Below are 57,671 nucleotides of genomic sequence, written 5' to 3' on the forward strand. Positions count from 1 at the left end.
AACATAAACACCAATCACGGTGTGTAGCTGATACATAAGTACTTTAAATTTGGCTTTAGGTTTAATCGCCAGTCGTTTTAGGCGGTTTTTAGGCTTAACCCATAAATAAAAACCCACTAACACATTTATTATTAATAATAGGGCACATACAGAGACCACGTTTTTTAGTGGTTTTTCACCAAAGACTGTTTCAAATAATAGCCAGCGATGCAAAGCAAGGGTAAAACCATACAGCGTGTCTTTTGTTTCGTATTGAAAAATTACTTTGCCCGTATACGGGTTTACACTGGCGTTACTGCCATCACCTAATCTAAATTGCCAGCTGGCATTAGGGTTACTGAGAGGCATAAAGCGGGTGATTTTTTTATCTGTTTGCTGCTGTACTGCGCGGATTAATTCTCCGTGGCTAAGCGTTTTGGTTTGTGGTTCTACCTGCCATTTATCGGGCTGAATATAATATTGTATGTCATTTGCATAGAGTAAAATGGCACCGCTAATACTGAGTATTAACAAAAAAAGGCCACTGAGTAAGGCAAGGTATAAGTGAATTCGACGTAACCAGATTTTCAAAAGTAATCTCTATAATAAGCAGTTACAGCGATTGTAAGTGATAGAACAGGTGTTTATCAATTTATAAAATGTGACCCTTTGTGTAAGCAAACTACTGTATATAAAACCGCGAACAACACGCCAAGCTTTAGACCCTTAAATAAAGTTTAAAAATTTAGTGGCTTTAAGTCAGTAAAAGTTCGTATGAGTAATGCGCTTTAATTTTTATAATAATGAAATAAACACCAGCTAAAAATTAAAATATGCACGGTTTGCGTTCTTGCTTATTTTTACGTGTAAATTTTAATTGCAACTTATTGATGTTTAAACTGTAATTATGTGATGTATTTAAACGCTTTGCGGGCTAAAACTTGCGTCTTTTAGGTTTTAGTGCATTAATATAAGTAATAAATAATACAATTACAGTTATTGGATATATAGCATGGTTGAAGGAAAAAAGTATGGGCTGCTAAATGGCACAGCTCAGTCTGTGCGTAGTAAGCTGATCATTACTTTTTTAGTTATTGCTATTGTTCCACTTTGCTTGCTGACCTGGTTTAGCTTACAGCACGTTAATAATACCTTGCAAAAAAATGCAAATGCAGAACTTCATGAATTAAGCTCTATCGCATCAGAGTTTGCTAATTTATGGTTTGATGATCACCTTACTGATTTATATACCTTTAAAAACCAGCTTTCTAATTTCCCGCTTGAACAAAGCAAATTAATAAATCATTTTGTTAATCAATATGACTTTGTAAACAGTATAGAAATTATCGCTGCATCGGCACTTAAGCAGCCCATTATCTCGCCTTACGGGCAGATAAACAAAGGTGAGCTTAGTACGCTTATAAATTCGGTTAATAGTTCAACGCCAGCCGCTTTTGGCTCTGTTATGTTAAATGGCAAACAGTTTAATATTGTGGCTATGCCTTTGCTTAATTCGGCGCAACAACTAGAGGGTGTAATTCTCACAGAAGTAAATATTAATGGCCTTTTAAAAAGCTTAAACACCATTCACAACATGCACAACGAAGTGAGTTTTTTTGTACTACATAATAATAAAATAGAGCGCTCTTCAGTAACAAATGCAGATGAGGCGCCTGTTTTTTCGCAAACGGCCCTCACCAGTAAGCAAGTGTTTGATTACGCCAGTGCCAACGGCACGACATACCATGCATATATTAGTGATTTAAATTTTTTAGGTGTGCAAGGGTGGCAACTTTTAGCAGCAAAACCTTTGCATATTATGCTCAAAGACTCTACTTATTATAAGCAGCTGGCTATTTTTACAAATGCAGTTTCTTTACTTCTCATTTTATGCGCAGCGTGGTGGTTTAGCCGGCGCTTAGCTAAGCCTTTAATTCAGCTTACCTCCGTAATGGCACGAATTACCAATGGCGAGAAAGTAAAGGTGCCTACTTTAACTGATAGCCACGAGTTAAATAGGTTATCAGTAGATCTTCAAAAAATGGTGGCATTTAAAGAAGAGCAGCAGAGCATATTGCAAAAGCAGCGCTCTGCTTTGCAAACTGCGTTTAAACAATTGGATGAGCAAAAAAGTGCCCTCGATGAGCATGCCATTGTTGCGGTAACAGATTTAGCGGGCACCATCACTTTTGTAAATAAGAAGTTTTGTGAAATTAGCGGCTATGAAGAACATGAGCTTATAGGCCAAAATCACCGCTTACTTAATTCAGGAAGGCACGACAAAGGCTTTTTTAAAAGCATGTATAAAACCCTTAAACGGGGTGAAGTATGGAACGGCCAAATTTGTAATAAAGCAAAACATGGCGGTTTCTATTGGGTAGACACCACCATAGCGCCATTTTTTGATGAGCACGGTAAACCGCAAAGCTATATAGCCATTCGTACTGATGTCACGCCATTAAAATTACAAGAGCTTGAACTGGAGCAGCACAAAACCCAGCTTCAGTTAGTCATAGATACCACCGCAGTAGGAATATGGGATTGGTTTATAGATACCAGCAAAGTGACGTTTAATAATCGCTGGGCAGAAATAATAGGCTATAAGCTCAGTGAGCTAGAGCCAACAACAATTGATACTTGGTATAAGTATGCACACCCTGATGATTTAGTTATTTCAGAGCAAAAATTAAAAGCGCATTTTAACGGTGATACAGACTACTATGTCAGCGAAGCGCGGATGAAACACAAAGATGGCCACTGGGTTTGGGTGCTTGATACTGCAAAAGTAGTCGACTGGAACTTAGATGGCTCGCCTCGTCGTATGATTGGCACACATTTAGATATTACCGAGCGCAAGCAAATTGAATCTGAACTACAGCATAGCCGCGATCGCTTTGCTTCTTTGGTGGCAAATATTCCAGGGGTAATTTATCGATGTAAGTATGATAAAGCTTGGACAATGTTGTATATGAGCGATCAAGTAAAAGATATAACAGGGTATGCGCCTGAAGACTTCATTAATAATAAAACACTTAGTTTTGTGGATATTATTCATGAGGGGGATAAAAAGGCTGAGTTACAAATAAGTACCTGCATTGCTCAAAAATTACCTTGGTCTATTGAGTACAGAGTAAAAAGAAATGATGGCAGTATTCGTTGGGTACACGAAAAAGGCCAAGCAATTTATGGTGATGACAACGAAGTCCTTTATTTGGATGGCTTTATTTTAGACATTACTGAGCGCCATAATACTCAAGTAGAAATTACCCGCCAACAAAACTTGCTTGAGGCAATGAGTAAACAAGGCCAAATTGGCGCATGGGAAATAAACCTTGAAAACCAAACCATGTATTGGTCAGACGAAGTAAAAGTTATACACGAAGTACCGCAAGGCTTTGAGCCTAGCATTGAAACAGCTATAAATTTTTATAAGCCAGGAGAGCATCGTGAGACAATTAGCACGTTATTTGAATGTGCGGTAACACTAGGTGAAAGCTGGAGTGTTGAGCTGATAATTTTAACTTATACCGGTAAAGAGCGCTGGGTTAAGTCGATGGGGCAGGCGGAATTTAAAGACGGTAAATGTGTGCGTGTGTTTGGCTCTTTTCAAAGTATTGATGCACATAAACGCCTAGAACTAGAAAGCGAAAAAGCAAACGCCTATAACAAAAATTTAGCCTCATTAACGGTCTCGCCAGAGGTACAAAATAGTGATGTTGCGCAAGTTAAAAAGCTGGCGATAAAGTCGATGGTGGAGGTATTAAATGTTGAGCGTGCCTCTATTTGGATATTTAACAAACAGTGCGACGAAATGGCGTGCCATGGTTTATATACAAATCAAGATGGATTTGTGGATTTTGACGGTGTTCTTAAAAAGGCTGATTTTCCAAGTTACTATGAGGCTATTTTTGAGCAAAACCTAGTGGCAATCGAAGATGTATATACGCATAAAGCAACCATTGAATTTACTCAAAGCTATACTCAACCATTAAATATTCAGTCGATGCTGGATGCGGTTATTTCATCAGGCTATGGAAATTTAGGTATTTTATGTGCAGAAACTGTAGGGGTTAAGCACATTTGGACGCAAAGTGAGGAGACTTATTTGCGCTCTTTGGCTACGTTAGTAGGTAGCACATTGGTCTCGCAAAAGCGTAAAGAAACCGCTGAAAAGCTAAAGGTTGCGTTGGTGCAAGCACAAGATGCTGCTGTAGCAAAAAGCCAGTTTTTAGCAACCATGAGCCATGAAATTCGCACGCCGATGAACGGCGTATTAGGCATGTTAGAGCTGGTAGAATTAGAGCCATTGAGTAAACCAATAGAAAAAAAGGTCGCTATTGCTAAAAGCAGTGCTCACTCCTTACTTGGTGTTATTAACGATATTTTAGATTTTTCAAAGGCGGAAGCAGGCAAAGTTGAGCTTGAGCATATACATTTTAATGCTCGCGACTTAATTGGCGAAATAGCTGAGGCACAAGCCTTTACCGCACAAGAAAAAGGCATTGAGATTATTTTAGATTTAGTTTCTTTGGAGCCTTCTCATTTAATGGGCGACCCTGGGCGCATACGTCAAGTGGTAACCAACTTAATTAGTAATGCGGTTAAATTTACCAGTCAGGGTGAGGTGGTAGTGAGCGCCTCTATAGAAAAAAACGAGCAAGACCTACTGCTAAATATAAAAGTAAAAGACTCAGGAATAGGCATAACCGAAGCAAAACAACAGCAATTATTTACCCCTTTTTCGCAAGTGGATGCATCAACCACACGGGAGTACGGAGGCACGGGGCTAGGGCTTGCTATATGTAAACAGTTATGTGAGCTAATGAATGGTAAAATTTCACTGGTGAGCAAACCTGGCAGAGGCAGCGAATTTACTGCAACCATGCAAGTGGCTCAAGGCATCGAAAAAGAACGTACTATCCCTAATATAAATATGAGTTCGTTAAATGTACTCGTAGTTGATGATAACGAAACTAACCGCTTAGTTATCTCTCAGCAATTAGGGCATTGGGGGGCTAATGTTACGCTTGCTAGTAGTGCAAAACAGGCGCTTGAACTTTGTGCACAGCGCATAGAAAAAAACCAGCCTATGTTTGATATTGCCGTGCTAGATATGCAAATGCCAGAAATGGATGGTATGGAGCTTTGTAAATTATTAAAAGCCCATGATGATTATAAAGCCATGCCACTGGTAATGATGACCAGTATTGCAGGCATGGAAGGTGCACAGCGCTATTCAAAAATTGGTTTTCAGGCGTATTTTCCTAAGCCAGTTACAACCGCTGATTTAATATCTGCGTTATCGGTTATTACAAGTTCAGACAGCACTGAACCCCTTCCTCTAGTGACCCCAGGGTATATTTCGTCACTAAGAAAAGAAAAATCAGACACACCTGCAAAAATTTTATTAGTTGAGGATAACCCCGTTAATCAGCATGTTTCTACACTTATGCTTAAAAAGCTAAATTGCGAAGTGATACTGGCGCAAAATGGTCAAGAAGCCATAGATACTTTAAGTGAGCATAACGAGGGGTATTTTGATTTAGTATTAATGGATTGCCAAATGCCGGTAATGGATGGCTTTGACGCCACGGCTAATATACGAGACGGTATGGCAGGGGGTGAGCACAAAGCAATAAAAATAATTGCCCTAACCGCCAATGCAATGGACTCAGATAAAGAACGTTGTATAGATGCCGGTATGGATGATTACTTAACTAAACCCATACAGCTTGATATTTTAAAAGAAAAAATAGAGCAGTACTTTTAGGATTAATAACATGAGTAAACAAATACAAATACGCGATGCTAAAAAAAGCGACGCGCCAACCATTTTACAGTTTATTACCGAACTGGCTATTTACGAAAAAGAACCCGATGCAGTAAAAACAGATGAGCAGGCAATTATAAAAACATTGTTTAGTGAGGGGGCAACAGCACATAGTGTTATTTGCCTTGAAAATGATGAGCCTATTGGCTTTGCGGTGTATTTTTATAATTACTCTACTTGGCTGGGTAAAAATGGCTTATATTTGGAAGATTTATACGTAAGCCCTGATAGCCGAGGCAATGGTGCGGGTAAATTAATAATGAAGCACCTGGCTAATAAAGCCATAACAAATGACTGTGGACGTTTTGAGTGGGTAGTACTGGATTGGAATAAACCCGCTATAGATTTTTATAATAGCATAGGGGCAAAAGCCCAAAACGAATGGATAATCTACCGCTTAGCAGGCCAAGACTTACTCGATTTTGCAGAGCAGTAATTATACTAAGTCGCTTAATTAAGTGGGTTAGTATGATACTTTTAAAATAAGTTGAGTGCCGAAAACGGCCAGTGTCTGCTTTAAAAATTGTTATGCTGAGTTACGTTTTATTGCGGATTGGTATCAGACCCTACATGAATAATCAGTATTGGCAAAGAGCACGGCAAAGCCGCGATGCACGATTTGATGGCTTATTTTACGTTGCGGTAAAAAGCACCGGCATTTATTGTCGGCCAATCTGCCCCGCGCCCACCGCCCACGAAAAAAATGTGGTGTATTATCAATATGCGCACAGCGCAGCACAAGCTGGTTTTAGGCCATGTATACGTTGCAGACCCGATAGTGCTCCGGGCAGCGCTGCTTGGCAGGGGGTAAAAACGACCGCACTTAGAGCTAAGCAGTTAATTGATTTAGGAGATACCTGTAATTGCGAAATGCTAGCTACTCGTTTGGGTATTACCAGTCGTTATTTGCGGCGCATATTTAATCAGCACTTTGGTGTGTCTGTTACTCAGTACCGGTTATTTAATCAGTGCCATTTTGCTAAAAAGCTCATTCAAGAGACCACATTGCCCATAACCGATATTGCATTTGCTGCTGGTTTTAAAAGTGTGCGTCGTTTTAACGATGCTTTTTTACAACAATTAAATATACCCCCATCAAAGCTCAGAAAATCAAAAAAAGAGGCAACCCCTGTGATTGTATTAACTCTCCCTTTTAGACCGCCTTACAATTGGCAAGCTTTGCATAGCTTTTTGTCAAAGCGGCTAATAGAGCCTATGGAGTGGATAACCCCAACCAGTTACGGGCGAACGTTTAAGCTAAAAGGGGCGGTAGGTTATTTTAATGCGCACTTTGAGGTACAAAATAACCATTTCAAAGTTGAAATAGTAATAAATAATACCGAGCACTTACAAAAAGTAATTAATAATATACGCCGTGTGCTGGATGTAGATGCCGACATAAACCACATTGAAAGCCACTTAAAAAACAGTATTAATGATGCGTTTACATTAAGCAAAGGGCTACGCTTACCTGGGATTTGGTCAAGTTTTGAAGCTGGGGTTAGGGCTGTATTGGGCCAACAAGTTAGCGTGGGGGCAGCGCACACTTTAGTAACAACGCTGGTCACAGAGCGCGGCGACAAACTCGCTGATAAAGTGTATTTTCCACAGCCGGAGGATTTAGCTACATGCGACTTTGAATTTTTTAAAATGCCACAAGCGCGTAAAAATGCTTTAAAAAATTTAGCGCAGTATTGCGCAGATAACCCGAATAATAGCCTTTTAGATAATTGGCTCGATATAAAAGGCATAGGCCCTTGGACAGTTAACTACGCAAAACTGCGCGGGCAAAGTAACCCAGATATACTATTAGCCGGTGATCTAGGGGTAAAAAAAGCGTTACTAAGTGCTAAGCAGTTTAACCCAGAGCTGAGCGCACCATTTCGCTCGTACTTAACATTTCAACTATGGCAGCAACTTTCATGATTATACAGACCGCTATTTCAAGCCCAATTGACGATATTATTATTCAAGCGACTGAACACGGGGTGAGCTATGTTGGGTTTTTCCCAAAAACACATTACAGCCATACACCCGTTGAGCAAGTAACAAATGGTGCGGTTTTAATCTGCGTAAAACAATTAAACGAATACTTTAATGGCCAGCGCAAAACCTTTAATGTGCCATTAGATACACAAGGAACGCCTTTTCAAAATGGTGTGTGGCAAGCACTGCTCAGCGTCCCTTTTGGCAAAACCATGACCTACGGCGATATAGCTAAACAATTAAATAATCCTAATGCGGTCAGAGCAGTAGGGGCTGCAAATGGTAAAAACCCCATTAGTATTATTGTGCCGTGTCATCGAATTATTGGTGCAAACTCAAAGCTTACAGGGTATGCCGGTGGCCTTGAGAGAAAAAGTTGGCTACTAAAGCATGAAGGAATAATTTAATAGTTACAGAACTGGCAGCTTTATTATCACACGCTACAATTTACATTATTTACTAATAAAAATTATTATGAGTATCAGCGGCTTAAATTATTTATTTATAATTGGTATGATGTTTTCTTCTGCAGTGTTTGCTAACCCTCAAACGCTTATATTTTGCTACGAAGATAAAGATGTAGCACCTATGTTTTTAGGTGTTGGGCAAGAAGTCCCTATAGATAACCCTGGCGCTTCAATTGAAATTTTAAAGCAATTGGATGCGGAGATACAAAATGTGGTCATTTCATTTGTTAGAAAACCATGGCGCAGATGCCTAAACGATTTAGAACTCAACCGAGTTAATGCCGTTATTGCCAGTTATCGTGCTGGGCGTGAACGTTTTGCTGTGTACCCTACAAACGAAAAAGGGGTATTACTAGAAAAATTTGCAGTGAGTCGTTTTAGTAGCTGCTTAATAGGGCGGGCTCGTTTTCATAAACAATGGAAAACGCGTGAAGTATTTCAAAATAAAGCATTCACTATCGCCATTCCTAATGGCTATGGCTTGAACAGCGCACTAAAAGAAGAGCCTTTTTACATCCATAATACGTTTTCAAAAGACAAAGCATTTGAATTACTTGATAAAGGAGTTGTACAGGCTAGTGTTGATTTATGCCAAGTAGATGATTTAAAAGTTTCGAGCTATCAACATAAAGGGAGCGATGTAAAACCCCTTTACCCACCTTATGAAACAACCGACGGTTATTTAATTTTTTCAAAGCAGTTTTACCAGCAAAATAGCCAGCTTAGTAAAGAAATATGGCAATGGTTAGCGCGCTTTGACAGTGCTCCAATTTATATAAAATATCTGCAAACTGTTGAGTAATAAGAAAATCAAAGCGCTTATTAACTAAAATAGAGATATGAAATTGGTATTAATCGCATATTAAGGTAGCATAAGCGCACTTTTTATCTTAAGGCACGGCAATGGCTCAATTATACTTTTACTACTCTGCGATGAATGCGGGTAAATCTACCACCTTATTACAATCGGCGTTTAACTATCGTGAGCGCGGTATGGAGCCAGTTATTTTAACGGCTGCAATTGATAACCGCTCTGGTGTAGGAAAAGTATCATCTCGTATTGGTCTGCAAGCTGAAGCACATATATTTGATGAATCTAACAATGTATTTGATTTGATCCAAACCCTTCAAAACGAAAAAAAACGCCACTGTGTATTGGTCGACGAATGCCAGTTTTTGTCAAAAGAGCAGGTGATGCAGTTAACCGATGTAGTGGATGAATTAGGTATTCCGGTATTGTGTTACGGCCTTAGGAGCGACTTTAGAGGTGAGTTATTTATTGGCTCACAGTATTTATTAGCATGGGCCGATAAATTAGTTGAGCTTAAAACGGTGTGTCATTGCGGGCGCAAAGCAAATCATGTGCTGCGTACAGATGAAAACGGCAATGCGATTGCCGATGGTAACCAAGTAGAAATTGGCGGCAACGACCGATACGTTTCGGTGTGCCGCAAACATTATAAAGCAGAATTAAATATGGGCCGTTAAAGTATTTAAAAATGTATCAATATCTTCGCGCGTAATATCTAAATGCGTGACCAGCCTAAGCTGCTTGCTTGGGCTAATTAATATACCTTGCTGTTTAAGCGCTTGTGCAAGTTCTTCAATATTAATACTACTACTGTACGTTGCATACACCATATTAGTGGTGTTGCTCATATCTACAGTAAAACCGCTTAATTCATTTAACTTTTGAGCTAAATAACGCGCATTAGCGTGATCTTCTTGCAAGCGATTTACATTGTGCTCAAGTGCGAATTGCCCTGCCCCTGCAAGCATTCCTGCTTGGCGCATGCCACCACCGAGTACTTTTCTCCAGCGCCTAGCTTTATCAATCAATGCTTGTGAGCCTAATAATAACGAGCCGACTGGCGCACCTAAGCCCTTAGATAAGCAAATTGAGACAGAATCAAAGTGCTTTGTAATTGTAGTTATATCAACATTTAGCTCAACGGCTGCATTAAACGCACGCGCGCCATCTAAATGTAGTGCTAAATTATGTGTATTAACAAAGTCGCGAGCTTGGGCTAAGTACTCAAGCGGGAGCACTTTTCCACCAATGGTGTTTTCGAGGCTAAGCAACCGAGTTTTAGCAAAGTGGCAATCATCGGGTTTTATTGCCGCAGCAATTTTACTAAAAGGGAGAGTCCCATCAGCTTCGTTTTCGATAGGTTGTGGTTGAACAGACCCTAAAACGGCTGCGCCACCGCCTTCAAACTTATAATTATGGGCATTTTGCCCACAAATATATTCATCTCCGCGTTCGCAATGTGCCATTAACGCCAGTAAATTAGCTTGTGTGCCAGAGCTGCAATAAAGCGCAGCATCAAAGTTAAAACGCTTACACGCGTATGCTTCTAATTGGTTTACGCTAGGATCATCCCCGTACACATCATCGCCTACTGGCGAGTTGTACATTACTTCGCGCATAGCTATTGACGGTTTAGTAACTGTGTCTGAGCGAAAATCTATCATTATTGTTATTCCTTTATTAGGGCCTTTTTATTTTGTGGGTTTACACAAGTTCTTCAAAAATGTGTTCGCGAGTGGCTTTATCAAAATAACTCCAGGCAATAAAACGACTTACTTTTTGCCCTTGTGCCATATTTATAATTTTATATTCAGCAATAGGGAGGGTGTTTAGTTTTTTTTCTAAGGTAGTAAGGGTTTCTTTTTTTGAAACAAGCGATGTAAACCATATAACTTGCTCTGCAAATTGCTCGCTTTCGGTGATCATATTACTGATAAACTGCGCTTCACCCCCCTCGCACCATAGCTCATTATTTTGCCCGCTAAAATTAAGGGTGTTTTTAGGTGATTTTCCTAAGTTTTTCCATTTTCGCTCAGTGCCTTTGTTAGCCTCGTCCGCGCTTGCGTGAAACGGAGGGTTACATAGAGTTACGTGAAATAAATCTTTTTGATTAATAATACCCTTAAAAATAGAAGATGCATTTTTTTGATGCTTTAGAGTGATTTTCAAGCTATTAAACTGGGTAATTTGCTTTGCTATTTTTATTGAGTTTGCATCTATATCACTCCCAGTAAAGTGCTAGTTGTATTCGTGAGTCCCTGTGAGTGGGTAAACCAAATTAGCACCGGTACCAATATCAAGTGCTTTAATTTGACGCCCTATCGGTATTTTTTTTTGATTATCTACGCTTAATAAATCGGCCAAGTAATGTATGTAATCTACTCGCCCTGGAATAGGGGGGCATAAGTTTTGATCCGGTATATCCCAAAACTCAATATTATAGTGCGCTTTTAACAGAGCTTGATTCAGTGTTTTAACGGCTTTGTTATTGCTAAAATCTATACTTTTATTGCCCGCGGGTGTTACCACTATAAAAGGTGCTAACGCATTATGTTTTTCGCATAATAAGTCTAAATTGTAACCATTTAAGTGCTGATTGCGAGGATGTAACTTGTTGCTGTTTGATTTTGATTTCATAGCTTAAATTTAGCAATTAAATAATGATGCAAGTGTATCAAATGCTTAGATCAAAAGTGTAACCATTTACTTTAGAATTAGCATCGTAACTGGTAGGATGAGTGTGTAAAAATAATTAAGGAAAATTTGTGGCAATCACTCAGCAATCACATTTTGTTCAACTAGCCGATCAGCAAACTTTGCATTTACGCCGTATCGCGAACGTTAATAAAGCAGGCCCGGTAGTGTTTTTAATGCATGGAGCAGTAGAAAACGGCAAAATTTTTTATACTCACAGTAATAAAGGTTTAGCGCCTTTTTTGGCGGAGCAAGGATATTGTTGTTATGTAGCAGATCTGCGTGGGCGTGGAGAAAGTAAGCCGCTCATAACTCGCCATTCAAAATATGGCCAAACAGAGGCCATAGTTGAAGACATCCCTGCTTTTATTAATCATATTGAACAACTCGAAGGTCAAAAGCCCGATTATTGGGTCGCTCACTCATGGGGTGGGGTGTTAATGAACAGCGTGTTTGCGCGCTTTCCTGAGTATTTAAAAGACGTGAAAGCCTGTGCTTATTTTGGCTCTAAACGTTCTTTATTTAACAATCACCCTAAAAAGTTACTACAAGCAAATGTAATTTGGTACTTTATGGCGCCGATATTGGCTAAAAAGCACGGTTATTTAAACGCCAAAGGCTATAAGTGGGGCAGCGATAACGAATCGCAAAAGTCGCATTATCAAAGTATGCAGTGGGCTAAAAAAAGGCCATGGGTTGATAGCGATGATGGCTTTGACTACGCAAGCGCGTTAGCTAAGCTGCATGTACCCCCTACACTTCATGTTGGTGCAGTAAACGACAAAGCTCTCGCACAGCCGATTGATATTAAAAAGTTTATAGCAGAGTCCGGACCTGGCAAACAAACCTTAAAAATTTATGGTAAGCGCCATGGTCATAGTGTCGATTACGATCATATTAATATGCTTACACATCCGCAGGCACGGGATGAGCAATTTAAAGATGTGGTTGACTGGTTTAATGAGCACAGTTAAGCCATTAGGCTTATTCAAATTGTTTTAACAGCGGAGTTTTATAGCGCTCCCAATGCGCAAGTGCCTGTGTATTAATTGGCTGCCTAATGGCTTGTTTGCTTAGTGTGCTAACCGCAGCCTTGCGCTTATAAAATGCTAAGCATTGCGGCTCATACTCACACCCTAAAAACGAAAATAAAGCACTTAGCTGCGCCTTAGGCTCAACAACGAGTTGCTCATAATGAATATCGTATAGCGGTAATGAGGGCAGGCTGTGCCAATGATCCATTAATTTTGCATACAACGCATGGTAAAGTTTGAATTCTTTTAAATCACAAAAGTACGGCTCATTTTCGGCAAAGTAGTTACTGAACACCGAAAAAGCAGTGGCGTTAAAATTCCTACTTAAATTAATAAATTTAGCATTAGGGAACAGCAAGTAAATTAAGCCCAAAGACTGATAGTTACTCGGTAGCTTATTAATAATGAAAGGGCGTACAGGCTGTGCTTTTTTTAATTCTTCAATATAAATGTTGCGAGCTTTTGCTATTAAATCGCTACTAAGTCCGCTTAAACATTGCGGGTATGGAGTTTGTGTTTGCTGCTCTATAAACCCCACTACTTGATTACCAATACTCGTGTTTTCACCTAGCGTAGTAAATTGTGAATGATTAGCCATCATTTGTTCAAGTAAGGTTGATCCGCTACGGGGCATACCCATTATAAACACGGGTGTAATAGTACCACTGAAAGTGTGATCGGCAGATGCAATTAGCTGTTGCGTATTGTGCCCTATAATTTGTTCATAAAAAGGCACTAAGTCACTGGTTTTAAAGTGAGTAAGTTTTTTTTGAAGTTTGTTGGCAAGCACATAGTAGTTAAATGCTTGTGCTGTATCATCTAGTTTGTCATAGCTTTTACCTAACGCGTAGTAACACACCATTTTTAAACGCACGTTATTAGTTTGCGTTAAAAAATGGTGTAGGTTGCTCACATAATTATGTTCTTTATTAAATCGGCCTAGCTGTACTAATTCAAATAAAATATAGGCAGTTACGGGATATAACCCCATGCTTAGTGCATGCGCAAATGTGGTGTGTGCTTTGTCTAACTCGCCGTAGCTTAAATAATGCTGAGCTAAATAATAATGAGGCTCAGGGTTATGGCTTGCGAGGCTTTTAGCATATTCGAGTACTTTAAGCGCATCATCAGGGGAGTGCACGCTATTAAATGCATCGGCAAGCGCATGTAAAGGCTCCAGCATGTGAGGCAAACGTTCGCATGCTTTTTGTAATAAGTATACTGCTGCATCATAGCGCTCTAACCTAAGTGCTATCCTGCCTAAACCAAATAAAGCTTCACCGCTTTGCGGGTTACTATTTAAAATTGCTTTAAAATGAAACTCGGCTTCTTTGAGTTTGTTTTCGTGTAGTAGTTGGTTGGCTTTTTTAATTAGCATGACGCGGCATTATTGTTTTTTTAATTAATATAAAATAAAAAAGGCGAAATGTCTTACCATTTCGCCTTGGTTTATCATGAAAAAATATTAGAAAGTATAGGTTGCTTTCGCGTAGTAGAAGCCACCGTTAATACCGTATGGAGATGTTTCGTAGTATTGGCCACCCCAGTTATTGTTAGGGATACCCGTACGGTCTTCAAAATCAAGTTTTTCAGCGTCTTGGTCAAAGATGTTTTGTGCACCTACCGAGAAACTAATAGACTCATTTAGGAAGTACGTTATTTCAGCGTCAATAGTTACTGCTGCGTCAGCTGTTTTTGCTGTTGCATCGTAATCTACGTGAACACCTTGGTATTCGCCGTAGTAGTTAGCACGAGTAAATAACGAAATTGATTCCCATTGTTGGGCCCAAGTAAGCGTTGCACGGTGATTTGGTAAATCTTCTTCTAAACGCTTAACTTTAAATTCACCGGTAATGTCGCTGAACTTAGTTACTTCAGTTTCATTCCAGTTATAAGCAAGGCTAAATGTAGAGCTTCCGCCTAGCATGTCAGCTGTGTAGTTAGCAACTAAGTCAATACCTTGCGTTGTAGTATCAAAGTCATTAGTGAAAAAGCTTACTTGCGCATAGCTTTGTGCATTTGCTACACCAGCGGCTTCTAGCGTATCTTTGTCTTCTTGGCTAAGTACGATTTTTTCTGATTGGCTGATACGATCTTCTACTTCAATATTGTAGTAATCAAGCGTTACAAATAAATCACCAATTGTGTATACCGCGCCTAATGTGTAGCTTTGAGATTCTTCAGGTGTTAGCTCTGTACCGCCTAGTTGCACAGCAATTGGGTTTGTAGGTGGTAATAATGCAGAATCTTGTAGCACACCGTCACTTAAGTTGGTTTGTACGTTACTAACGTTCGCTTGGCCAACAGTAGGGGCGCGGAAGCCTGTGCTTACAGAGCCACGAATATTTAAGTCTTCTGTAAGGTGGTACTGTGCCATTACTTTGTAGTTTGTTGTAGAACCAAAGCTGTCGTAATCTTCAAAACGTACCGCAAGGCCCATTAAGAACTCTTCGGTAAATGGTGCTTCTACATCAACATAGGCAGCGTAGTTACGACGTGTGTATTCGCCGGCATCAGAAGGTTTAAAACCAGGAAAACCGTTAGAGCCAATACCAAAACCTTGCTCAGTTAAAGGACCTGCAGTGAATGATGCTTCATCACCAGAAATAACAGTGAATGTTTCTTCGTGCCATTCTAAACCACCGGCAATATTTACATCGTACGCAAGGTCAAAATCAAAGCCTTTAGAAAGGTCAAAGTTAAAGTTTTTCTCTAGTTGCTCGTATTTACCCGGGCTAAAATCACGCGGGCTGTCTGCACCTAATGAGGCATTAACTGTGTCGTAAATAAAGTAGCGAGATTCGTTTAAACCAACTGTACCGCTTAAATCGTAAAATGCATCTTTAAGGAAACCACCCGTGAACATACCCTTTGTACCAATGGTTAAAGAGGTGTCGGTGATATTGCCACCAAAGTTAGGTGTAAAACCACCAGGGATCACTTCGTTAAATGCAAAACAATCAGGGTTGTTAGCAACTCCGCTAATGTAGTCTGGGTTATCAAGTACGTTATCGTCAATCGCGATAGTAGGACAGTTAGCGCTCATGTCCTCTGTTAAATCGGCAACAAGCAGAGTTTCACCGCCATCGTTTGAATAAACACCTGGGCGGGTATGCGGGTTACGGTAGTAAAAGCCACCACGTACATCACGCTCAGAGTAGTTACCAAACATATAAAATTCAGAGTCGTTTGTTAGTTCTAACCCAACGTTACCAAAAATTGAAATGTCGTCATCAACTTCAGGGGCACCCCACACTTGTGCAAGAGATGAAACGTCTGGTACACCTGCAGCGGCAAGTCCTGCGGCATCAGGGCGTTGCACTGATCGGCTTGTTGCGTCCGCTGTTTTGTATTGAAAACTTAAGTTAGCAAAGCCGTTATCGGTAAATGGTAAGCCTACGTTACCCGATATCTGTGTTGTATCACCATCGCCTTCGTAATATTGACCTTGACGAACTTCAAGCTTACCGCCTTCAGAGGCATCTTTAAGTTGGAAGTTCATTACACCTGCGATTGCATCAGAACCATATTGTGCTGCTGCGCCATCGCGTAGTACTTCTACTTGCTTAAGTGCAATGCTAGGAATAACTGAAATATCAGCGCCTTGTGCACCATCATTAATACCACCACCTAAAAATGCAATGACAGACGCGCGGTGACGACGTTTACCGTTTAAAAGAACTAATGTGCTATCTGAAGGTAGGCCACGTAAGTTAGCTGGGCGTACAAGTGATGCGGCATCACTGATTGGGTTTTGATGAACATTAAAAGAAGGAACAGAGCCTTTTAAAAGTTCAAGCATATCGGTGTTGCCAGATTTTTCTAATTCTTCACCGCCAATAATATCAATAGGAACTGGTGAATCACCAATAGAGCGGGGTGCTGAACGAGTACCCACTACGGCTATTTTTTCTACATTTTTATTAACTTTGGTTTCGCTTTCCTCTGCTGCAATAACAGAGCCTGACATAAACAAACCAGCAGTGGTTGTTGTAGCTAAGGCAAATTTAACTGCCTGATTTAGCGCATTACTTTTAAGTTTCATTCTAATTTTCCCCAGTTAGAATATATTTTGTATGTAATGTGTTAATTAACATTACTTATTTTGTATTTTTGGACGTGTTCACATGGGGGAGTTAAAAGGCCAACCTACTTGACTTCTTAAAGCTAAAAGCCCACCTCATGTGAAGTCCTATGTACAGCCTATACATAAAAAACTTTGAGAGCAATTAATAATTAACTCTTTAATAACAAAAAGTTCAAAATAAAATAAATTTGCAACAATGGTGCAGTATGTAACTAATTTGAACTAATAAAGTGCGGTTTTGACGATTTTTGGAAGATTTAATGCGCTTTGTAGATAACTTGATGTTATCAATTTGTTTATTTTGTGGGTTTTTTGAGAGTGTTTTGGGCCTGCCATTGACGGTATTTCTCTTTGTATTCATCCCACACGCACGGGCAGCAGCTGCCTCCGCCACAGCATTCATCAGGCTTTGGTTTTTGGGGTTTGTTGTGCGCTATTACTTGTTTGTTTTGCATTATAAGGAGCTTGTAAGCACTAATTTAGTGCAAAAGAGTAAAGTATGAGGCGGATTAAGTAAATTATTCTTGTGTAAAACCGCCTATATGTGAAAATACAGACTATGCGATTATATAAAGTTATTCACCGTGCGCCTTGGCGGGTAGTTAAAATTAGTAAAAAGCGCCAACAGCTTCGCTTTCGTCGTGCAATGGTGGCGCTAAAAATTGCTCTTGCGCAAGAAAGGCAAGAAACCATAGAAATGCTCACCATTTATAGGCGTTACACGCAAGGGCAAACCAGTAAAGAAGAGTTAAAGCGTGCTAATGAGCAGTTTGTAGATATTTTAAAAGGGCTTGGCTTAGGTGTATTTGCCGTACTGCCGTTTGCCCCTATTACTATTCCATTGGTTGTAAAGCTAGGCAAAATGGTAGGTGTAGATGTATTGCCTAGCTCGTTTAACATTAATAAACCCGTTAAAGAGCTAGACGCTGAAATAGTTAAAGAGGATTTAAAACAACACACTAAAGCGCCAAATAAAGAATAAATTTGGCTAAAATTAGCTATACCTTTTAGCCGGTCTTATTGGTATGCTTTGAGCTACCATTTTTTATTATATGAGCTTTTTAATGAGTGCATTACTTCGTCATACTTCTTCTGGTATTCCCTTATCTTTTATTCTTAAAAACGAGTTAACTGACTGGCAATCACAACAACCGGCTTTTATCCAAACATGGTTAACAAATAGCGGCTTTGAAAAGCAAGGATTAGCGCTTGTGCCTGACGTGCAAACCGGCGAGCTAGGCCACGTTTATTGTTTATTACAAAACCAAGATGATTTTTGGGCCGCAGGCGAGCTTGCAAATAAATTACCGCTGGGCACGTATCAAATTCAAGGCGATGATGCCTTTACAGAGCAAGTCGCACTTGGTTTTGTGTTAGGCGGCTATGAATTTAGTGAATATAAAGAAAAGCCAACTGCCAAAGCACAATTAGCCATTGCTGATGAAGCGCTGTATCAACGTATTAAGCAACAAGCTGATGCCATTTATTTAGCGCGTGATTTAGTAAACACACCGGCAGTAGATATGATGCCGCAGCATTTATCGCAAGTAATGGAAGATTTAGCCAATAATTACAACGGCGAATTTACCCAGTGGATTGGCGATGAGCTACTTGAGCAAAATTACCCAACAATACATATGGTAGGTCGCGCGAGCGAAAACAAACCGCGTTTACTTGATTTAAAATGGGGCGCAAAAGATGCACCGCTTATAACCTTAGTCGGTAAAGGGGTATGTTTTGACTCTGGCGGGCTTGATTTAAAACCAAGCTCGGGCATGCGTAACATGAAAAAAGACATGGGCGGAGCAGCGCATGTTATTGCATTAGCACAATTAATTATGGCGGCTAACTTACCAATTAGATTGCGTGTTTTAGTGCCTGCGGTTGAAAATGCGGTATCGCGAAATGCATTTCGCCCAGGGGATGTAATTAAAACGCGTAAAGGCATTATGGTTGAAATAGACAATACCGATGCAGAAGGGCGTTTAGTGTTGTGTGATGCGCTTAGCGAAGCACAAAACGATAACCCTGAGCTAATTATTGATTTTGCGACCCTTACCGGTGCTTGCCGTGTTGCTTTAGGTACTGAGCTACCGGGCTTTTTCTCAACAGAGCGCGATGTAGCAAATGGTATTATTGATGCCGGTATGGATGTAAGTGACCCTGTATGGCAATTACCTTTATTTGATCAGTACAAAAGCTTTTTAAAGAGCGATGTAGCCGATATGGCTAATTGTGCCAGCACACCGTTTGGTGGGGCCATCACCGCAGCGCTTTATTTAAAAGAGTTTGTAGAGCCAACCACTCCATGGGTACATTTTGATGTAATGGCGTGGAATTTACGTGCTTTACCTGGGCGCCCAACAGGCGGTGAAGCGTTAGGGATTCGTGCGGTATTTAATTACTTGCAAAGCCGCTTTAAATAAACCTTGTTATACGAGGGTTATACCTCGTATAACTCAAGTGGCAGGTTATCTGGATCGGCAAAAAAGGTGAATTTTTTGCCGGTTATTTCATCCACTCTTATCTCTTCCACAGTTATATTTTGTGACTCTAAATACTGCTTTGCTTGGGCAACGTTTTTAACTTTAAATGCTAAATGCCTTAAGCCTTGCGCTTCTGGGTAGCTTGGTCTTGCAGGTGCGCCATCAAACGAAAATAACTCTATTTGGCTGCCATCAGGCATCGCTAAATCTAATTTATACGAATTACGCGCGGCCCTAAAGTGCTCGTTAATAACTTTAAGTTTAAGTATGTTGCTATAAAAGTGCTTAGAGCGAGCGTAGTCACTGCAAATAATAGCAGCATGATGAATGCCTAATAGTTCCATTTAGTGAGTCCCATATAGTTAGTTCCTTAATTTCATTGTCCTTAAAAAAAACGCACCAAAAAGTGCGTTTATGTATAGCTTATTACATGTACTTTTAGCTTAGCTCAGCGTCTTTACAGGCTTTAACTGCGGGGGCTACAAGCTCAAGGCCTGTTAGCTCACACGGTGGTAAGGTTGCATCACTTACTTTAATCGGTGTTACACGCTCGCCCCATTTTATGTAGCTTGCTGCCCACGTTAAACCGGCGCCAAATGCAGCCGACATAATATTTGAATGTGGCTTAATTAAGCCTTGCTCTACGGCTTCACATAATGCAATAGCAATTGTAGCCGCGGAGGTATTACCGTAGTCAGCAATGTTTACCATTACTTTTTCATCAGGTACTTTTAAACGATGCTGAATTGCCTGAATAATACGTAAATTAGCTTGGTGTGGCACTAATACGTTTATGTCATCAAGGCTTAGATTGGCTTGCGTTAATACATCATCACACGCTTCGCTCATGCCTTTAACAGCACGTTTGAAAATTTCACGGCCTTCAAAGAGTAAGTCAGATGGGCCAATTGGCTCATATTTATTTAAATCACTACCAAAGTTAGTGATATGCAAAATGTCTCTGTCTTCGCTGTCGCAACCAGTTTTAGTACCAAGCAGGCCTGCAGGTGTGTCTGCGGCTTCAAGCACTACTGCGCCTGCGCCATCTCCAAATAACACTGCGCTGTCACGGCGTGCCCAGTTTACATACCAAGTCATGCGCTCGGCAGCAATAACCACGGCCTTTTTAATCATACCTGCTTGAATTTGTGCAGTAGCTGCTTGAAGGGCATATAAAAAACCAGAACACGCAGCATTGGTATCCATAGCTGCAGCGCCGGTTGCACCAATATTTTTTTGTACTAAAGACGCGGTATTGGCCACTACGGTAGAGGGGGTACATGTTGCTAAAATAACTAAATCGATATCTTTTGCGTCAACCCCTGCACAATCAATGGCATGTTTTGCAGCAACGGTTGCAAGCTCTGCGGTGTTTACATGGCTAACCCTACGAGATTTAATACCAGTACGTGTTGTGATCCATTCATCGTTGGTATCAACTATTTCGCTAATTTCATCGTTGCTAATGCTTGCTGGTGGAATGCATTTACCCCAACCAGTAATATGTGCGTAGGCCATAATGTGTTCTCTTAAATGGTGGTCTGACGTGTATTGCTAATGGAGGAGTTATATCAAAAATTGCCCTTTAAGAGAAGTTATTAACCTGTTTTGTCTCTTAAAGTTTAAATTTACTGTAATTTTAAATGCCCGTTGCTGCATTTATAAATATAACCGTTCGAATTTAAAGCAAATAAAGGTATTATTAACTTAGGTCTGTACTGATAAAAGGGAAGTGTATGGGTAATAAAATTAAAGCATCGCTATTTAATCACTTAATTGAGTCTGAGCGGCAATTATTAGACCCAGAAGTACGCCAATCAAGCCATGCATTAAATGCCTTGCTTGATGATGAGTTTATTGAAATTGCAGCTAATGGCACCGTATTTGATAAGCAGCACGTACTAACCCGTTTACCTACTGAGGTTGTTCCACAGTTTTATAATCAGCACTTTAAAGGGCGAATGCTTAGCGATGATGTAGCACAAATTAGTTATCAAGCGGCTTACAGGCGCTCTGCCCGAAGTGAGTTTAATTATTCCCTACGTATGTCGCTTTGGCGCAAAAGTAATGAACAGTGGAAAATGGTATTTCATCAAGGAACGCCGTGCGCGCTTTTTACTATATCAATGGATGATTGACTGCTTTTATTAACGTATTAAATTTTATAGGTAAACCGCATCTTGTTTATGCAAACCGACCCGACCATTAGCCGCCTTTTACTGCTGCGAAGTGGTGCCATTGCCGTGCAGTTAATTGCTGTACTGAGCGTTTATTTTTTATTAGAACACCAAATAGCGTTATTGCCCTTATTAGTGGTAATTGCGATAGAGGCTATATTCCAATTAGTGAGCGTATTTGCCTATCGAAATGTAAGCCAAGCTCGCCCCGTTGGTATGTTGATGCAGCTCACTGCTGATGTCCTGTTTTTAACTATTTTGCTCTTTTTAAGTGGCGGCGCAACTAATGCGTTTGTATCGCTATTATTGTTACCTATTATGATTGCAGCTGTAACACTACGTGAAAAAGGACTCGCTTATATCGCCGTGCTTGCTATTGCCGCTTATAGCTTTTTGCTAATTAGGATGCCCGATCACAGTATGCATCAAATGAACATGAGCGGGCACTTTATAGGCATGTGGGTAAATTTTGTTTTAAGCGCAAGTGTAATCGCCCTTGTTATTGGTGCTATGAGTAGAGCATTAAAAGAGCGCGAACGTACAATTGCTAAAGCTCGCGAGCAACAATTACGTAACGAGCAACTGGTAACCTTAGATGGCGCCGCTGCACAAATAACCCATCAACTCGCTACACCCATCGCTAACTTACAATTACTATTTGAAGAGCTTTTAGAAGAGCAACCGAGTAACCCTGTTGTTGTGCAAATGCAAACACCGCTCAGGCAATGTGCGTCGCAATTAAACGACTTTAGAAAGCTTTCTGCGCAGCTTCGTAATAAAAATACCAAAGAGCACACAACAGTTAGCCAATTGCAAACGCAAATTACCGACACACTATTACTGCAATACCCAGATCAGCACATTAATTGGTTAAGTGAGCCAATAGCAGCCACCCTAAAAAGTGATGCAATGCTATTACCTGCCATACTTAATTTGCTACAAAATGCATGCATTGCTAATCAAAAAAATAACCAAAGCCAGTTAGAGTTAAGCTGGCAGCAAAATAATCAACATAGTGAATGTGTATATCTGCTAATTCGTGATTTTGGCAGCGGTTTTAGCCAATCACAATTAGCAGAGCTTGGCGGGCAACTTATGCCTAGTAGCCAAGGTATGGGGCTTGCGGTATTGCTTTCTAATGTAACGTTTGAGCGCCTAAACGGCTCGCTTACTTTGTATAACCATGCGGGTGGCGGGGCGGTTGCTAAAGTAAAATTAGCCATAGCAAATAATGAGCAGTCACTTACATGAAATTACTTATAATTGAAGACGATATAAACTTAGCCAGCACACTCGCTAGGCGTTTAACAAAACAAGGCTTTAGTTGTGAGGTTGCACACAACCAAAGTGATGCATTACTTAGTGCACGTAAACACTTACCCGATTTTATTTTGCTCGATATGAAATTGGGTGAAGATAACGGCCTTGCTTTAATTAAGCCCCTTCGCAGCTTATTAGCGCAGGCGCATATTGTATTACTAACCGGATTTGCAAGTATAGCCACCGCAGTAGAAGCCATGCGTTTGGGCGCTGACGACTACCTAACTAAACCCGTTGATATGGCCACATTATTAAAGGCGCTAAACAATGATTTAAATACGCAAAATGCGAGCTGTATTGCAACACCGGTTATGTCGCCAGAGCGTTTAGAGTGGGAGCACATTCAGCAAGTACTGCATAGTAATAATGGCAATGTGTCGGCCACTGCGAGGCAGTTAAATATGCATAGGCGCACATTGCAGCGTAAGTTACAAAAAAAGCCGGTTCAGCAGTAACCGCTTAGGGGTATAAAATGAGTGATGATGCGGCTTTATTAATGCGTAATCAAAAAATTATATTATTCGATGCGCAGTGTAAATTATGTAGTGCGTGGTGTAATTTTATAATTAGTAACGATGCCAATGTCATTTTTAAACTATGCAGCGTGCAATCTCCAAAAGGTGCACTGCTATTAACTCACTTTGGTTTTTCAACCACGCAATACGCCTCAATGGTTTACCTACAAAACGGCAAAGCGTACACGCAAAATCATGCTTTTTTTGAAGTAGTAAAGCAGCTAGGTTACCCTTATAAATTGGCCACTGTATTTAGTGTTTTACCTAATACCTTTAATAATTGGCTGTACGATAAAATTGCTTTAAACCGCTATACCTTATTTGGCAAGTACAACTATTGCAGAATACCCAACTCAGATGATGCAAAACATTATTTATAAACTAGTCGTTCACACATTGCAGTATAAGTAGATGCTAGGTTTAGGTGGCTGTGCTAAAATCGCCGCGTTTTAAATTATCAGGGCTTTGAAATGGCAAGTACAGCGCACGCACTCCACATATTGGTTAAACACAAAGAAATAGCAGAAGACATTATTAAGCAATTAGGTAAAGGTGCCAAGTTTCAAACCTTAGCTAAAAAATACTCGTCGTGCCCATCAGGTAAAAAAGGCGGTGACCTTGGCGAATTTAGACGCGGGCAAATGGTTCCGCAGTTTGACAAAATAGCTTTTAATGGCGCTATTCTAGAGCCGCATTTAGTTAAAACTAAATTTGGCTGGCATGTTATTAAAGTACTTTATCGTACTTAATAAGCTTGCTGACATTGACTAAAAAGGCTGCACACTGCAGCCTTTAAGATATAACCTTACCCGATTATTAATTATCCAAATTAAACTCAATTGTGATTTCTAAGTTTTTATCAGGTACAGCAACACCATTAACAACTTTAGGTGAGTATTGCCATTTAGATAGGGCACGTTTGGCTTCGCTATTAAACACTTGCTCAGGTTTAGCGTTAATAACTTTAATATTATTTGGGCGCCCATAACTATCTACATCATAAGACATGGTAACAAAACCTTCTGTTTTGTTACGTACCTCTGCAACAGGGTATTTAGGGGGAACTGTTGATTTTACTGTTGCGGTAGGACTGTCTTGAAGTGGAGTTGTAGTACAGCCAGTAATGATTAGAGCGGCAATGATAGACAGTAAGTATTTCATTTTAATTCCTTTTATTATTTAGTTAGTCCCCTTTTTTATACTAAAAGACCAGTCATGTAAAATAATCCGCTTAGTTATCAAGCTCAATATTTAACCTGAGTTAAGGTTATTTAATAAACATCCAGATACCCGCAGCAATCATAAACAGGTTTTCGGTCAGAGAGACAAACCCCAGCGGTACATTACTATCTCCGCCAACACAGGCACATTTAAGCTCTCGTTTGTCTATGTAAACAGCCTTAATGACCGATACGGCGCCAACACCCCCAATAAATAAAGAAATTGGTGCAACAATATAAGCTGAAAGCCCTGCAATCATGCCAATACTTACAAATGCTTCTAAAAATGGATACACATAAGCATATCTCACTACTTTCATCGCAAATAAGTCATAGGTTATAAAAGAATTACTAAAGCTGTATAAGTCGCGTAATTTTTGAATAGCCAGTACGCCCATTGTTAACGCGACAAACAGCATAATTGTATGCATAGAAAAAAGTGCAAAGCCAGTCGAGTAGCTAAATGCAAAGGCAAGCAATAAGGTAACAGCAAAAATAGCCGTTACGGGAGTGTAAGTAGTGCCCTGTTGACCAGGCTCCGATTTATTAAAGTAAGCTCGCAGGTCGTCATACCCGCCAATGCGTTCGTTATCGATAAATGTTTGTGGTGTGGTATCAACATTGTGCTTTTGTTGAAATGCATCGGTTTCTTCGCGCGAAGTCAGCGGCTTATCATCTACCTTATAGCCTTTTCGCTTAAGTAAATCTTTTGATTTGAGTCCAAATGGGCAAATATGCTCATTAGTTACCATTCTGTATAATGTTGCTGACTTAGCCATGCTTGCTCCTTATGCGTATTTAGTTACTCGTTAGCCCTTAAGTTATAGTGAGTGAATGGCGGTATGAAAGAAGTTAATGGCACCTTGTAATATTTACGTGGCATTTGAAATAAAATAGCGCGCAGCACACTCATTAAGAACACAAAATAGACAATGCACGTATAGTGCCAGCACTTTTATAAAAGCGCAGAAGGTGAAGTTTGAGTAGCAGAGGGTTTTTGTTAAAAGCTTATAGAAATATCGGCTCACGTAGACAGCAAAGTCACGCTGCACCTTTAAAACCGTATAAGACTGCATTGCGCAGCCTTATATATGTTAAACAGCAGCTTACTCGCTAAGCGTCTTGCTTAGCCTCTTCTTCACTAATTTGTTTTAGTGCTTGAATAAACGAATCGCTTGGTTGTCCGCCACTAATTGCATATTTATCGTTGATAATAAATGTAGGTACCGAGGTAATACCCATTTGCTTAAAGCGATCTTGCTCTTGGCGCACTGTTTGTACGTATTTATCTGAGTGTAAAATACTGCGGGCCTCTTCTTTATCAAGGCCAACACTTGCGACTACATCAAGCAGAGCGTCTTCTTGATTTAAGTATTTTAAATCGGTGAAGTGGGCTTCAAAAAAGGCGAGTTTTAACTGCGTTTGTTTGCCTTGTTCGCGTGCCCATGTAAGTAGGCGGTGCAAGTCAAAGCTGTTGATCATGATGCGTTTGCCATCAAAATTAAACGTAAAGCCAGCACGCTTTCCTGCTTCGAACATGTTTTTACGATTTTCATCACCTTGCTCTTCAGTCAGGTTGTACTTTTGCATTAAGTGTTCGTTTAAATCTTGACCTTCAAGTGGCATGTCAGGGTTTAACTCAAAAGGATGCCACGTAATATCTGCACTCATTTCGTCTTTAAGTTGGCCAAGCGCTGTCTCAAGGTTTTTATAACCTACTACGCACCATGGGCACATTACGTCTGACACGATATCAATTTTAAAGTTTTTCATATTCATCCTTTTGCGGATTGCTTTGGTATAACAGGTATATTGGGATGAAGTATGCTTTATCAATCCTCAAACTAAAAAGAGCAGCTGATGGCTGCTCTTTATAAAGGGTTTAAGCGTTAAGCCCAAACGGGTCGTCAATACTATAACTTGGTTGTGTAAACCAATGCGGGCCGTTGTCGGTCATATAAAAATGATCTTCTAAACGTACGCCAAATTCATCGGGTATAACTAGCATTGGCTCGTTACTAAAACACATGCCAGGTGCAAGTGGGGTTTTGTCTCCACCGACTAGATAAGGCCACTCGTGAATATCTAAGCCAATTCCATGGCCCGTACGATGCGGGCAGCCGGGTGTTTGATACTGTGGCCCCAATCCTTGAGCCGCTAAATAGTGACGAGCGCCTGCGTCAACATCTTCGCAGGTGGCACCAATGTTAGCGGCGTTAAATGCGGCTATTTGCGCTGCTTTTTCATGTTCCCAAAACATCCGTTGGCGCGGTGTTGGCTCACCAAATACATACGTGCGGGTTATGTCTGATAGGTAATCGTGTACTTTACAGCCGGTATCTATTAATACCATATCGCCTTTTTTAAGTACTTGTGCATCTTTAACACCGTGCGGGAATGACGTTGCCACACCAAATAAAACAATACAAAAATAGTTACCTGGTGCACCTACTTTTTGATGCGCTTGTTTAATAAAGGCCTCTACTTCTGTGGTGGTGATGCCTTCGTAAAGCATGCTAGCAGTTGCTTGGTGTACAGCTAAGGTCATATTCATTGCGCATTGCATAAGCGCTAATTCGTTTACCGACTTATGCATGCGGCAATGTGCAGTAACGCTTTGTGCATTGATTAGATTAAAGCCTTTTTGCGCTTTGTTAATACCGTCAAATATAAAAAACTGCGCACTTTCATCAATGCCTATAGTGGCGGTGTCGCTTACGTTAAGCTGCTTTAATACATTTACAAAAAGCGAGTAGGGGCTCTCGTGCTCTTGCCAACCATGAATTGGGCCTTCAATCACTTTAAAGCCATTTAGGGTGCCAATTTCAAAATAAGGCGCTATGTATTGTACTTCACCAACCGCAGGCAGTATTGCGCCAACCATGCGCTCGCTTGCATACCATTTCATACCTGTAAAGTAGGTGAGGTTTGACCCTGCGTTTAAATAAATGGCATCTATATTATTGGCCGTCATATAAGCTTGCGCTTTTGCTATTCGCTCAATATGTTCATCAGCTTGAATAGGCTGTACCGAATGGGTCATGTTACTTAAACTGGCTAGCGCTTGCTCTGGGGTATTGATACCCACACCGATTGTGCTCATAGGCTTCTCCTTAGATTTTTTACAGTGTGAATAATGTATTTTTTAAATTCAATGTTATGCGACCAGCCGCATTTATAAGTGTGGCTGGTCTAAATAAAATCTATGTAGTGAAATGATGGGCGTAAATGCCCATTTGTAGCTATTTTTTTGCGTACGCAAGGCGGGTTAATTTATTACTGGTGTGGTAGCTATCTAGCCCAGTTACAGCGACTGTTTCTATTGCTTGTAAGTCTAAAAAGCCATCGCTTTGCAAGGCTACTTCGTCTAAATATACGTCGGTAATTTCACCGATTACAAGCTCGGTTCCATTTACTGCTAAATGTTGATGCTCAACGTAATTTACCGCGTATTTTAATCTCGACTCTTTGACAAAAGGCGCTGTAAAGTTGTTTAGGTACTCAGGCGTTAAACCTGTCGCGTCAAATTCTGACTCGCCTTTATCGTAGCGGGCTGAGGTTTGATGAGCTTGCTTATAAATAGCTTTATTGACCTGGTTAATGGTGTAACTACCCGTTTCTATGATGTTTTCAAACGTATGGCGGGGCACGCTGTTAGGGCGCATGATCATACCAACTAATGGCGGGTGAGCACCTAAATGTATCACAGAGCTAACAATAGCTACGTTTGTATTGCCTTGTTTGTCTTGCGTGCCAATTAAGTTGGCACTTTTAAAGCCCGAAAGCGAATTAATTAAATGAGTACGCGTGTGTTTTTCAAGCGCGTTTATACGCTCTTTAGTAAAATGCATTAAAAATCCTTACCACGGTATGGTGTTGCCTTGCCAATCTAAATAGGCGGGCTCACCGTTAAGTTCTAAATGAGGGTTATTAAACGTGAGTGTAAAAAGCTGTTTAGCTACAAATTCAGTGCTAAATAGCTTTCCCGCAGGTACGTTTTTTTGAAATGGTTTTGAAAGCGCTGTATCGGTAGTCCCCGGATGAAATAACACCAGTTTGGTATTTTTAGCTCTGCGTGCAAGCTCTATCGCTGCGGTTTTAAATAGCATGTTAAGTGCAGACTTTGAGGCGCGATACGTATACCAACCGCCTAATTTATTATCGTTAATACTACCCACTCGGGCACTCAGTGCAGTAATAGTGCACTGCGTTTTATGTGTTAAAAGCGGCAAAATGCTCTGTAAGCACAGCAGAGGAGTGAGTGTGTTAGCGTTAAATAATTCGTTAAAGTAATCGGCGTTTAAATCTTCTAGCTTTTTTTCTGGCATGTGGGTTTTGTTGTGCAGTGCGCCATTAAACATAACAACTTGTTGGATATCGGCATTTTGATCTTTTAAGTACATTGTTACTTTGGCTAAGCTTTGAGCTGTGTAATCGCTCTTTAGGTAAACAATGTTACTATTGGTTTCTGCATTTTTTGAGCTGACACAAATGACTTGTACTGTGGGAGCATTAATTTGTAAGTGTTCAATATAAGCTTGTGCTATTGCGCTGCTGGCACCAAATAAAACAATTGTTTTCATTGCTTATCCCTAGGTTTTAAAGTGCACTGGCCGCTTGAACACTGAGCGCTTGGCATTAACAACTGACTAATTTTTTGCCTGTGTTTTGCAAAAAATAAATAGGCGACGTCAGCGAAATAGCGAATTATTGGCAAGCGAAAAATTTTCAACCAGCGGTATTTTCCAACGGTTTTCCATGCTTGGTAAGTTACATCTAACCCGTAAATCATCTCACCACTTGGCAATTGGCCATGTAAAATTGCCATTGCCTTGTTTTTGTTAACACCAGGGTAACGTGCGCTAAAATCACTGCTATTAAGGTCTTCAAGAGTAATTTTATGTTTAGTATCAGCATCTTTGAGGTGCTGCATTTCAGTGTTGCACAGTGGACAGTTAGCATCGTAAAAAATGATCATAAAAACCGTTTTCTAATAATTTACATATAGCTAATTACGATTCACCATTGCAAATGGATCTATTAAATCTGCGCGCATGATGATATTAATAGCACTCCATGAAACAAAGGAGACTGAGAAATGAGTGAACAATATGCCGCCTTGCGAGGTAATGTAAATTTACTTGGGCAACTACTAGGACAAACTATTAAGGATGCTCAAGGCCAAGCGATTTTAGATAAAGTAGAGGAAATTCGTGCTTTATCAAAGTCATCTCGCAGTGGTAACGAAGACGACAGACAAGCGCTAATTGAGGTACTACATGCGCTTAGTGATGAAGAGCTTTTACCGGTTGCCCGTTCATTTAATCATTTTTTAAACTTAGCTAATGTAGCAGAGCAGTTCCACACTGTTTCGCGTTTTAATGATGTTGGCTTTTGCCAACTAAACCCTCTCACTCAAACATTAAAAACGTTAACTGCAAAAGCAAAAGAAGGCCAATTAGACAGTAATCATCTGGCCGAAACACTCTCAAAACTCCACATAAACTTAGTATTAACCGCTCACCCAACCGAGGTGACGCGCCGCACAATGATCAACAAACAAGTTGAACTTAGCGAATGTTTAGCGTCGCTTGAACGTAAAGATAATTTAGAGCAAGAACGCACTGCTATTTTAAACCGTATTGCACAGCTTATTAGCCAAGCGTGGCACACAGACGACATTCGTCGTTCGCGTCCTACACCTATTGATGAAGCTAAATGGGGCTATGCGGTAATTGAAAATAGCTTGTGGCACGCTGTGCCGCGTTTTTTACGTGAGTTTTCAGAACAAGTAAAAGAGCATTTAAGTTTAGAATTACCCATCGATTACAGCCCTATTGAGTTTACTTCTTGGATGGGGGGAGACCGCGATGGTAACCCGTTTGTGACCGCGCAAGTGACCTCTGAAGTACTTGATCACGGTCGTTGGATGGCGCTTAATTTATATATTCAAGACTTAAAAACATTGTGCGCTGAGCTTTCTATGTCTGATGCAAGCGATGAGCTTATTGAACTTGCAGGGCAAGAGTTTGAACCATACCGTGCAGTAATCAAAAAGCTTAAGGTTCAAGTTGCTGAAACAGTGGCTCATTTAGGCGCTAAAATTAAAAACAAGCGTAGTGATTCACAAGATTTAATAACTGATATTAATCAAATTAAACACCCAATAGAAGTGTGTTACCGCTCGTTATTAAAGTGCAACATGAAAGTAGTCGCCGATGGCTTATTACTTGATTTATTGCACCGTATTAATAGCTTTGGCCTGCGTTTGGCAAAACTTGATGTGCGCCAAGACTCCGATCGTCACAGCGATGTGTTTTCAGAGCTAACACGCCACTTAGGCTTAGGTGATTACAACCAATGGCAAGAGCAAGACAAGCAAGCGTTTTTGCTTACCGAGCTTAATTCTCGCCGTCCGCTAATTCCTAAAAATTGGCAACCAAGCCCAGAGGTACAAGAAGTACTCGACACCTTTGATGTTATTGCAAAGCAAGATGAAAATACATTTGGCTTATACATCATTTCAATGGCGCGTACTGCCTCTGATATTTTAGCGGTACAACTACTGTTAAAAGAAAGTGGCTGTCAATTTGATTTACCTGTTGCACCATTGTTTGAAACACTTGACGATTTAAATGCGGGTAGCGATGTAATTACTACATTGCTTGATAACGTGTGGTACCGCGGGCATATTAAAAATACTCAAAATGTAATGATCGGTTACTCAGATTCTGCCAAAGATGCCGGCATGATGGCTGCAGGTTGGGCGCAGTACGAAGCAATGGATAAATTAGTACAGCTTGCCGATGAACGTGGCATTGAGCTTGTTTTATTCCATGGTCGTGGTGGAACAGTTGGGCGTGGTGGGGCGCCTGCTGCTCAAGCGCTTCATTCACAACCACCGGGGTCGTTAAAAGGCGGCTTACGTGTAACTGAGCAAGGTGAAATGATCCGCTTTAAGTTTGGTTTACCCGATGTTGCACTGCAAAGTTTAAATATTTATGCGGGTGCCGTACTGCAAAGTAACTTATTACCACCGCCAGAGCCAAAGCAAGAATGGCGTGAAGTAATGAAGTTAATAAGTGAACAGTCGTGTGAGCACTACCGCAATGTAGTACGTCATGATGAAAACTTTGTCCCTTACTTTAGAATGGCAACCCCAGAGCTTGAACTATCAAAATTACCATTAGGCTCACGCCCTGCTAAGCGTAATCCAAATGGTGGCGTAGAAAGTTTGCGTGCTATTCCGTGGATTTTTGCATGGAGTCAAAACCGTTTAATGCTACCTGCATGGCTAGGTGCATTAACAGGCTTAAAAGCAGCGCTTGATAAGTATGGACTTGAAACGCTACATGAAATGAGCTTGCAATGGCCGTTTTTCAGAGCGCGCCTAGAAATGCTAGAAATGGTATTTAGTAAAGCCGATAGTTGGTTAAGTGAGCATTACGATAACGCGCTGGTGGAGGATATGTACAAACCACTGGGTGTGTCACTGCGTAAAGAGCTTGAAGAAGCGATTAGTCTTGTACAGTCACTCAGCCCACAAAACAGCTTATTAGCTGATCAGCCTTGGATCAAAGAGTCTATTGCGCTTCGTAATCCGTACACTGATCCGCTTAACGTACTGCAAGTTGAATTACTACGACGTGCACGTTCAAGCGAAAAAGGTAGCGAAGGTGACATTGATAATGCATTAATGATCACTATGACAGGTATTGCTGCAGGTATGCGTAATACAGGTTAATACGTGATTTTATTATCGTGATAGTAAATCACTAATTTAATGTAATCGGTATTTAAAAGGGAACACGGTGTGTTCCCTTTTTTATTTAATAACCTAAAAATTAACTTTTGTGGCCTATATGCGGGTCGATAAGGGGTGGATGCATTGTTTAGCTTTACTTATTCTTGCTGAATGTAAGTCATTAAAATAGCACAGGAGAGCTATCTAACCTGCTGGGTATCAAAGTTCAAGACGCGTTTAAAACAAATCCAGTCTGAACAAATATTAACCGCAAAGGTCAATAGTCCTAGTAATTCTAACCTTAACCTTTTAAACTACTTGGCCATTAAATAATTATAATATGTTATGGCTTCAGCAACTTTTACTGTGCAACAAGACACAGCCCTTACAAATTCACATATCTCTTTAAGCGTAGCGCAAACTCAAGCTTTACGTGGTCAGCTAAAAACCCAACGCGGCATATTAAATTCTAATAATATAAAACAGCTATGTGCGCAATTTAATGTATCCAATGATGCATTATTACAGGGCTTAGTACCGCTCGCCTCAGAATTTTCAGTAGCGCCAGTTTCCCATTTTCATGTGGGAGCTATTGTTAAAGCACTTGATGAGCAAGGTGATATAAATTTTTATTTTGGTGCCAATGTAGAGTTTGATCATCAAGCACTTAGCTTAGTGGTACATGCAGAGCAGTCGGCAATTAATAATGCTTGGTTAAACGGCGCTAAAAAAATAGTTAAAATAGCTATTAGTGATGCACCCTGTGGTTATTGTAGGCAGTTTATGAACGAGCTGGCCGATGCCAAAGAGTTTGATATTTTACTGCCAGAGAACCATTTTAAGCTCGCTGATTTATTACCACATTCATTTGGGCCTACCGATTTAGGTAACGAATTCAGTTTGTTTAATCCTAAGCCTCATCAGAAAAAGTTTGCAGACACTGGACTAGATAGCAAATTAGCCGCCATGGCGCTAAATGCATATGTACCTTATAGCCAAAATTTTAGCGCTGTTAAAATAAGTACTTTTGACGATGGTGATTTTTACGGCAGCTACGCAGAAAATGCAGCCTATAGCCCAAGCCTTTCGCCACTGCAAAGTGCGCTTAGTCAGTTATTTTTAGCAGGGCTTAGCTTTAATGGTAATACGGTTAAATCAATCACCCTTTTAGAAACCCAAGGCCATGAAAATCAGGGTGGTGTGGCACGTGCTGTACTTGCAAGCTTTGACAGCCTACCCGAAATGAAAGTGATTAGCGCAGAGTTAAGGTAATCAGAACTCAGCTTAAGCTAAAAACAATAAAGCACAGCAATTGCTGTGCTTTATACGTTAAATTGAAGTGCTGAGAAGGGGTTAGCCTAATAGTACCTTTGCAGCTTCTATTACGACGGCTACTGATTTTCTTTCAATTTCACCGTGATCTACATTTGGAATTTCTTGACGAGTACGGTTAACAAGTACACCTGCAACACACGCAGCTTGTAAGCCAAGAGCTGCACACATTGTAAATAATGTCGCCGACTCCATTTCGTAATTCATCACGCCTAGGTTTTGCCACTCTTCACAGCTACCTTGTAATGACTTTGGTACGTAGCCCGAGTGCGTATCGTAACGCTCTTGGCCTGGGTAGAAGGTATCGCTTGAAGCTGTGATACCAATATGAAAATCAATATCTAAGTTTTTACACGCTTGTACCATAGCTTGTGTTGCGTAAAAATCAGATACCGCAGGGTAGCTAAGCGGCGCAAAATGCTGGCTGGCACCATCTAAACGTACAGATGCTTGGCTAATTAAAATTTCGCCTTCGTTAATATGAGGCTGAATCGCGCCTGTAGTACCAATACGTAAAAATTTACGCACACCAAGTTGCGCTAATTCTTCTACAGCAATCGATGTAGATGGGCCGCCAATACCAGTTGAACATACCACTACTGAGTGGCCATTTAGCTGACCTAAATACACATGAAATTCGCGAGTTTGAGCTAGGCAGGTTGGGTTGTCTAGGAATTGTGAAATACGTGCTGCACGATCAGGATCGCCCGGTACAATCGCAAGTTTTGCACCTTTAAGATCGTCAATACATAGTCCTAAGTGAAATACCTTTTCCATAACTAAGCCTTTTATAAAAATTTGTTGTCAATCTAGCATCATTGCCATAAACGTTTACCAAGTACAGGACGTTTGTCCGTTTTGTGCTAATCCCCTTTAAAAATATTAAGATACAACAATTTATTCATCTACTTTGAATATTCAATCAAACACTTAACCGGTATAAAAAAAGGCGCTGTTGACTTGCCCTTGCAGACATTATATGTATCGGGCAAGAGCAAAAGCACACTAATATTTGCTGATTAAAACTAGAGTTAAAGTTATTAAAAATCAAGTGGTTAATGTTTTTTTTGAACTTTATTTAGACCCTTGCTACTGCGTTTTTAGAGCGCAAAAAATGGTTTAGTAAAATTAAATTTAAGTTTAAGTATGTTTTATCTTTTTGCATAACTAATCAAAAAACTCTGTTTTACACAGTAATAGTTTATAGAGGTTTATTATGAGCACACAATTTCAAGCATTTAAAAATAAAGTTGAGCACTGCTTGTGCTCACCTGGCGATGGTGTATTTACTGTAAATACAGCAAAAGAGCGCAAGGCCGCACTTCGTAATAAGCTTTATGGGCAAACCGAAAACGTAGATTCACTGTGGCGCGATTCTTTAAATGAGCTACCAAATTCCCCACATAAAGCCGTTATGTTAGGCATTAGCTCAGATTGTGGTGGTGGTATTTTACGTGGCGCGAATTGGGGGCCATTATTTTTACGCTCAGCACTTATAGATCAGCAACCGCAGTGCCACTCATTCGATTTAGGAGACGTGCGCGTAATTCCGCATTTATTGCATGATAAATACCTAAACGATGCAACAATTTCTAATTGTCAAAAAGCCCTTTACGGTGATGAGAGTAACGATTACTACGTAAGCCCGCTTTCTATTACTGAAGACGTGTGTGACAGTTTTTACGCCACATTTAAAGAGAAAGGCATTTTTGGTATTGGTGGCGATCATTCAATTAGCTACCCGCTAACTAAAGCCTATTTAAAAGCAAAGCGCGAACAAGGTAAACGCACTGCAATTATTCACTTTGATGCGCATACCGACTTATTAGTAGAGCGTTTAGGCATAGATTTATGTTTTGGTTCGTGGTGTACACATATATTAGAATTTTTACCAGCGCCGCATCATTTAATTCAATTTGGTATTCGCTCAAGCGGTAAACCGAAGGCGCATTGGGAAAACACCTTTGGCGTTAAACAGCATTGGGCAGCTGAAATAATAGAGCGTGGTGCTAAAGCGGTTGCGGCCGAAACCATTGCGCAGCTTAAAGCTGATAGCGTAGATGAAGTGTATGTAAGCTTTGACATAGATGCACTCGATGCAGAATTTGCCTCGGCCACAGGCACGCCAGAAGATAATGGTTTAACTCCACAGCACGCACTTGATATTTTATCGGCGATTGCTGATGAGTTTCCTATTACCGGCGCGGATATGATGGAAATAGCCCCATTTACCGACAGCTCATTAGTAGGGCAATCAAGTTCAGAAACAACGTTGCGCGAAGGCGCTAAAATTTCAGCGTTTTTGATTAATGCGATGAATAAGTAGCAAGTAGGAACTTAAAAAATCTAGTTCTATCAGCGTATAGGGCTAGGTTTTTAGTTGAAAAACTAGCAGTTCGGTTACCCTCAGCTATAGTTGGTTTATACCCATTTATAGTTTAAAGGCGTAATTAAATGAAGTTGTATTTACTTATACTGTGTTTTGCATGCATAAGGGTTAATGCAGCTGAAATTACTATTGTGACTGAAGTTTTTCCTGATTTTCAGTATATTGACTCGAACGGCCAACTTGCTGGGCGTTCTGTAGATAAAGTAAGAAAAGCACTTGATACTACCGATATTAAATACAATATGTCTGCAAATAGTTGGGCTGTGTCTTATAACGCAGTATTAAGAGATACTAACACTTGTATTTTTTCTATTGTGAGGCTGCCTAAGCGAGAAGATAAATTTAGCTGGGTGGCTGAACTTGAAAGTTTTGACTCTGCCATTTACGCGCTTAAATCACGTAATATTCGTTTAAATACACTTAACGATGCAAAAAAATATAAAACAGCGGTGGTTAGGAATAACTTTAGTCACCATTATTTGTTAGAGCGTGGTTTTAATGAGGCTAAAAACTTACTGATAATTGATAGCTTAGACAAAATAGATAAAATAATAAGCACACGGCACGATATTCTCGACTTTGTTATTTTAAGTAAAAAACAATTTAATTATCGAGCGCAGTTTGAGCCAAAGCTAAAGTTATTAGAGCCGATCTTTACGCTCAATACACAACATTCTCCCCTTTACTTTGCCTGTAATAAAAACATGCAGCAAAGTCTACAAGATAGACTCGCCTTGGCATTCGATGAAGCAAAAAAGGAAAGGTAAGTACATTAAATTCAATGGCTTACTTATTTAAACTGTAAAAATGCAAATATAAATTGCCGCGTTTAAAAAAGCGTCTATAATCAGCTGCTTTTTATTGAAAAAGCGCTAACTTTTTGGAGCGTTAAATGGGTGATTTAATCGGGATTAGCTTATTGATCTTGATCAGTGCGTTGTTTGCCATGTCGGAAATTGCTATTGCAGCGTCACGTAAAATTAAACTGCGTGTAATGGCTGATGAAGGCAGTGACAACGCGGCCGCGGTATTAAAACTGCAAGAAAATCCAGGGGCGTTTTTTGCGATGATTCAAATCGCTCTAAATGCCATTGCTATTTTAGGCGGAATAGTTGGCGAACAAGCGCTATCGCCTTATGTTCAAAGTGTATTGGTGCTTTTTTATCAAGGTATACATCTTGAAAAAATTAGCTTTTTATTTTCGTTTTTTACCATTACTTCTTTGTTTATATTATTTGCAGATTTAATGCCAAAGCGTTTAGCGATGATCATGCCCGAAGCTGTCGCTGTGCGTGTAGTAACAATTATGCGATGGGTTACTTTTGGGCTCACGCCACTAGTCATGTTTTTTAATGGGTTAACTAATTTTGTACTGCGTTTATTTAAAGTACCTGCAGAGCGAGAAGATATTGTTACCACCGAAGACATTGTGGCGATGATGGACGCGGGCGCTGAATATGGAAGCTTACAACAACAAGAGTATGAGCTAATTGGCAACGTGTTTGAATTAGAGGCACGTTTTTTATCAAGTGTTATGACTCCGCGCGACCAAATAGTTTATTTTGACTTAAATGAAAGCAGCCATGATATAGCCACCAAAATTATAGATCACCCTCATAATCATTTTTTAGTGGTATCGGGGAGTTTAGATAAGCTACGTGGCTCTGTTGAGTCAAAAGATATATTACGCCAAGTGCTTAAAGGTGAACCTGCAACCATTAAGCAAGAGCTATTAGAAGCGGATGTTTTTTACTTGCCCGAAACGTTAAGTCTTTCTGAGGCTTTAAATGCATTTAAAAGCGCAGCTAAACCGTTTGCGGTAGTGGTAAATGAGTATGCGTTATTGGTAGGTATTGTAACCGTTAAAGACTTAATGAAAGGCTTCATGGGGGATTTAATTACCCATCAAGGCGATGAGCTTATTATAGAGCGTGATGAGGGGTCATGGTTGGTTGATGGTTTAACCCCTATTTCTGATTTAGCTAAGGTTTTAGATATTGAAGAGTTTCCTGAGCAAATGCATTTTGAAACGGCTGCCGGTTTTTTAATTTATACCATGAAACGCATTCCTAAACGGGCAGAACATTTAAGCTTTAATGGGTTTAAGTTTGAAGTAGTCGATGTTGAGGGGATCAGGGTAGAACAACTACTGGTTTCGCGAATAAAAAACTAGCCGTAAATTTACGTAAAGAGCCAAGCTAAGCTTGGCTTTTTTATTTCCTGACCTACAACAAAAAAACCGCAGAAAGTTTATTTTTCATACTTGTGTGTTTTATTTTTCATCAAGTTAACATTTCCTACAACCTAGTGACTAGGTTTAATTTGCAACTGTAAGTTAGTGTAAATTTAAGTCTTTTAAGATTTATAATCCTATCAAATTGCTTTAGAATGATCGTTCATTCTAGAGATAAATAGACTAAAAGGTATTTAACATGCAGCGTTCTCGCATCGCTTTATTTGTATTAACAGCCCTGTTTGGGTCTGTTGCTTTAACAGGTTGTGACCAAGCAGCTGACTCGCAACAAGCTTCAGCTCCACAAGCAGTACCTGTTGGTGTAATTACATTAAAAAGCCAAGCGCTTACTCTAAAAAAGGAGCTTCCCGGTCGTATTAGTGCTTTTCAAATTGCACAGATCCGCCCGCAAGTAAGTGGTATTGTGCAATCGCGTTTATTTAAAGAAGGTGCGCAAGTTAAGCAAGGCCAAGCGCTTTACCAAATTGACCCTGCCACGTTTGAAGCCGACTTAGCAGCAAGCGAAGCGGCTGTTGCCCGCGCTGAGGCAAGCATTGCTAGTACTAAATCAAAAGCGTCGCGTTATAGTGAGCTTTTAAAAATTAAAGCCGTAAGTCAGCAAGATTTTGATGAAGCTGATGCAGCACAAAAGCAAGCACAAGCCGAGCTATTAACAGCAAAAGCACAGCTTAAATCTGCACAAATAAACTTAGATTATAGCCATGTATCTTCTCCGATTAGTGGTCAAATTAGTAAATCGAGCGTTACTGTTGGTGCGCTTGTTAGTGCTAATCAAACAACGGCACTGGCAACAGTAACCCAGCTTGACCCTATATACGTTGATTTAACGCAATCAAGCAACGAGCTAACTCAACTTAAAAAAGCCATTTCTTCTGGTTCATTAAGTGTTGACTCAAAAGCACAAGCCGACGTTGAGCTGCAAATGGAAGATGGCTCTATTTACCCAATTAAAGGCACGTTACAATTTTCAGAAGTAACTGTAGACCCAAGCACTGGGTCGGTAACCTTGCGCGCTAAATTCCCAAATCCAGATAGGTTATTATTACCGGGTATGTATGCACGTGCCTCAGTGGTTGAGGGCGTAAAACAAAACGCTATTTTAGTGCCGCAGCGTGGAGTAAGCCGAAATACAAAAGGCGAGCCAACAGCTATGGTTGTAAGCAAAGAAAACACCGTTGAAAGCCGGGTGTTAAAAGTAGATAGAACGATTGGCTCTAACTGGTTAGTAACCGCTGGATTAGCTGATGGCGACAAAGTAATTGTTGAAGGCTTACAAAAAATTCGCCCAGGTGCACCAGTTAGCCCTTCAGAAGTTTCACCGTCTGCAACAGCCGACAAAGCGCAATAACGGAGAGTTTTAATGTCACGATTTTTTATCGACAGACCCATCTTTGCGTGGGTGCTTGCTATCGTGGTTATGCTTGCAGGTGTGTTGGCTATTCAAAATTTACCAATAGCACAATACCCGTCAATTGCACCGCCAGCAATTAGCATTACCGCTACTTACCCTGGAGCATCAGCTCGTACCCTAGAGGATACGGTTACCCAGGTTATAGAGCAAAAAATGAAAGGACTTGATGGCTTGTTGTATATGTCATCTACGTCTGAGTCGAGCGGTTCTGCTACGCTTACGCTTTCATTTAGCGCCGATACAGACCCAGACATTGCACAGGTACAAGTGCAAAACAAGTTAGCCACAGCTACACCGCTTTTACCAGAAGAAGTACAAAGGCAAGGTGTATCGGTGGCTAAGTCTGCACGTAACTTTTTAATGGTTTTAGGTTTTGTATCAAAAGATGGCAGCATGACCAATATTGACATTGGTGATTATGTCTCATCGAATGTGCAAGATATTGTTTCGCGTGTTGAAGGGGTGGGTGAGGTTCAGCTATTTGGCTCTCAATATGCTATGCGTATTTGGTTAGACCCTGCTAAGTTACAAAACTACAAATTAACGCCTGCTGATATTAGCACCTCAATTAGCGCCCAAAATGCGCAAGTATCTGCTGGTCAATTAGGCGGCATGCCAGCGGTTGAAGGCCAGCAGCTCAATGCAACGGTAACAGCACAAAGCCGTTTACAAACTGCAGCAGAGTTTGAACAAATTATAGTAAAAGCAAACGCTGACGGCTCGTTTGTTCGTCTTGAAGATGTAGCGCGTGTAGAGCTAGGTGGCGAGAGCTACCGTGTTGTAGCTCGTTACGATGGAAAACCTGCATCAGGCCTAGGTATTAAGCTTGCCAGTGGGGCAAATGCCCTTGATACAGCCGAAGGTGTAAAAGCTGCGATTGCAGAGCTTAAGGCGTTTTTCCCTGAAGGATTAGACGTTGTTGTACCCTACGACACTACACCATTTGTATCGCTATCGATTGAAAAAGTGGTTCATACGTTAATAGAAGCAGTGGTACTGGTTTTTGTAGTTATGTATCTGTTTTTACAAAACTTCCGCGCTACGCTTATTCCAACGATTGCCGTGCCAGTGGTGTTACTAGGTACTTTTGGTATTTTGTACACGTTTGGCTATTCAATAAATACATTAACCATGTTTGCCATGGTACTTGCCATAGGCCTACTGGTTGATGATGCCATTGTTGTAGTAGAAAACGTTGAGCGTGTAATGAGTGAAGAAAAACTCTCTGCGCTTGAGGCAACACGTAAATCAATGGATGAAATTAAAGGCGCGCTAGTGGGTATTGCTATGGTGCTGTCGGCGGTATTTATTCCGATGGCGTTCTTTAGTGGTTCTACCGGTGTTATTTATCGTCAGTTCTCTATTACGTTGGTATCAGCAATGGGACTATCGGTATTGGTGGCGCTTATTTTAACACCTGCGTTGTGTGCCACGCTTTTAAAACCAAGCCATGTTCACGATAACAGCTCGTTATTCGGTCGTTTTTTTAGTGGCTTTAACCGCGGATTTGATCAAACTAATTCAGGCGCACAAAGTTTTGTCAGTCGTATGATCCGTTTATCTAAGCGCTATCTTTTATGTTATGGCCTTATTGTAGCGGGTATGGTGTATATCTTTTCAAGCTTACCAACGGCATTTTTACCAGATGAAGACCAAGGTATTTTGTTTAATCAGGTGTCATTACCAGCAGGCTCAACGACTGAAGAGACGCTTGAAGTAGTTAAAAAAGTAGAAAAGCACTTTTTGAACGATCAATCAGATGCTGTAAATGGTATTTTCACGGTAACTGGATTTAGTTTTGCAGGTTCTGGTCAAAACTCAGCAATTGCCTTTGTTAACTTTAAACACTGGGATGAGCGTCAAGGCGAAGGTTTATCTGTACAAGCAGTTGCAGGTAAAGCAATGGGCTATTTTTCTACCATTAAAGAAGCGTTTGTATTTGCTTTTCCGCCGCCAGCGATTGTGGAACTAGGTACGGCTAATGGCTTTAATATTTTCTTACAAGACCGTGTTGGACTTGGCCACGACGCACTACTGGCCGCGCGTAACCAGCTATTAGGATTAGCAAGCCAAAGCCCAATTCTCGCGGGCGTACGCCCTAATGGCCAAGAAGATATGCCAGAGCTTCAACTTGATGTAGACCTTGCTAAAGCTCAGGCTCTGGGCGTTTCGCAAGCTAATATTAACAGCACGCTTGCAACAGCCTGGGGTAGTAGTTATGTAAATGACTTTATTGACCGCGGCCGTGTAAAAAAAGTATACCTACAAGGCGATGCCGATTCGCGTATGGTGCCAGAGGATTTAAACAAGTGGTATGTACGTAATGATAGCGGTGATATGGTACCATTTTCAGCCTTTGCAAGTTCGCATTGGACCTATGGCTCGCCACGTCTTGAGCGCTACAATGGCTTTTCTGCAATGGAAATTCAAGGTACAGCTGCGCCAGGTTACAGTACAGGCCAAGCAATGGATGAAATGGAGCGCTTAGTAAAGCAATTACCTAATGGTATTGCCTCTGAGTGGACCGGTATTTCGTTTCAAGAGCGCTCAAGTAGCGGCCAAGCGCCATTGCTATATGGTTTATCATTGTTGTTTGTATTTTTATGTTTAGCAGCGCTTTATGAAAGTTGGTCGGTACCGTTTGCTGTAATGCTTATTGTGCCACTGGGTATATTTGGCGCTATGGTTGCTGCACTAACGGCTGGATTATCTAACGATATATACTTACAGGTTGGTTTGTTAACCACCATAGGTCTTGCCTCTAAAAATGCAATATTAATTGTAGAGTTCGCGATTCATAAAATGCAAGAAGGCTTAAGTTTAGTCGATGCGGCTGTTGCTGCCGTACGCTTGCGTTTACGCCCAATACTTATGACATCTATGGCCTTTATTTGTGGTGTTATTCCACTTGCTATTGCCTCAAGTGCTGGCTCAGGCGCACAAAATGCACTGGGTATTTCAATTATTGGTGGTACGCTTGCCTCGTCTATTTTAGTGGTGGTATTTGTGCCGTTATTCTTTGTATTGGTTCGTCGTTTATTCCCTATGGCAAATAGCGAAGACAAAAAGGAGCGCGCACAATGAGCATAAAACGTTTAAGTTTAAGTGCTATTACGCTTGTTATTTTAAGTGGTTGCCAATTAGCCCCTGAGCAAAAAGAGCTTACTGTACCAGTGCCAGATGCATATGCATCTGACACTGAGCAAGCATCAGCACAGCAATTACATTGGCAGCAATTTTTTAACGATGAAAAATTAAAAACCCTGATTGGCTTAAGCCTTGAGCATAATAAAGATATGCAAATTGCGGTACTCAATGTGCAGCGTGTACGTGGCTTATACCAAATTGAAGACTCGGCTTTATACCCATCGTTAGATTTTAACGCCAGTGGTACGCGCCAACGTTTACCGGCTGACTTATCAAGTACGGGTGAAGCTGCAATCAGCTCACAATACAGTGCAACAGTGGGTATTACCTCTTATGAGTTGGATATTTGGGGCAAGGTCCGTAACCAATCAGAGCAAGCCCTGCAAAACCTTTATAACACTGAGCTTACTCAGTACAGCACGCAAATTTCACTTATTGCTGAGCTTGCTAATGCGTGGCTAAACTACGCCACCGACTTACAGTTATTAGAACTAGCGAAAGAAACATTAAGCTCGCAACAAGAGTCACTTTCGCTTACGCAAAAAAGCTTTGATTTAGGCGCTACATCTGCCATTACGCTTGAGCAGCTCAAAAGTACTGTGGCCACAGCAAAAGTAGATATAGCAACGTATAAACGCTTGTTAAAACGTGATAAAAGCGCGTTAGATTTACTGGTAGGGCAGCCTGTATCGAGTGATTTATTGCCAACTAATTCGTTAACCAATTTATTGGCTTTACCAGAAGTACCGGTTGGTTTGCCCTCTGATTTACTAACGCAGCGCCCTGATATTAAAGCCGCTGAGCACGCTTTATTAGCCGCAAACGCAAATATTGGTATAGCACGTGCGGCTTTTTACCCTAGCATTAGCTTAACGGCAGCGGCGGGAAGTACGTCTAGTGATTTAAGTGGCTTGTTTGATTCAGGCTCAGGGACATGGAGCTTTGTACCGTCGATAAACTTACCGATTTTTACTATGGGCCGTAACCAAGCAAACCTAGATGTTGCTAAGGCTGAACAAGAAATTGCAGTGGCTACTTACCAACAAAAAATTCAAAATGCGTTTCGTGAAACCGCCGATGCATTAGCAGATAGAGAAGGCTATAAAGAGCAACTAGATGCCCTCGATATGCTAATAAGTTCGCGTCAGCTTACTTACGATTTATCAAAAATGCGTTACGAAAAAGGCGCTGATAGCTACCTACAAGTACTTGATGCTCAACGTACGTGGTACTCGGCTCAACAGCAGTTAATAACGGGTCAGCAGGCTTACCTTGCCAGCCAAATTAACTTGTATAAAGCCTTAGGTGGTGGCTGGAATATTGCTAAAACTCCTGTGCAAGAGCAGTAAAATGAAAGGTGTTATTAAATTAAGATCTGCAATGTTCTTACCTATTATGTATGCGTTTAATACTGGAGTTAGGTTATGAGCACTAAGGCCAAAAGACATGTAGACCCAGCCTTAGCCCAAGCCAGGCGCGAACAGGTGCTTAGTGCTGCCGCAGAGTGCTTTAGACGTAAGGGATACCATGGCGCAGGTATGGCCGAAATTTCCCGAACTGCAGGTATGAGCGCTGGGCATATATATAACTACTTTGAAAGCAAAGAGGCAATAATTGAAAGTATTATTGCTAAAGACATGGAAGAAATGTTTTCTATCTTTCAGGAGTTTGAAGATCACCCTGGTGATGTTTTGCAAGCGCTTATAGATGGCTTAAACATGGGTGTGCAAAGGCATATGGATACCGGTGCTTGTGTCATTGATTTAGACATGATGGCGGAAGCAGGTCGCAATAATAAAGTGGCCTTGCTTTTGCGCGATATGGACACTCAAGCACGCTCTCGCATGCGCCAACTGCTCACCAGTGAGCGTAGTGCGCTTAAAAACACGGATGAACAAGAGCTTGAAAGCCGCATTAACGTCATTTTTTCGATGATGGCGGGGTTACTGCTACGTAAAATGCTCTACCCTGAACTCACCGAAGAAACGGTTTTAATCGCACTAAGGCCTGCAATGAAAACCCTGTTATTGCCGTTCGATAAAGCCCAGTAATTGAAAATTAAAAAGCGAGTCTTAGCACTCGCTTTTTGTATTAAATTCGCTCTATACACCACATTAAAGCCATTGCGGCTATTGCAAGCGAACCTATGGGCATTATCCATTTTATGTAGGTAGGCTTATCTCGCACTATAAGTAACAGAGGTAGTGCTAGACACAAAATACTCAACTGTCCCAGTTCAACCCCTAAGTTAAATGCTAAAATACTCAATAGCTGATAATCACTCGATAACCCAAGCTCACCAAGCACACTGGCAAAGCCCATACCGTGTAATAAACCAAATGCAAAAGTTAGCCAGCCAAGGCGCAATATAACTGGCCATACGTTATTTAAAGCTGCAAATAATACTGAAATTGCAATACCAAGCTCTACCCAGCGGCTATTTGGCGACACCATATTAAGCGCTGTCGCTGTTAAAGTAAGTGAATGGGCGAGGGTAAATGCCGTTACAATCCAGGCTGTGTGCTTAATTATTTGTTTTTTAGAGGCGATTGCCTGCCATTGTTTGTTAGTGCGATACAATACACAGGTTAAAAGTAAGGCAATTAAAAATAAAATATGGTCAACACCAATCCAAATATGTAATACACCTTGATAAACATATTGGTTAAATGTACTTAGGTAACTTGCTTGTTGTGTAGAAAACGCCTGTTGTTGCTCAGCTTTGGTAAATACGCGCGATACTTGGTTTACGTTAACAATCACCTTGTGATTAGCATCGTACTCAAAAAAAGCACTGTAGTTAAGGGTGATATCGGCATTATTGGCGCAACTAAATAGCAGCGGTAAAACTAAATAAGCCTCATTAAAATGGTTATCTAATTGGTAGTTATCAGCAATTGTTAGCGGGCAAGTTTGCAAGTTTTGTAAAACAGTAAAATTAGATTTTGCATAGCGATTAATGGCTTCGTTTTGTGACTTAAGTTCGGCCCAGCTTATTTGTTGGTCTTGGTTTAAATCAAGCGCAACGCTTTGTTCTAAATCGTTAATATTTATTTGCCATGTACCTGTATATTGCTGCGGATTTTGCGCGTTATCTAAAGTGATGTAACTGGTACTTAGTTGGTGTGCATGGGCACTAAAAGTGCAAATTAGTGTAACAAGTAAAGCGGTTAAAAAAGAGCTTAATGTTTTCATAAGGTGTCCCTAGCCATGGCATTAGCTTGGTGTAATAGGTGTTGATCTGTGCTCATTTTTGCTTGCTGCCAATTTATATTTGCCCAATATTGTGCCTTGGCTTTATCTACTTGTACATGAATATAATAGTTAGCTAAATCATTGGCATGAAAAGTATCTTGTCGTTGTTCTCGTAAGTTAACTCGTTGCTGCATACGTGTTTGCCACTGATCACTAACTTTATGTGTGCTGCGTTTTTCAGCTATGGCGAGCCGAAGTAAAACAGCATCTTCAAGTTGACTCTTTAAATTACTAAATTGACTCAAGGTATTAAGTACCTGCTCAGGGTTGTTTTGGCTTAGCTGTATATCAGCCCATAACACAATGAGGCTCACAGGTGCTTTGCTTAAATCAATACTGTTAATGTGCTCAAGCGCTTCGGTGAGCTTATTAAGCCTAAACGCCATCTCACTAAGTACCTGTTTGGTTGTTAAGCTTATGTTTTTATTTTGAGTAATATCAAGTAATGATTGATAGCTTTGCTGTAATTGACCTTGCTGACTTTGAATATCAAGCACACAGGTTGTTGCACTGATAACGCTTGCTGCACCAATAAGAGACACACAGTGTTGCTTGGCTTGTTCAAACTTACCTTGTGTCATCAACATATTTGCCAATAAAAGATGGGTGTTGACATGGCTTGGGTGTTTTTCTATTACAGTATTTGCAACTTTAATAGCGCGTGTAAATTGATGCTCTTTTTGTAACACTCTTGCATATAAATAGCCTATTTGTGCCGTGGGCTCTTGTTTATAAAGTGCAGCTAAGCGGTTTTTTAGCACGCCTTGATAACGCTCGGTTTGCCCTATGTATTGGCTGTTTAAAACCAAAGTGTTGAGTTGCTCTAGTGTTAAATTAGCGCTAATTGATGAATTACTGGTTGCAATAATATCGTCATCATTTGGAATCGTGGGCTTTGCAAGCACGTTACTTACAAACAGTGCAGCGCAAAAAGCAAAGAGCATTTTTTTATAATGACCGTGCATTGTTTTATCCTCTTAAAAAAGCCATCCATGGCCATCAGCTTAAATTACTTATACCAATCCGCATAATTAAGTATTATTGCGGATTGGTATCAATTAGTTACCTGATGAAATAGTACTTACATCGGTATCTGTATTGGTAAAAACACGTCCGTTGGTCGATAGTGGCTCATCGTTAGGGCTTTGATTAAATGCATCACTGGCAAATTGTGCAAAATCTACTTGCAAAGCCTCAATGGTAATATCAACCATAGCTGTCACTTGCTGGTTTACCCCATCAGATACGCCAAACATAAAGCTGTCACTGCCTGTTGCTTCTTTATTGGGTGTATAGGTAAAGCTACCATCACTATTAACTACTACATTGCCCAGTGTAGGCTCTGTTGTGAGTTCATAGGTGAGTGAGTCGCCATCGGCATCGGTAGCCACTAACATGTCGTTAATTTCAACTTCTGTTTGTGTGGTTAACATTACATCAGTTGCACTGGGGGCTGTATTTACCAACGGTGTAGGCAGTTTATTGTCATCATCGTTGCTACATGCGCTAAGCGTTAGTGCGCCAAGTAGTACACCGATATGAGTAAGAGTTAAATTACGCATACGTTACTCCTTATTTAGACCCTGCAAGTGGGGTGGCTAAGTATGGGAAAGCGGCATCCATCATGCTTGCATCAACTGGCGCACCATCAGTGAATGGCACTGTACCTACATCAGCATCTTCTGGCGTACACAGGCCTAAGTCGGTGTCTTCACCATTTACTGGAATAGGGTGACACAAACGGCCCATTACTACGCGAAGTGCAATATCTACTACATCATCACCTGGGCGACGGCCATTTGGAAAGCCCGCTAAATCATCACCAGCAACACCAAATGCAGATTGATCAGCCTGGGCTGTGGCTGCAATTGCGGTATTTAAACGTAACATTTCTGAAGGCGTTACCGTTGCTTGTTGGTTTACTCCAGCAAAACCGGTTAAAAATGCAGTAATTAAATCTGTGCGCGGAAAATTAGTAGGTGCTAGTGTTTCCAGTTCAGCGCCTAATGTAGTATTTACTGCATCTTTGAATAAAATATTTAATAGTTCCGGTAAAGAAGGGTGCGAAACATAATCTAAAAATTGTGCATCGTCTTTTGGCTGAGCCGTTGAGAAGGTATCTTTGTCTTTAATACCAATAACAAGCTCATTAACCAATGGGTTACCTAAGCGAGAAACCTGTGTTAATGCACCGCCATTTACCGCGTTATCTGCAAACTTAGCGTTAGGATTTAGAATGCGTGCTTGAGGTAGGCTCGCTGTAGTCCATGAGCCAATTACGCCGTTGCCTTCACCCACAATACAGCTTTTAGGCATTTCAACGGCGATTGAGGTTACGTTTTTATCAATGAGGTCATCATTATCGGCAGATTGCGTAATACCACCAGGGAAACCACCGCCATCGCCCGCACCAGGTGCACTGTCGCCCTCTACAGGCACATAGTTTACTAGATCAAAGGTTTTACCTAAGTTAACAACGAATGGGTCTTTACGTTGACCTACAAATACTTTGGCCATACTGTCACAGCCCGGTACAGAAACTTGGTAAACAAACTGATCGGCATAAGTTTGGTAATCTGCCATTGAACCAAATGTTTTATCGCCTACGTAGTCCAGTGGTTTATTAAACGTGGTTGAGCTGGTGGTGGTATTGCTTAATGTGGTACTGGTACCTGTGCGTTGTGGGCCGTTAATCATGCTTAGTGTATATGACTCACTAAAATTTGCAGCGCTATCATCACCTGCTGCAACGCCACCTACATTTTTAAGGGGGACAGATACAGTGCGTTGATTACCTTCTGGGCCAACAGTTAATTGCACCCCTTGGTTATCGTTAGGGAGCATGCTCTTGAAGTTAAACGCAAAGGTAATATCCTCAACAGCGTCACCATCATTATCAATATGAATACTGTAAGTTGCGTCAGGGTCCATGGCAAAATAGTTTGGGCCGCCGTAGGCATCTTGTAATGGAATGTAATTGGCAATAAACGTAACGTAATCGTCTCTGCCTGCCTCATAACTATTAAATACATAAAAGTCGGTAGAGTCTAAAGTTGGAAAGCGGCTAATATTTGGCGCTTCACGGTGACTTGATGCCTCGCTAGAGGTGCTTACTAAGGTACTGCATACTACTACTGCGAGTATAGATGGAGTTAAAGCTTTCATGACTTTTTCCTTTAGTTTTGATTGGAGTCATCATTAATAACGAAGCAAAAAGCACAATGGATGCAAAAAAGTTAAAAAATTTTATTTTTTGTTAAATTAAATAATAAAAGAGGAGGCTAATGCGCGATTAGCCTCCTCTTTTTTTCGCGTGCAAAAAGCTATAAAATAACTAGCTCAGTGGTATAAAGTACCTCAGTTGGTGAGCCATTAGGTGAGCCACCGAGTGGCTCTAAACTTACTGCAAGTAAGGCAATGTTTTGCGCATTAAAGCGTGTGTCTTTTATTAATAGTTTTTCACCTTGTTTAGGCAATAAGCCCAGCGAAATAGGTGCATCTTGTCCTTTTAAAATCATCCATAGCTCGTAGTCTTTATCTGTTTGAGCAACTAATTTAGTGCTGGCTTTAACTGATAATACTTGCTCGTTCACATTAATAAACCACAGTGATTGTTTATTTTGGTTTTGTACCAGCGCAATTTGCTGGCTATCTTGGAGTTGTGTGGTTGGCTGAATAATTAAAAATGCTAAAATAATACAGGCCGCTGTGGCTATAAATGACCAAGTACGCCATAACGATGGAGCCGGTTTTATGACTGTTTTAGCTTGCGGTGAGTTGTTTTCTATTTTATCTAAAATGTGTTGCCATACATGAGCGCTGGGTGCTTGTGGTGTAATTGCACTGGCTAAGTCATTTAAATTTTGCTCCCACATAACGGTAGCTTCGCGCGCTTGTGGTAGGCTCAACATTAAACGCTGAAAACGCTTTCGGGCAAGCCCCTTTAATGTGCCTAGCACATATTGAGCCGCTAAAGTCTCTAGTAGTTCTGGTTTGTTATAATTCATAACGTTAAACACCTCTGCAACTGCTGTAACCCACGCCTGATCCAGCTTTTAACCGTACCTAAGGGCGTTTCTATGTAATTGACTAGTTCACCATGGCTCAAGCCCTTGTAATAGGCTAAATGTATGGCTTGTTTTTGCTGTGGATCGAGTTGTTCAATACAATCAACGAGTTTGGTTTGTTCGTCGTAACTAACATCGACTGCTTGTTCATCGTATTGCTCATCGCCCATGGCTTGTTCTTTTCTGACCTTATGATAGCGCAGCGCATCTAAACATCTGTATCGTACTATGCTTATCATCCAGCTTATTACAGTGCCTTTTGTGGAATTGTACTCAGATGCGTTATGCCAAATTTTAATAAATGCCTCTTGCAATACTTCTTCTGCGTGAGCTCGGTTTGAAAGCATATTCAAACTAATCGCAAATAATTTACCACTGGTTTGCTGATATAAATCGGCAAAAGCGGTTTTGTTACCCTGTGCAGTTTTACACAAAAGGGGGAGTAAATTATCGTTTTCCATATGGGTCCTGTTGTTTTTATTATTACTGATTAAACGTTTAAGGGCGGGAATTGGATGCACACTTTATAGCTGACTTTTCATATTAGCTGTTATGCGCATCTAAACAAGTTTTAATCCTAAATAATGCATTTTAATGATGAGAAAAAATGACCGACTTAAATGTAAAAAGCACATATTAGTTAATTAACTTAGAAAGGCGTAAATTATAGTACTTAATAATCAGTTGGTTACAATAATTACCGGGCTTTAAATTCGTGTTTTATTGGCGTATAAATTGCAACTACACTTGCACAAGGCTGTTAAAAAACATAAAAACAGTAAATACAAAGGGGAATTTATGTGGGCTGCAACGAGTTATTTAATTTTAGCGTTAATTTTTATATTGATAGGCTGGGAGGTTAACTCGGTTTATTTTGCCGTGGTATTTTATTGGAGTGCACTGTCGTTAATACTTGTTAGTGGTGCATATATTTTTAATTTAGCGAAAATTTTTAGAAAGCGCGAAAATGGTGTCATCCCATTTTATATTCGCTGGGCATTTGTACCTTTTTTATTGGGGGTGCAAATTTACAATGCGTATTCTCGAAAGCACGATAAAGTCCCTCCGATTCAAAAAGTTAACGAGCATTTGTTTTTAGCATGCAGATTATTCCCCTCCGATATTGATACGTTAAAAGAAAACGGGATAACAGCAATTTTAGATGTTACGTGTGAGTTTGATGGTTTAGAGTGGAGCTCTACACAAGAAAATATTAGCTACTTAAATATTCCAGTGCTTGATCATAGTGTGCCTACGCATTCGCAGTTAAATCAAGCAATAAATTGGATCCATCATCACATAAAAGAAGACCGCCGCGTGGTAGTTCATTGTGCACTAGGAAGAGGGCGCTCTGTATTTGTAATGGCAGCGTATTTATTGAGCCAAAATAAAAACGCCGATGTTCACCAAGTGCTCGCGCAAATAAAAGAAACCCGCGAAACCGCAAATCTTAATAAGCATCAGCTTCGTCATTTAGCAAAGCGACATAAAAAGGGCGAGCTGGTTATTAAAAACAAAGCTGTATTAATAGCCAATCCTGTGTCGGGTACCAAAATGTGGCAAGACAAAGAGCATTTAATAGTGGCTAGGTTGTCGGCGTATTATGATTTAGAAGTATTAACCACCACCAAAGAAATAAACGGTATTGAGCTTGCTAAACAAGCCATTAACGATAAGCCAGATATAATTATTGCCTGTGGTGGCGATGGAACCGTGACAGAAGTAGCAAGTGTGTTGGTAAACACCCAGTGTAAACTGGGCATTATACCAATGGGCACAGCCAATGCTTTAGCTCATGTGCTTATGGGGATTAGATCTAAAATAATTCCTGTTGAACAGGCCTGCGATTTAATTATTGATGGTCAAACTCACACAATAGATACCGCGTATTGTAACGATGAGCTAATGCTGTTGTTAGCTGGTATTGGTTATGAGCAATCGATGATAGAAAAAGCGGATAGAGAGGCTAAAAATAAATCTGGGCAACTTGCGTATTTAAACGGTTTTTTTCAGGCATTTAGTGAGCAAAAAGCGCAAACGCTTTATGTCACTCTTGACGATAACCAAACACAAGAGGTGCATACCAATAGCTTTATAGTTGCTAATGCGGCTCCGTTTACTACACTACTAGCGCAAGGGGGAGGGCAACCCAATCACGAAGATGGTCTGCTAGACATAAATTGGCTGGTACCAAGTGAAGAAAATACAACCAGCGTGCTTAGCATTGCCGAGCTAATGTTTAGCAGTATTACTCAAACCCAATTGGCAATTAGCTCGCATCATACAAATGCTAAAAGAGTAACCATTACGGCAGATGATGACATAAAGTACGTGCTAGATGGTGAGGTAAAAACAGCTAAAACACTGGTTATTAACATAGACCCAGGCGCGCTAAAGGTTATTAGCAAAGAGCTGTAAATACAAAAAGCACGATTAAACGTGCTTTTTAATTGCGTATTGTTTATTACTTTTTAATAGACGGCCAAACAAAACCGCTCGTATCAGGCGTGTTAGTGTGTTTTGGACGTGCTGCGCTTTTAGGCTTACGCAGTGGCTTGTTACTTAAAGTATGAAGGTAAAGCGCTTCTACTTTATCACGCGCCCAAGGGGTTTTACGTAAAAACTTTAAGCTCGACTTAATACTTGGTGAGTCGGTAAAACACTTAATTTTTACTTGCTCGCCCATGGCTTTAAAACCTAAGCGTTGCTCAAGCTCTACTAAAATTTGTTCTAATGTTACCCCGTGAAGAGGATTTTTTGGTTGATTATCCATAGCCATACTACTTATTTAAACTGCGCGCATTGTAGCGTAAATACTCATTTAGCGCTAATTGACCGTAATGGTTTTAGGCTTAGCGGGATAAACAACATTGCCATTTTTATTTAATTTTAGCCAAATTAGCTCACGGTTATTTTGCTGCGAGTTAATGGCCGCGCACACTAAGACAAAAGATTGTACTTGTATCAGCGCACCTTCACTATAGCGTTTGTTATCGTACCAACAGATATCACCACTATTAATAATCTCATTTGCGTCAATAATAGAATGTGTTTTGAGCGTTTTTGCATAGCTGTTAAAGGCTAAAGTGAATGCAATTAAAAAAATAAATAAACTCATAATATGGCGCATGATCAACCTCGAATTTTGATAGTTTAAAAATAGTACACACGATTAAAAAACATGCTAGGGTAAGTAATAGCGTTATACAACACTGACTTAAACACACAACTATAAAAAGGTGAACACATGCAATTTAATCAAACAATGATAGATGAATTTACGTTATTAGCTAAGTTTCCACGTGAGAGCAAAATGCAGGGGATCAAGTTACACTCGGATGCGCAGCCAAATTTATTAAGCGCAGCGCAAAGGTTGTTTGATAAAGGCGTAATAGATAGCCCAGATGGCGGCTATTTAACCGAACTGGGCCTTGATTTAATTGAGCACGTAAGTGTTATACACAGTGCGTTAAAAAGTTAAACCGCATCGCGCTGATTTTGCGGCGCGGCGTCACTAAATGCATGTAGAGCATTACAGCGGGCATAAATGGCTGCAATTTTTGGATACGCAGCCATATCAACATTAAAACGCAACGCATTAAATACCTGTGGCACTAAACATATATCAGCCAGCGATGGCTGATCCCCAGCGCAAAAGTTATTATTTTCATTTAACATCAATTCTATTTTTTCAAAACCAAGCTCTACCCAATGTTTGTACCAGGTGGTTTTTGCTTGCTCGTCTACACCCAGTTCGTTGCTTAAATACTTGAGCACGCGTAAGTTATTTACAGGGTGAATATCACATGCCACTGCATAGCTAATATTACGAATTTGCGCTTTTTGCCATGCAGTACCATAAATTAGCGGCGTTTGTGGATAGCTTTCATCTAACCATTCTAAAATAGCGAGTGATTGCGCTAATACGCCTTCGTCTGTTTCAAGAGCGGGAAGTAGGCCTTGCACATTTTTATCTAAATAAGGCTGAGCTAGCTGTTCAGACTTAAGTAAATTAACAAATTGCATATCATGCTCAATGCCTTTTAAATTAAGTGCTATGCGTACACGATAAGCAGCAGATGAGCGAAAGTAGCTGTATAGTTTCATTGTTATTATTCCTCGCCTGTAAAATGTTTTGTGATACTACGCCAGCACTGAGTGTAATTAGTTTGGCGTTCTTTTCCTTCAAGGGCATATTTAGTGGGCGATATTATGTAACGAGATTCAAACATAAAGGCCAACGTGTTCTCGTATTTTTGCGGAATGAGCTCAGCGTTAGATGCTTTTTCAAATACCTCTGCTTCAGGCCCATGGGGCGACATGCAATTATGCAAACTAGCGCCTCCAGGTACAAACCCATGCTGTTTTGCATCGTAAACTCCCTCTATTAAACCCATAAACTCACTCATAATATTCCGATGGTAGTAGGGAGGCCTAAATGTATTCTCTGCCACCATCCAGCGCGGTGGAAAAATTACAAAATCTACATTTGCCATGCCCTCAGTGGCTGAGGGGGAGGTAAGTACAGTAAAAATAGAGGGATCTGGGTGATCAAAACTCACCGTGTTAATAACATTAAAACGGGCCAAATCGTATTTGTACGGGGCGCTGTTACCTGTCCATGCAACCACATCAAAAGGCGAGTGAGTGATTGGGCAGCTAAATAGATTACCATTAAATTTAGTTATTAATTGAAAGTTGCCTTCTTTATCTTCAAATGACGCAACAGGGTATTTAAAGTCCCTATCGTTTGCGTAGCCATTAGCACCAACGGGGCCGCGCTCGGCGAGCTCAAACGCATGGCCATAGTTTTCACAAATGTAACCACGTGCAGTTTCATCTATTAAATCAACCGAAAACTTTATCCCGCGTGGGATTACTGCAATTTCGCCAGGCTTTACAGTCAGCTTTCCGCACTCAGTGTGTAATAGCAATTCGCCCTGTTGAGGCACAAACAACAGCTCACCATCGGCATTACAAAAATAACGGCCTTGCATAGAGCTGTTTGCAACATACATATGAATACCAATACCCGATTGACTATTGGCACTGCCGTTTGCAGCCATTGTAATTAATCCATCAATAAAATCAGTAGTCTTCGAGGGAATATCAATCGGGCTCCAGCGCATCATCGTAGGGGGCGTAATTGCTTCAGTTATAGGTGCTGTTCTTATTAATGCGTTATCTATAGCGGTGTATTCGCCTTGTACAACAGATGGACGAAGGCGGTATAACCACGTGCGGCGATTAGCAGCACGCGGCGCTGTAAAGGCAGTGCTGCTAAATTGCTCAGTGTATAAATTGTACTTAACTTTTTGTGGGGTAAATTGCCCAATAGGCAGTGCTCCGGGTAGTGCTTCGGTTTCAAATTCATTGCCAAAACCGCTCATGTAGTTTATTTCGTTGGCCATAATGTGATCCTGTGAGAGTGACAGTGTTTTATCTTTCTAGGGCCTGTTTATCTTTCGAGGTTGAATTTGCAGCAGTCTGTTTGGTAATTAGGCAAGACAGAGCCTATGCAGTGTGGTTGTTCCCCATAAATAGGCGATAACGTAGCATAAATGCCAAACAGGCGCTGCCCGAAGGGTTCTGCCTAGGGATCATTTACTCTTTGTTGCTCGGTTTTTACTTAGCCCACTAGGTTACAAACCTCACGCCGCGATTAAATGGCCCCTAGATTGAACAAATTTCAATCCTGAAAGGTCAACAGGCCCTAATTAGTTTAAAGTACTCTCAAGTGAGAGTAATTTCAAATGAGCGCATGTTTTAGACTGTAAATAAAAATGCACAACTTGAAAAGTGTGTAAAAACGGTGAGAAAGTACTAATGGAAATAGATTTAAATGAATTTTTGCCTTATCAGCTAAACCAATTGGCAACTAAAATTAGTGATGACTTTGCCAGTGTATATCAACAAAAATACAATTTAACCATTTCTCAATGGCGCATAGTGGCCAATTTAGCTCAATTTGGTCAAAGTAATGCGAGGGAATTATGTTCATTGGCCAATATGGATAAGTCTACGGTTTCAAGAGCCATTAAAGCGTTAATAGATCAAGGCTACTTAGTTACTCAGTTAAGTGAGCAAGATAAACGAGCAACTGACGTTATGTTAAATCAGCGAGGAAAAGAGTTATACCAGCGTATCGCACAGGATGCGTATATTTGGCAGAGACAACTAGCGGCTAATTTTAGTAAAGATGAGCAGGAACAACTTTTAAGCTTACTAATTAAATTAAAAACATCTTTCAAATAAAAAAAGCCCATCAAAAGATGGGCTTTAATAAATAGCTTTTTACGCTAATGCGATTAGAAAGTGTAACGAACACCTACACGCATTTGCCATAAAGACGCATCAGTTTGTACTGATGTATTTGCATTGTTTTCGTTAAAGCCAGAGTATACGTAACGGCCTTGCTCATCAATTGATGTTGAAATCATGCTAGCGCCAACGAAAGGACCTTTTTTAAGTACGCCCCAATCATCGTTTAATAGGTTAGTTAAGTTATCAATTACGAAGAATGCTTCACCTTTATGGCCATCCATAAAGCCTGGTAATTCTTGAGTAACTTTAAAGTTAAATTTAACAAACCAATCTGAGTTTTCAGCATTACGACCAGTGATTTCACCGCGCTCTAAACCGTTAGACGCGATAAAGTCATTAAACGCATTAATTTCATCAGCGCTCATGTCATAAACAACGTTAGGATCGTTTTCAAGTGGTACGTAAAGTAATTGGCGATCTCCGTTCCAGTTTGCATCGCCCCATACTTTTTCGTCACTACCATCAAATGTATAGCTGTATGGTAAGCCTTTGTATGCTTCACCGTATAGGTTAAAGCGAGTAGCAAAACCATCTACAAACTCATGAGAGTAGCCAAGCGTCATAGTAAAACGATGTGGGATTTCGTAATCTGATGATGCAACCCCAGGGTTACCAGGATCCGTTAGCGCAATATTGCCGTAGTTAGAACCCGCAACAGAGCTTGTCATTGGGTTAACATCGTCTGAATCCGTGTACGCGTAACCAAAGTTAACACTTACGCCATTATCAAACATTTTGCTAACTGCTAGTGATATAACTGAAGAGTCGCCGCTATCACCACTTACATTAGTTAGAAGATATTCATTTGCGCGCCCTTCAATTGATTCGTAAATAGGGCGGCCATCAAAAGTTGTTGTACCTGTATCTTGAAGAGCAATGTCACGCATTAGCGCAGCATCTTTCTTCTTAGAGTATAAGTAATCAAGTGAAATTACATACTCGTTTTCTGTTGTGTATGTTGCACCAATTGAGTATTTCCACTCTGAAGGAATTTCAAAGTCTGGGTCAACAGCGTTTACAAGACCATCGCCAGAACCAGGAACAACACCTGCAACGGCATCAAATTGAGACTGAGGGATTTCAAAACCTGGAGAACCACCATTTACGTTAGGTGTAGCAAATAAGTCGATAGCACCAAACTG

Annotated in this window: 52 protein-coding genes and 1 pseudogene (2 of these 53 running past the window's edge); 26 read left to right on the top strand and 27 right to left on the bottom strand. The window is 40.5% G+C overall.

The annotated features are described in order from the left end of the window. Positions 1-570: the 5' portion of a PepSY domain-containing protein gene (locus QUE46_RS17955; protein ID WP_286249092.1), read on the bottom strand. Its footprint begins 501 nt before the window's first position; the window shows 570 of its 1,071 coding nt (coding positions 1-570); the start codon lies at positions 568-570; its stop codon lies off the left edge, out of view. Between the two features lie 421 nt (positions 571-991). Between QUE46_RS17955 and QUE46_RS17960 the strand changes: the two genes are divergently transcribed. From QUE46_RS17960 to QUE46_RS17985, 6 genes are all read left to right on the top strand, one after another. After that, positions 992-5,749, top strand: coding sequence for a PAS domain-containing protein (locus QUE46_RS17960; protein ID WP_286249094.1), 4,758 nt, complete (start codon positions 992-994; stop codon positions 5,747-5,749). A gap of 10 nt (positions 5,750-5,759) precedes the next feature. After that, positions 5,760-6,245, top strand: a complete 486-nt coding sequence (locus QUE46_RS17965; RefSeq protein ID WP_286249096.1) for a GNAT family N-acetyltransferase — start codon at positions 5,760-5,762, stop codon at positions 6,243-6,245. 134 nt (positions 6,246-6,379) lie between these two features. After that, positions 6,380-7,735 (top strand): DNA-3-methyladenine glycosylase 2 family protein, encoded by a 1,356-nt coding sequence (locus QUE46_RS17970; RefSeq protein WP_286249099.1) that lies wholly within the window; start codon positions 6,380-6,382, stop codon positions 7,733-7,735. Next, positions 7,732-8,202 carry a methylated-DNA--[protein]-cysteine S-methyltransferase gene (locus tag QUE46_RS17975; RefSeq protein ID WP_286249101.1) on the top strand — a complete coding sequence of 157 codons (471 nt, stop codon included), beginning with the start codon at positions 7,732-7,734 and terminating at the stop codon, positions 8,200-8,202. Before QUE46_RS17970 ends, QUE46_RS17975 begins: the two co-directional genes overlap by 4 nt. Before the next feature lie 67 nt (positions 8,203-8,269). Next, entirely contained in the window at positions 8,270-9,064 is a 795-nt protein-coding gene (locus tag QUE46_RS17980) for an amino acid ABC transporter substrate-binding protein (protein WP_286249103.1), read from the top strand. A gap of 101 nt (positions 9,065-9,165) precedes the next feature. Then, positions 9,166-9,750 (top strand): thymidine kinase, encoded by a 585-nt coding sequence (locus tag QUE46_RS17985; protein ID WP_286249104.1) that lies wholly within the window; start codon positions 9,166-9,168, stop codon positions 9,748-9,750. Here the strand turns inward: QUE46_RS17985 and ltaE are convergent. Then, positions 9,733-10,737, bottom strand: a complete 1,005-nt coding sequence (gene ltaE / locus QUE46_RS17990; protein ID WP_286249106.1) for a low-specificity L-threonine aldolase — start codon at positions 10,735-10,737, stop codon at positions 9,733-9,735. The two genes, QUE46_RS17985 and ltaE, sit on opposite strands and share 18 nt — an antisense overlap. Before the next feature lie 40 nt (positions 10,738-10,777). Then, positions 10,778-11,710 (bottom strand): annotated as a pseudogene (gene rlmF, locus QUE46_RS17995) (23S rRNA (adenine(1618)-N(6))-methyltransferase RlmF). Between the two features lie 128 nt (positions 11,711-11,838). Here rlmF and QUE46_RS18000 point away from each other — a divergent pair. Next, entirely contained in the window at positions 11,839-12,741 is a 903-nt protein-coding gene (locus QUE46_RS18000; protein WP_286249108.1) for an alpha/beta fold hydrolase, read from the top strand. Positions 12,742-12,751: 10 nt separating this feature from the next. On the opposite strand, the gene QUE46_RS18005 is transcribed toward QUE46_RS18000, so the two are convergent. The 3 genes from QUE46_RS18005 to QUE46_RS18015 form a co-directional block, all read right to left on the bottom strand. Continuing rightward, a complete protein-coding gene (locus tag QUE46_RS18005; protein WP_286249110.1) occupies positions 12,752-14,179 on the bottom strand; it encodes a tetratricopeptide repeat-containing sulfotransferase family protein in 1,428 nt (475 codons plus the stop codon). Between the two features lie 87 nt (positions 14,180-14,266). Further along, the gene (locus tag QUE46_RS18010) at positions 14,267-16,846 is read right to left on the bottom strand and encodes a TonB-dependent siderophore receptor (RefSeq protein WP_286249112.1); all 2,580 of its coding nucleotides are present in this window, start codon (positions 16,844-16,846) and stop codon (positions 14,267-14,269) included. A gap of 338 nt (positions 16,847-17,184) precedes the next feature. Continuing rightward, a complete protein-coding gene (locus QUE46_RS18015) occupies positions 17,185-17,343 on the bottom strand; it encodes an oxidoreductase-like domain-containing protein (RefSeq protein ID WP_286249114.1) in 159 nt (52 codons plus the stop codon). Between the two features lie 104 nt (positions 17,344-17,447). On the opposite strand from QUE46_RS18015, the gene QUE46_RS18020 reads away from it, so the two are divergent. Beyond that, a complete protein-coding gene (locus tag QUE46_RS18020; RefSeq protein WP_286249116.1) occupies positions 17,448-17,870 on the top strand; it encodes a hypothetical protein in 423 nt (140 codons plus the stop codon). A gap of 82 nt (positions 17,871-17,952) precedes the next feature. Next, the gene (locus QUE46_RS18025; protein WP_286249118.1) at positions 17,953-19,314 is read left to right on the top strand and encodes a M17 family metallopeptidase; all 1,362 of its coding nucleotides are present in this window, start codon (positions 17,953-17,955) and stop codon (positions 19,312-19,314) included. Positions 19,315-19,331: 17 nt separating this feature from the next. On the opposite strand, the gene QUE46_RS18030 is transcribed toward QUE46_RS18025, so the two are convergent. Together QUE46_RS18030 and QUE46_RS18035 are read right to left on the bottom strand one after the other, a co-directional pair. Beyond that, the gene (locus QUE46_RS18030; protein ID WP_286249119.1) at positions 19,332-19,718 is read right to left on the bottom strand and encodes a VOC family protein; all 387 of its coding nucleotides are present in this window, start codon (positions 19,716-19,718) and stop codon (positions 19,332-19,334) included. 94 nt (positions 19,719-19,812) lie between these two features. Then, positions 19,813-20,892 (bottom strand): ketoacyl-ACP synthase III, encoded by a 1,080-nt coding sequence (locus QUE46_RS18035; RefSeq protein WP_286249121.1) that lies wholly within the window; start codon positions 20,890-20,892, stop codon positions 19,813-19,815. A gap of 218 nt (positions 20,893-21,110) precedes the next feature. Here QUE46_RS18035 and QUE46_RS18040 point away from each other — a divergent pair, with 218 nt between their 5' ends. The 5 genes from QUE46_RS18040 (at position 21,111) to QUE46_RS18060 (ending at position 24,135) form a co-directional block, all read left to right on the top strand. Further along, positions 21,111-21,512 carry a nuclear transport factor 2 family protein gene (locus QUE46_RS18040; RefSeq protein ID WP_286249122.1) on the top strand — a complete coding sequence of 134 codons (402 nt, stop codon included), beginning with the start codon at positions 21,111-21,113 and terminating at the stop codon, positions 21,510-21,512. A gap of 48 nt (positions 21,513-21,560) precedes the next feature. After that, positions 21,561-22,802 carry an ATP-binding protein gene (locus QUE46_RS18045; protein WP_286249123.1) on the top strand — a complete coding sequence of 414 codons (1,242 nt, stop codon included), beginning with the start codon at positions 21,561-21,563 and terminating at the stop codon, positions 22,800-22,802. Beyond that, positions 22,799-23,326 (top strand): response regulator transcription factor, encoded by a 528-nt coding sequence (locus QUE46_RS18050; RefSeq protein WP_286249124.1) that lies wholly within the window; start codon positions 22,799-22,801, stop codon positions 23,324-23,326. The genes QUE46_RS18045 and QUE46_RS18050 overlap by 4 nt, the downstream gene beginning before the upstream one ends. 17 nt (positions 23,327-23,343) lie before the next feature. Further along, entirely contained in the window at positions 23,344-23,766 is a 423-nt protein-coding gene (locus tag QUE46_RS18055; protein WP_286249126.1) for a thiol-disulfide oxidoreductase DCC family protein, read from the top strand. A 90-nt stretch (positions 23,767-23,856) separates the two neighbouring features. After that, positions 23,857-24,135, top strand: coding sequence for a peptidylprolyl isomerase (locus QUE46_RS18060; RefSeq protein ID WP_004588770.1), 279 nt, complete (start codon positions 23,857-23,859; stop codon positions 24,133-24,135). A 67-nt stretch (positions 24,136-24,202) separates the two neighbouring features. On the opposite strand, the gene QUE46_RS18065 is transcribed toward QUE46_RS18060, so the two are convergent. The 7 genes from QUE46_RS18065 to QUE46_RS18095 form a co-directional block, all read right to left on the bottom strand. Next, positions 24,203-24,547: a TonB family protein gene (locus QUE46_RS18065; protein ID WP_248450378.1), complete on the bottom strand. Its 345-nt coding sequence runs from the start codon at positions 24,545-24,547 to the stop codon at positions 24,203-24,205. 106 nt (positions 24,548-24,653) lie between these two features. Further along, positions 24,654-25,385 carry a MauE/DoxX family redox-associated membrane protein gene (locus tag QUE46_RS18070; RefSeq protein WP_286249138.1) on the bottom strand — a complete coding sequence of 244 codons (732 nt, stop codon included), beginning with the start codon at positions 25,383-25,385 and terminating at the stop codon, positions 24,654-24,656. A gap of 334 nt (positions 25,386-25,719) precedes the next feature. Continuing rightward, positions 25,720-26,379: a DsbA family oxidoreductase gene (locus tag QUE46_RS18075; RefSeq protein ID WP_286249140.1), complete on the bottom strand. Its 660-nt coding sequence runs from the start codon at positions 26,377-26,379 to the stop codon at positions 25,720-25,722. Between the two features lie 109 nt (positions 26,380-26,488). Next, positions 26,489-27,709 (bottom strand): Xaa-Pro peptidase family protein, encoded by a 1,221-nt coding sequence (locus QUE46_RS18080; protein WP_286249141.1) that lies wholly within the window; start codon positions 27,707-27,709, stop codon positions 26,489-26,491. A 139-nt stretch (positions 27,710-27,848) separates the two neighbouring features. Further along, positions 27,849-28,457 carry a flavin reductase family protein gene (locus QUE46_RS18085; protein ID WP_286249143.1) on the bottom strand — a complete coding sequence of 203 codons (609 nt, stop codon included), beginning with the start codon at positions 28,455-28,457 and terminating at the stop codon, positions 27,849-27,851. Between the two features lie 9 nt (positions 28,458-28,466). Continuing rightward, on the bottom strand, positions 28,467-29,189 hold the full coding sequence (locus QUE46_RS18090) for an SDR family NAD(P)-dependent oxidoreductase (protein WP_286249145.1): 723 nt from the start codon (positions 29,187-29,189) through the stop codon (positions 28,467-28,469). Further along, a complete protein-coding gene (locus QUE46_RS18095; RefSeq protein WP_286249147.1) occupies positions 29,186-29,584 on the bottom strand; it encodes a thiol-disulfide oxidoreductase DCC family protein in 399 nt (132 codons plus the stop codon). Before QUE46_RS18095 ends, QUE46_RS18090 begins: the two co-directional genes overlap by 4 nt. A 120-nt stretch (positions 29,585-29,704) precedes the next feature. Here QUE46_RS18095 and ppc point away from each other — a divergent pair, with 120 nt between their 5' ends. Next, on the top strand, positions 29,705-32,350 hold the full coding sequence (gene ppc, locus QUE46_RS18100) for a phosphoenolpyruvate carboxylase (protein ID WP_286249149.1): 2,646 nt from the start codon (positions 29,705-29,707) through the stop codon (positions 32,348-32,350). 345 nt (positions 32,351-32,695) lie between these two features. Further along, positions 32,696-33,622, top strand: coding sequence for a cytidine deaminase (gene cdd, locus QUE46_RS18105; RefSeq protein ID WP_286249151.1), 927 nt, complete (start codon positions 32,696-32,698; stop codon positions 33,620-33,622). A gap of 81 nt (positions 33,623-33,703) precedes the next feature. On the opposite strand, the gene udp is transcribed toward cdd, so the two are convergent. After that, positions 33,704-34,459 carry a uridine phosphorylase gene (gene udp / locus QUE46_RS18110; protein WP_286249153.1) on the bottom strand — a complete coding sequence of 252 codons (756 nt, stop codon included), beginning with the start codon at positions 34,457-34,459 and terminating at the stop codon, positions 33,704-33,706. Positions 34,460-34,898: 439 nt separating this feature from the next. Between udp and QUE46_RS18115 the strand changes: the two genes are divergently transcribed. From QUE46_RS18115 to QUE46_RS18145, 7 genes are all read left to right on the top strand, one after another. Further along, complete coding sequence (locus QUE46_RS18115) at positions 34,899-36,008, top strand: arginase family protein (protein ID WP_286249155.1); 1,110 nt, start codon at positions 34,899-34,901, stop codon at positions 36,006-36,008. A gap of 128 nt (positions 36,009-36,136) precedes the next feature. Continuing rightward, the gene (locus tag QUE46_RS18120) at positions 36,137-36,838 is read left to right on the top strand and encodes an ABC transporter substrate-binding protein (RefSeq protein ID WP_286249157.1); all 702 of its coding nucleotides are present in this window, start codon (positions 36,137-36,139) and stop codon (positions 36,836-36,838) included. A 125-nt stretch (positions 36,839-36,963) separates the two neighbouring features. After that, entirely contained in the window at positions 36,964-38,244 is a 1,281-nt protein-coding gene (locus QUE46_RS18125; protein WP_286249159.1) for a hemolysin family protein, read from the top strand. A 259-nt stretch (positions 38,245-38,503) separates the two neighbouring features. Continuing rightward, positions 38,504-39,673: an efflux RND transporter periplasmic adaptor subunit gene (locus tag QUE46_RS18130; RefSeq protein ID WP_286249160.1), complete on the top strand. Its 1,170-nt coding sequence runs from the start codon at positions 38,504-38,506 to the stop codon at positions 39,671-39,673. A 12-nt stretch (positions 39,674-39,685) separates the two neighbouring features. Continuing rightward, positions 39,686-42,820 carry an efflux RND transporter permease subunit gene (locus tag QUE46_RS18135; RefSeq protein WP_286249162.1) on the top strand — a complete coding sequence of 1,045 codons (3,135 nt, stop codon included), beginning with the start codon at positions 39,686-39,688 and terminating at the stop codon, positions 42,818-42,820. Continuing rightward, entirely contained in the window at positions 42,817-44,232 is a 1,416-nt protein-coding gene (locus QUE46_RS18140) for an efflux transporter outer membrane subunit (protein ID WP_286249163.1), read from the top strand. Before QUE46_RS18135 ends, QUE46_RS18140 begins: the two co-directional genes overlap by 4 nt. Positions 44,233-44,307: 75 nt before the next feature. Then, positions 44,308-44,934 carry a TetR/AcrR family transcriptional regulator gene (locus QUE46_RS18145; RefSeq protein ID WP_055018021.1) on the top strand — a complete coding sequence of 209 codons (627 nt, stop codon included), beginning with the start codon at positions 44,308-44,310 and terminating at the stop codon, positions 44,932-44,934. 40 nt (positions 44,935-44,974) lie between these two features. Here the strand turns inward: QUE46_RS18145 and QUE46_RS18150 are convergent, their stop codons facing one another. From QUE46_RS18150 to QUE46_RS18175, 6 genes are all read right to left on the bottom strand, one after another. After that, positions 44,975-46,078, bottom strand: coding sequence for a HupE/UreJ family protein (locus tag QUE46_RS18150; RefSeq protein WP_286249166.1), 1,104 nt, complete (start codon positions 46,076-46,078; stop codon positions 44,975-44,977). Beyond that, positions 46,075-47,103 carry a lipopolysaccharide assembly protein LapB gene (locus QUE46_RS18155; protein ID WP_286249168.1) on the bottom strand — a complete coding sequence of 343 codons (1,029 nt, stop codon included), beginning with the start codon at positions 47,101-47,103 and terminating at the stop codon, positions 46,075-46,077. Before QUE46_RS18155 ends, QUE46_RS18150 begins: the two co-directional genes overlap by 4 nt. A gap of 93 nt (positions 47,104-47,196) precedes the next feature. Then, on the bottom strand, positions 47,197-47,700 hold the full coding sequence (locus QUE46_RS18160; protein ID WP_286249170.1) for an Ig-like domain-containing protein: 504 nt from the start codon (positions 47,698-47,700) through the stop codon (positions 47,197-47,199). Positions 47,701-47,710: 10 nt separating this feature from the next. Beyond that, positions 47,711-49,303 (bottom strand): DUF4331 domain-containing protein, encoded by a 1,593-nt coding sequence (locus QUE46_RS18165; protein ID WP_286249172.1) that lies wholly within the window; start codon positions 49,301-49,303, stop codon positions 47,711-47,713. A 158-nt stretch (positions 49,304-49,461) separates the two neighbouring features. After that, positions 49,462-50,145, bottom strand: a complete 684-nt coding sequence (locus tag QUE46_RS18170; RefSeq protein WP_286249174.1) for an anti-sigma factor domain-containing protein — start codon at positions 50,143-50,145, stop codon at positions 49,462-49,464. Then, a complete protein-coding gene (locus tag QUE46_RS18175; protein ID WP_286249176.1) occupies positions 50,142-50,666 on the bottom strand; it encodes a sigma-70 family RNA polymerase sigma factor in 525 nt (174 codons plus the stop codon). Before QUE46_RS18175 ends, QUE46_RS18170 begins: the two co-directional genes overlap by 4 nt. 337 nt (positions 50,667-51,003) lie before the next feature. Between QUE46_RS18175 and QUE46_RS18180 the strand changes: the two genes are divergently transcribed. Further along, on the top strand, positions 51,004-52,623 hold the full coding sequence (locus tag QUE46_RS18180) for a diacylglycerol kinase family protein (RefSeq protein ID WP_286249178.1): 1,620 nt from the start codon (positions 51,004-51,006) through the stop codon (positions 52,621-52,623). A gap of 46 nt (positions 52,624-52,669) precedes the next feature. Here QUE46_RS18180 and QUE46_RS18185 read toward each other — a convergent pair whose 3' ends face one another. Together QUE46_RS18185 and QUE46_RS18190 are read right to left on the bottom strand one after the other, a co-directional pair. Then, positions 52,670-52,978 (bottom strand): VF530 family protein, encoded by a 309-nt coding sequence (locus QUE46_RS18185; RefSeq protein ID WP_286249181.1) that lies wholly within the window; start codon positions 52,976-52,978, stop codon positions 52,670-52,672. Positions 52,979-53,032: 54 nt separating this feature from the next. Then, positions 53,033-53,335 carry a DUF1496 domain-containing protein gene (locus QUE46_RS18190; protein WP_374761410.1) on the bottom strand — a complete coding sequence of 101 codons (303 nt, stop codon included), beginning with the start codon at positions 53,333-53,335 and terminating at the stop codon, positions 53,033-53,035. 117 nt (positions 53,336-53,452) lie between these two features. Between QUE46_RS18190 and QUE46_RS18195 the strand changes: the two genes are divergently transcribed. Next, positions 53,453-53,686 (top strand): TIGR02647 family protein, encoded by a 234-nt coding sequence (locus QUE46_RS18195; protein WP_286249185.1) that lies wholly within the window; start codon positions 53,453-53,455, stop codon positions 53,684-53,686. Here QUE46_RS18195 and maiA read toward each other — a convergent pair. Both maiA and hmgA read right to left on the bottom strand, forming a co-directional pair. Then, on the bottom strand, positions 53,683-54,312 hold the full coding sequence (maiA, locus tag QUE46_RS18200) for a maleylacetoacetate isomerase (protein ID WP_286249188.1): 630 nt from the start codon (positions 54,310-54,312) through the stop codon (positions 53,683-53,685). The two genes, QUE46_RS18195 and maiA, sit on opposite strands and share 4 nt — an antisense overlap. A gap of 5 nt (positions 54,313-54,317) precedes the next feature. Then, positions 54,318-55,616 carry a homogentisate 1,2-dioxygenase gene (hmgA, locus tag QUE46_RS18205; protein WP_286249190.1) on the bottom strand — a complete coding sequence of 433 codons (1,299 nt, stop codon included), beginning with the start codon at positions 55,614-55,616 and terminating at the stop codon, positions 54,318-54,320. Positions 55,617-56,031: 415 nt separating this feature from the next. Between hmgA and QUE46_RS18210 the strand changes: the two genes are divergently transcribed. After that, complete coding sequence (locus QUE46_RS18210; RefSeq protein ID WP_286249192.1) at positions 56,032-56,460, top strand: MarR family winged helix-turn-helix transcriptional regulator; 429 nt, start codon at positions 56,032-56,034, stop codon at positions 56,458-56,460. Positions 56,461-56,513: 53 nt separating this feature from the next. On the opposite strand, the gene QUE46_RS18215 is transcribed toward QUE46_RS18210, so the two are convergent. Continuing rightward, a protein-coding gene (locus QUE46_RS18215) for a TonB-dependent receptor (RefSeq protein ID WP_286249194.1) crosses the window boundary here: on the bottom strand, positions 56,514-57,671 show its 3' end. 1,965 nt of this gene lie beyond the right edge of the window; the window shows 1,158 of its 3,123 coding nt (coding positions 1,966-3,123); its start codon lies off the right edge, out of view — the gene reads right to left on this strand; it ends in the stop codon at positions 56,514-56,516.

Origin of the sequence: Pseudoalteromonas sp. MM1, from assembly GCF_030296835.1 — a bacterium.
Lineage (GTDB): Bacteria > Pseudomonadota > Gammaproteobacteria > Enterobacterales > Alteromonadaceae > Pseudoalteromonas.

Coding starts and splice junctions, on each gene's coding strand:
- QUE46_RS17975 (WP_286249101.1), top strand. CDS start 7,732: ATGATTATACAGACCGCTATTTCAAGCCCAATTGACGATATTATTATT.
- QUE46_RS18005 (WP_286249110.1), bottom strand. CDS start 14,179: ATGCTAATTAAAAAAGCCAACCAACTACTACACGAAAACAAACTCAAA.
- QUE46_RS18140 (WP_286249163.1), top strand. CDS start 42,817: ATGAGCATAAAACGTTTAAGTTTAAGTGCTATTACGCTTGTTATTTTA.
- QUE46_RS18185 (WP_286249181.1), bottom strand. CDS start 52,978: ATGGATAATCAACCAAAAAATCCTCTTCACGGGGTAACATTAGAACAA.
- QUE46_RS17980 (WP_286249103.1), top strand. CDS start 8,270: ATGAGTATCAGCGGCTTAAATTATTTATTTATAATTGGTATGATGTTT.
- QUE46_RS17965 (WP_286249096.1), top strand. CDS start 5,760: ATGAGTAAACAAATACAAATACGCGATGCTAAAAAAAGCGACGCGCCA.
- QUE46_RS18120 (WP_286249157.1), top strand. CDS start 36,137: ATGAAGTTGTATTTACTTATACTGTGTTTTGCATGCATAAGGGTTAAT.
- QUE46_RS18085 (WP_286249143.1), bottom strand. CDS start 28,457: ATGCATTTTACTAAAGAGCGTATAAACGCGCTTGAAAAACACACGCGT.
- maiA (WP_286249188.1), bottom strand. CDS start 54,312: ATGAAACTATACAGCTACTTTCGCTCATCTGCTGCTTATCGTGTACGC.
- QUE46_RS18055 (WP_286249126.1), top strand. CDS start 23,344: ATGAGTGATGATGCGGCTTTATTAATGCGTAATCAAAAAATTATATTA.
- QUE46_RS18060 (WP_004588770.1), top strand. CDS start 23,857: ATGGCAAGTACAGCGCACGCACTCCACATATTGGTTAAACACAAAGAA.
- QUE46_RS18075 (WP_286249140.1), bottom strand. CDS start 26,379: ATGAAAAACTTTAAAATTGATATCGTGTCAGACGTAATGTGCCCATGG.
- QUE46_RS18195 (WP_286249185.1), top strand. CDS start 53,453: ATGCAATTTAATCAAACAATGATAGATGAATTTACGTTATTAGCTAAG.
- QUE46_RS18010 (WP_286249112.1), bottom strand. CDS start 16,846: ATGAAACTTAAAAGTAATGCGCTAAATCAGGCAGTTAAATTTGCCTTA.
- QUE46_RS18070 (WP_286249138.1), bottom strand. CDS start 25,385: ATGGCTAAGTCAGCAACATTATACAGAATGGTAACTAATGAGCATATT.
- QUE46_RS18175 (WP_286249176.1), bottom strand. CDS start 50,666: ATGGAAAACGATAATTTACTCCCCCTTTTGTGTAAAACTGCACAGGGT.
- QUE46_RS18155 (WP_286249168.1), bottom strand. CDS start 47,103: ATGCACGGTCATTATAAAAAAATGCTCTTTGCTTTTTGCGCTGCACTG.
- QUE46_RS18125 (WP_286249159.1), top strand. CDS start 36,964: ATGGGTGATTTAATCGGGATTAGCTTATTGATCTTGATCAGTGCGTTG.
- QUE46_RS18145 (WP_055018021.1), top strand. CDS start 44,308: ATGAGCACTAAGGCCAAAAGACATGTAGACCCAGCCTTAGCCCAAGCC.
- cdd (WP_286249151.1), top strand. CDS start 32,696: ATGGCTTCAGCAACTTTTACTGTGCAACAAGACACAGCCCTTACAAAT.
- QUE46_RS18015 (WP_286249114.1), bottom strand. CDS start 17,343: ATGCAAAACAAACAAGTAATAGCGCACAACAAACCCCAAAAACCAAAG.
- QUE46_RS18065 (WP_248450378.1), bottom strand. CDS start 24,547: ATGAAATACTTACTGTCTATCATTGCCGCTCTAATCATTACTGGCTGT.
- ltaE (WP_286249106.1), bottom strand. CDS start 10,737: ATGATAGATTTTCGCTCAGACACAGTTACTAAACCGTCAATAGCTATG.
- QUE46_RS18030 (WP_286249119.1), bottom strand. CDS start 19,718: ATGGAACTATTAGGCATTCATCATGCTGCTATTATTTGCAGTGACTAC.
- QUE46_RS18020 (WP_286249116.1), top strand. CDS start 17,448: ATGCGATTATATAAAGTTATTCACCGTGCGCCTTGGCGGGTAGTTAAA.
- QUE46_RS18165 (WP_286249172.1), bottom strand. CDS start 49,303: ATGAAAGCTTTAACTCCATCTATACTCGCAGTAGTAGTATGCAGTACC.
- hmgA (WP_286249190.1), bottom strand. CDS start 55,616: ATGGCCAACGAAATAAACTACATGAGCGGTTTTGGCAATGAATTTGAA.
- QUE46_RS18080 (WP_286249141.1), bottom strand. CDS start 27,709: ATGAGCACAATCGGTGTGGGTATCAATACCCCAGAGCAAGCGCTAGCC.
- QUE46_RS18180 (WP_286249178.1), top strand. CDS start 51,004: ATGTGGGCTGCAACGAGTTATTTAATTTTAGCGTTAATTTTTATATTG.
- QUE46_RS18150 (WP_286249166.1), bottom strand. CDS start 46,078: ATGAAAACATTAAGCTCTTTTTTAACCGCTTTACTTGTTACACTAATT.
- QUE46_RS18135 (WP_286249162.1), top strand. CDS start 39,686: ATGTCACGATTTTTTATCGACAGACCCATCTTTGCGTGGGTGCTTGCT.
- QUE46_RS17960 (WP_286249094.1), top strand. CDS start 992: ATGGTTGAAGGAAAAAAGTATGGGCTGCTAAATGGCACAGCTCAGTCT.
- ppc (WP_286249149.1), top strand. CDS start 29,705: ATGAGTGAACAATATGCCGCCTTGCGAGGTAATGTAAATTTACTTGGG.
- QUE46_RS18160 (WP_286249170.1), bottom strand. CDS start 47,700: ATGCGTAATTTAACTCTTACTCATATCGGTGTACTACTTGGCGCACTA.
- QUE46_RS18045 (WP_286249123.1), top strand. CDS start 21,561: ATGCAAACCGACCCGACCATTAGCCGCCTTTTACTGCTGCGAAGTGGT.
- QUE46_RS18130 (WP_286249160.1), top strand. CDS start 38,504: ATGCAGCGTTCTCGCATCGCTTTATTTGTATTAACAGCCCTGTTTGGG.
- QUE46_RS18040 (WP_286249122.1), top strand. CDS start 21,111: ATGGGTAATAAAATTAAAGCATCGCTATTTAATCACTTAATTGAGTCT.
- QUE46_RS18115 (WP_286249155.1), top strand. CDS start 34,899: ATGAGCACACAATTTCAAGCATTTAAAAATAAAGTTGAGCACTGCTTG.
- QUE46_RS18025 (WP_286249118.1), top strand. CDS start 17,953: ATGAGTGCATTACTTCGTCATACTTCTTCTGGTATTCCCTTATCTTTT.
- QUE46_RS18090 (WP_286249145.1), bottom strand. CDS start 29,189: ATGAAAACAATTGTTTTATTTGGTGCCAGCAGCGCAATAGCACAAGCT.
- QUE46_RS18035 (WP_286249121.1), bottom strand. CDS start 20,892: ATGGCCTACGCACATATTACTGGTTGGGGTAAATGCATTCCACCAGCA.
- QUE46_RS18210 (WP_286249192.1), top strand. CDS start 56,032: ATGGAAATAGATTTAAATGAATTTTTGCCTTATCAGCTAAACCAATTG.
- udp (WP_286249153.1), bottom strand. CDS start 34,459: ATGGAAAAGGTATTTCACTTAGGACTATGTATTGACGATCTTAAAGGT.
- QUE46_RS17970 (WP_286249099.1), top strand. CDS start 6,380: ATGAATAATCAGTATTGGCAAAGAGCACGGCAAAGCCGCGATGCACGA.
- QUE46_RS18170 (WP_286249174.1), bottom strand. CDS start 50,145: ATGAATTATAACAAACCAGAACTACTAGAGACTTTAGCGGCTCAATAT.
- QUE46_RS18050 (WP_286249124.1), top strand. CDS start 22,799: ATGAAATTACTTATAATTGAAGACGATATAAACTTAGCCAGCACACTC.
- QUE46_RS18190 (WP_374761410.1), bottom strand. CDS start 53,335: ATGCGCCATATTATGAGTTTATTTATTTTTTTAATTGCATTCACTTTA.
- QUE46_RS18095 (WP_286249147.1), bottom strand. CDS start 29,584: ATGATCATTTTTTACGATGCTAACTGTCCACTGTGCAACACTGAAATG.
- QUE46_RS17985 (WP_286249104.1), top strand. CDS start 9,166: ATGGCTCAATTATACTTTTACTACTCTGCGATGAATGCGGGTAAATCT.